Annotated in this window: 48 protein-coding genes (2 of these 48 cut by a window edge); 11 read left to right on the top strand and 37 right to left on the bottom strand. The window is 61.7% G+C overall.

The genetic code is table 11. The features are described 5' to 3' along the window. A protein-coding gene (locus AB4O08_RS09785; protein ID WP_044286563.1) for an Hsp70 family protein crosses the window boundary here: on the bottom strand, positions 1–732 show its 5' portion. The gene continues 537 nt to the left of window position 1, outside the view; only the first 732 of its 1269 coding nucleotides appear in the window; its start codon is at positions 730–732; its stop codon lies beyond the left edge, outside the window. A 238-nt stretch (positions 733–970) separates the two neighbouring features. Between AB4O08_RS09785 and AB4O08_RS09780 the strand changes: the two genes are divergently transcribed. Beyond that, positions 971–1909: a DnaJ C-terminal domain-containing protein gene (locus tag AB4O08_RS09780; RefSeq protein ID WP_137205744.1), complete on the top strand. Its 939-nt coding sequence runs from the start codon at positions 971–973 to the stop codon at positions 1907–1909. Between the two features lie 73 nt (positions 1910–1982). Here the strand turns inward: AB4O08_RS09780 and ureC are convergent, their stop codons facing one another. The 11 genes from ureC to urtA form a co-directional block, all read right to left on the bottom strand. Next, positions 1983–3683, bottom strand: a complete 1701-nt coding sequence (gene ureC, locus AB4O08_RS09775) for an urease subunit alpha (RefSeq protein WP_044286564.1) — start codon at positions 3681–3683, stop codon at positions 1983–1985. A 113-nt stretch (positions 3684–3796) separates the two neighbouring features. Beyond that, positions 3797–4102 (bottom strand): urease subunit beta, encoded by a 306-nt coding sequence (locus tag AB4O08_RS09770; protein ID WP_042570874.1) that lies wholly within the window; start codon positions 4100–4102, stop codon positions 3797–3799. Further along, entirely contained in the window at positions 4099–4632 is a 534-nt protein-coding gene (locus AB4O08_RS09765) for a GNAT family N-acetyltransferase (RefSeq protein WP_042570875.1), read from the bottom strand. The genes AB4O08_RS09770 and AB4O08_RS09765 overlap by 4 nt, the downstream gene beginning before the upstream one ends. Positions 4633–4637: 5 nt before the next feature. Next, positions 4638–5150 carry a GNAT family N-acetyltransferase gene (locus AB4O08_RS09760; protein WP_010213536.1) on the bottom strand — a complete coding sequence of 171 codons (513 nt, stop codon included), beginning with the start codon at positions 5148–5150 and terminating at the stop codon, positions 4638–4640. A 9-nt stretch (positions 5151–5159) separates the two neighbouring features. After that, on the bottom strand, positions 5160–5462 hold the full coding sequence (locus tag AB4O08_RS09755) for an urease subunit gamma (RefSeq protein WP_010213535.1): 303 nt from the start codon (positions 5460–5462) through the stop codon (positions 5160–5162). Positions 5463–5623: 161 nt separating this feature from the next. Continuing rightward, entirely contained in the window at positions 5624–6463 is an 840-nt protein-coding gene (locus tag AB4O08_RS09750) for an urease accessory protein UreD (protein ID WP_010213534.1), read from the bottom strand. Between the two features lie 31 nt (positions 6464–6494). Next, entirely contained in the window at positions 6495–7193 is a 699-nt protein-coding gene (gene urtE / locus AB4O08_RS09745) for an urea ABC transporter ATP-binding subunit UrtE (RefSeq protein WP_010213533.1), read from the bottom strand. A gap of 12 nt (positions 7194–7205) precedes the next feature. Next, positions 7206–8039, bottom strand: coding sequence for an urea ABC transporter ATP-binding protein UrtD (gene urtD, locus AB4O08_RS09740; RefSeq protein ID WP_029529256.1), 834 nt, complete (start codon positions 8037–8039; stop codon positions 7206–7208). Further along, positions 8036–9103, bottom strand: coding sequence for an urea ABC transporter permease subunit UrtC (gene urtC, locus AB4O08_RS09735; RefSeq protein WP_010213530.1), 1068 nt, complete (start codon positions 9101–9103; stop codon positions 8036–8038). Before urtC ends, urtD begins: the two co-directional genes overlap by 4 nt. Beyond that, complete coding sequence (gene urtB, locus AB4O08_RS09730; RefSeq protein ID WP_042570876.1) at positions 9103–10605, bottom strand: urea ABC transporter permease subunit UrtB; 1503 nt, start codon at positions 10603–10605, stop codon at positions 9103–9105. Before urtB ends, urtC begins: the two co-directional genes overlap by 1 nt. A gap of 166 nt (positions 10606–10771) precedes the next feature. Next, positions 10772–12037, bottom strand: coding sequence for an urea ABC transporter substrate-binding protein (gene urtA, locus AB4O08_RS09725; RefSeq protein ID WP_010213527.1), 1266 nt, complete (start codon positions 12035–12037; stop codon positions 10772–10774). Between the two features lie 320 nt (positions 12038–12357). Here urtA and AB4O08_RS09720 point away from each other — a divergent pair, with 320 nt between their 5' ends. After that, on the top strand, positions 12358–18252 hold the full coding sequence (locus tag AB4O08_RS09720) for a DUF4329 domain-containing protein (RefSeq protein WP_460114838.1): 5895 nt from the start codon (positions 12358–12360) through the stop codon (positions 18250–18252). Between the two features lie 40 nt (positions 18253–18292). Here the strand turns inward: AB4O08_RS09720 and AB4O08_RS09715 are convergent, their stop codons facing one another. The 11 genes from AB4O08_RS09715 to AB4O08_RS09665 all read right to left on the bottom strand — a co-directional run bounded on the left by AB4O08_RS09715 (position 18293) and on the right by AB4O08_RS09665 (position 30484). Then, a complete protein-coding gene (locus AB4O08_RS09715; RefSeq protein WP_460114837.1) occupies positions 18293–19303 on the bottom strand; it encodes a FecCD family ABC transporter permease in 1011 nt (336 codons plus the stop codon). Then, positions 19300–20247 carry an ABC transporter substrate-binding protein gene (locus AB4O08_RS09710; protein ID WP_010213522.1) on the bottom strand — a complete coding sequence of 316 codons (948 nt, stop codon included), beginning with the start codon at positions 20245–20247 and terminating at the stop codon, positions 19300–19302. Before AB4O08_RS09710 ends, AB4O08_RS09715 begins: the two co-directional genes overlap by 4 nt. Beyond that, a complete protein-coding gene (locus tag AB4O08_RS09705; protein ID WP_010213521.1) occupies positions 20244–21026 on the bottom strand; it encodes an ABC transporter ATP-binding protein in 783 nt (260 codons plus the stop codon). Before AB4O08_RS09705 ends, AB4O08_RS09710 begins: the two co-directional genes overlap by 4 nt. 23 nt (positions 21027–21049) lie before the next feature. Then, positions 21050–23158 (bottom strand): TonB-dependent receptor, encoded by a 2109-nt coding sequence (locus AB4O08_RS09700; protein ID WP_457244289.1) that lies wholly within the window; start codon positions 23156–23158, stop codon positions 21050–21052. A gap of 152 nt (positions 23159–23310) precedes the next feature. Further along, positions 23311–24693, bottom strand: a complete 1383-nt coding sequence (locus AB4O08_RS09695) for a PepSY-associated TM helix domain-containing protein (protein ID WP_176332238.1) — start codon at positions 24691–24693, stop codon at positions 23311–23313. Between the two features lie 117 nt (positions 24694–24810). Next, entirely contained in the window at positions 24811–26880 is a 2070-nt protein-coding gene (locus AB4O08_RS09690; protein ID WP_010213515.1) for a TonB-dependent copper receptor, read from the bottom strand. Positions 26881–26973: 93 nt separating this feature from the next. Beyond that, the gene (locus AB4O08_RS09685) at positions 26974–27363 is read right to left on the bottom strand and encodes a DUF2946 domain-containing protein (RefSeq protein WP_021493219.1); all 390 of its coding nucleotides are present in this window, start codon (positions 27361–27363) and stop codon (positions 26974–26976) included. Between the two features lie 11 nt (positions 27364–27374). Then, a complete protein-coding gene (locus tag AB4O08_RS09680; protein WP_010213513.1) occupies positions 27375–27857 on the bottom strand; it encodes a copper chaperone PCu(A)C in 483 nt (160 codons plus the stop codon). 47 nt (positions 27858–27904) lie between these two features. After that, positions 27905–28300 (bottom strand): DUF2946 domain-containing protein, encoded by a 396-nt coding sequence (locus tag AB4O08_RS09675; protein ID WP_460114836.1) that lies wholly within the window; start codon positions 28298–28300, stop codon positions 27905–27907. A gap of 262 nt (positions 28301–28562) precedes the next feature. Then, a complete protein-coding gene (locus AB4O08_RS09670) occupies positions 28563–29282 on the bottom strand; it encodes a cobalt-precorrin-6A reductase (protein WP_460114835.1) in 720 nt (239 codons plus the stop codon). Then, positions 29279–30484: a bifunctional cobalt-precorrin-7 (C(5))-methyltransferase/cobalt-precorrin-6B (C(15))-methyltransferase gene (locus AB4O08_RS09665; RefSeq protein WP_021493217.1), complete on the bottom strand. Its 1206-nt coding sequence runs from the start codon at positions 30482–30484 to the stop codon at positions 29279–29281. Before AB4O08_RS09665 ends, AB4O08_RS09670 begins: the two co-directional genes overlap by 4 nt. Before the next feature lie 38 nt (positions 30485–30522). Here AB4O08_RS09665 and cobG point away from each other — a divergent pair, with 38 nt between their 5' ends. The 5 genes from cobG to AB4O08_RS09640 all read left to right on the top strand — a co-directional run bounded on the left by cobG (position 30523) and on the right by AB4O08_RS09640 (position 35872). After that, the gene (cobG, locus tag AB4O08_RS09660; RefSeq protein WP_021493216.1) at positions 30523–31869 is read left to right on the top strand and encodes a precorrin-3B synthase; all 1347 of its coding nucleotides are present in this window, start codon (positions 30523–30525) and stop codon (positions 31867–31869) included. Next, the gene (locus tag AB4O08_RS09655; RefSeq protein WP_010213506.1) at positions 31862–32488 is read left to right on the top strand and encodes a precorrin-8X methylmutase; all 627 of its coding nucleotides are present in this window, start codon (positions 31862–31864) and stop codon (positions 32486–32488) included. The genes cobG and AB4O08_RS09655 overlap by 8 nt, the downstream gene beginning before the upstream one ends. Beyond that, positions 32488–33219, top strand: coding sequence for a precorrin-2 C(20)-methyltransferase (locus AB4O08_RS09650; protein WP_010213504.1), 732 nt, complete (start codon positions 32488–32490; stop codon positions 33217–33219). The genes AB4O08_RS09655 and AB4O08_RS09650 overlap by 1 nt, the downstream gene beginning before the upstream one ends. After that, entirely contained in the window at positions 33219–34856 is a 1638-nt protein-coding gene (gene cobJ / locus AB4O08_RS09645) for a precorrin-3B C(17)-methyltransferase (RefSeq protein ID WP_460114834.1), read from the top strand. Before AB4O08_RS09650 ends, cobJ begins: the two co-directional genes overlap by 1 nt. Positions 34857–35092: 236 nt before the next feature. Continuing rightward, on the top strand, positions 35093–35872 hold the full coding sequence (locus AB4O08_RS09640) for a hypothetical protein (protein ID WP_460114833.1): 780 nt from the start codon (positions 35093–35095) through the stop codon (positions 35870–35872). Here the strand turns inward: AB4O08_RS09640 and AB4O08_RS09635 are convergent. The 13 genes from AB4O08_RS09635 to AB4O08_RS09575 all read right to left on the bottom strand — a co-directional run bounded on the left by AB4O08_RS09635 (position 35869) and on the right by AB4O08_RS09575 (position 52900). After that, positions 35869–36465 carry a MarC family protein gene (locus tag AB4O08_RS09635; RefSeq protein WP_003217330.1) on the bottom strand — a complete coding sequence of 199 codons (597 nt, stop codon included), beginning with the start codon at positions 36463–36465 and terminating at the stop codon, positions 35869–35871. The two genes, AB4O08_RS09640 and AB4O08_RS09635, sit on opposite strands and share 4 nt — an antisense overlap. Before the next feature lie 163 nt (positions 36466–36628). Beyond that, on the bottom strand, positions 36629–39400 hold the full coding sequence (locus AB4O08_RS09630) for a hybrid sensor histidine kinase/response regulator (RefSeq protein ID WP_010213499.1): 2772 nt from the start codon (positions 39398–39400) through the stop codon (positions 36629–36631). Positions 39401–39500: 100 nt separating this feature from the next. Then, the gene (gene purD, locus AB4O08_RS09625) at positions 39501–40793 is read right to left on the bottom strand and encodes a phosphoribosylamine--glycine ligase (protein ID WP_010213497.1); all 1293 of its coding nucleotides are present in this window, start codon (positions 40791–40793) and stop codon (positions 39501–39503) included. A 174-nt stretch (positions 40794–40967) separates the two neighbouring features. Further along, entirely contained in the window at positions 40968–42575 is a 1608-nt protein-coding gene (gene purH / locus AB4O08_RS09620; protein ID WP_010213495.1) for a bifunctional phosphoribosylaminoimidazolecarboxamide formyltransferase/IMP cyclohydrolase, read from the bottom strand. Positions 42576–42657: 82 nt separating this feature from the next. Beyond that, positions 42658–42978 carry a DNA-binding transcriptional regulator Fis gene (gene fis / locus AB4O08_RS09615; RefSeq protein ID WP_002555375.1) on the bottom strand — a complete coding sequence of 107 codons (321 nt, stop codon included), beginning with the start codon at positions 42976–42978 and terminating at the stop codon, positions 42658–42660. Continuing rightward, positions 42975–43988 (bottom strand): tRNA dihydrouridine synthase DusB, encoded by a 1014-nt coding sequence (gene dusB / locus AB4O08_RS09610; RefSeq protein WP_010213494.1) that lies wholly within the window; start codon positions 43986–43988, stop codon positions 42975–42977. Before dusB ends, fis begins: the two co-directional genes overlap by 4 nt. 185 nt (positions 43989–44173) lie before the next feature. Further along, a complete protein-coding gene (locus AB4O08_RS09605; RefSeq protein ID WP_010213492.1) occupies positions 44174–45388 on the bottom strand; it encodes a DUF3426 domain-containing protein in 1215 nt (404 codons plus the stop codon). Positions 45389–45418: 30 nt separating this feature from the next. Then, entirely contained in the window at positions 45419–46297 is an 879-nt protein-coding gene (gene prmA / locus AB4O08_RS09600; RefSeq protein WP_010213491.1) for a 50S ribosomal protein L11 methyltransferase, read from the bottom strand. 279 nt (positions 46298–46576) lie between these two features. Then, entirely contained in the window at positions 46577–47938 is a 1362-nt protein-coding gene (gene accC, locus AB4O08_RS09595) for an acetyl-CoA carboxylase biotin carboxylase subunit (RefSeq protein ID WP_010213490.1), read from the bottom strand. 17 nt (positions 47939–47955) lie between these two features. Further along, positions 47956–48420 (bottom strand): acetyl-CoA carboxylase biotin carboxyl carrier protein, encoded by a 465-nt coding sequence (gene accB / locus AB4O08_RS09590; protein ID WP_010213489.1) that lies wholly within the window; start codon positions 48418–48420, stop codon positions 47956–47958. A gap of 24 nt (positions 48421–48444) precedes the next feature. Beyond that, positions 48445–48900: a type II 3-dehydroquinate dehydratase gene (gene aroQ, locus AB4O08_RS09585; protein ID WP_010213488.1), complete on the bottom strand. Its 456-nt coding sequence runs from the start codon at positions 48898–48900 to the stop codon at positions 48445–48447. Positions 48901–49214: 314 nt separating this feature from the next. Beyond that, complete coding sequence (locus tag AB4O08_RS09580) at positions 49215–49763, bottom strand: methyl-accepting chemotaxis protein (protein WP_406550078.1); 549 nt, start codon at positions 49761–49763, stop codon at positions 49215–49217. Between the two features lie 1466 nt (positions 49764–51229). Beyond that, the gene (locus tag AB4O08_RS09575) at positions 51230–52900 is read right to left on the bottom strand and encodes a diguanylate cyclase (RefSeq protein WP_460114832.1); all 1671 of its coding nucleotides are present in this window, start codon (positions 52898–52900) and stop codon (positions 51230–51232) included. A gap of 298 nt (positions 52901–53198) precedes the next feature. On the opposite strand from AB4O08_RS09575, the gene AB4O08_RS09570 reads away from it, so the two are divergent. The 4 genes from AB4O08_RS09570 (at position 53199) to speA (ending at position 57415) form a co-directional block, all read left to right on the top strand. Continuing rightward, complete coding sequence (locus AB4O08_RS09570; protein WP_010213485.1) at positions 53199–54266, top strand: DUF2333 family protein; 1068 nt, start codon at positions 53199–53201, stop codon at positions 54264–54266. Between the two features lie 2 nt (positions 54267–54268). Continuing rightward, positions 54269–54805: an NUDIX hydrolase gene (locus AB4O08_RS09565; protein WP_010213483.1), complete on the top strand. Its 537-nt coding sequence runs from the start codon at positions 54269–54271 to the stop codon at positions 54803–54805. Positions 54806–54987: 182 nt separating this feature from the next. After that, the gene (locus AB4O08_RS09560) at positions 54988–55359 is read left to right on the top strand and encodes a translation initiation factor Sui1 (protein ID WP_012722004.1); all 372 of its coding nucleotides are present in this window, start codon (positions 54988–54990) and stop codon (positions 55357–55359) included. 142 nt (positions 55360–55501) lie between these two features. Continuing rightward, entirely contained in the window at positions 55502–57415 is a 1914-nt protein-coding gene (speA, locus tag AB4O08_RS09555; protein WP_010213480.1) for an arginine decarboxylase, read from the top strand. A 131-nt stretch (positions 57416–57546) separates the two neighbouring features. Here the strand turns inward: speA and AB4O08_RS09550 are convergent, their stop codons facing one another. Further along, positions 57547–57671, bottom strand: the 3' end of a protein-coding gene (locus AB4O08_RS09550) for an MATE family efflux transporter (RefSeq protein ID WP_010213479.1). The gene runs 1219 nt beyond the window's last position; 125 of the gene's 1344 nt are visible here — the last part of the coding sequence; the start codon falls outside the window, past its right edge; the stop codon is at positions 57547–57549.

The raw sequence follows: 57671 nt of genomic DNA, 5'->3' as shown, positions 1-57671 counted from the left end.
GCGGCTGCCGTACCCGAACAGCGGCATCATGCCGTTCAACGAGAGCTGCTTGTCGAAGTCGGTCCCGCCGATATGCACGCCGCCGGTGGCGAGGATGTCGCTCTGGCGGTTGTCGTTGTGGCGACGGTCCGGGGACAGGCGTACCAGGGAAAAGTCGGAGGTACCCCCGCCGATGTCGACAATCAGTACCAATTCTTCTTTCTGGATGGTGGACTCGTAGTCGAACGCCGCCGCGATCGGCTCGTACTGGAACGAGATGTCCTTGAAACCGATCTTGCGCGCCACGTCGACCAGGGTGTTTTCGGCTTCCTGGTCGGCCATCGGGTCGTCGTCGACGAAAAACACCGGGCGGCCCAGCACCACTTCTTCGAACTCGCGGCCGGCATTGGCTTCGGCGCGGCACTTGAGCTGGCCGATAAACAGCGCCAGCAGGTCGGTGAACGGCATCGCTGTGCCGAGCACGCTGGTGTCGTGCTTGATCAGCTTGGAACCGAGCAGGCTCTTGAGCGAGCGCATCAGCCGGCCTTCGTAGTTTTCCAGGTACTCATGCAGCGCCAGGCGACCGTACACCGGGCGGCGCTCCTCGAAGTTGAAGAACACCACCGACGGCAGAGTGATCTTGTCGTCCTCCAGCGCGATGAGCGTCTCCTCGCCGGGGCGGATCCAGCCGACGGTGGAGTTGGACGTGCCAAAGTCGATACCGCAGGCACGGGCTGGGGATGGGTTTTTCATGTCTATCGGGTTCCGGTTGAAAAACGGCCGCGCAGTGTATGCCAGTCGAAGGCGGATGCGTAGGCCGACTATCCGCTAAATCGCGCTTGAAAGTTGGGTATTTGCCCCAACATCTGTTGCATACGGCAAGTGCCGATAACACTTTGACGCATACCCAGGCCACAAGACTCAACAAGTGCAATGCAGCGCACGTTGTGCCCCGGACTGTGCGATCTCGATTAAGGATGGTGAACCGCCGATGGATTTCAAAGACTACTACAAGATATTGGGCGTAGAGCCGACGGCCGACGACAAGGAAATCAAGGCGGCCTATCGCAAGCTCGCGCGCAAATATCACCCCGACGTGAGCAAGGAAAAAGACGCCGAAGCCAAGTTCAAGGATGCGTCCGAAGCCTATGAAGCGCTCAAAAGCGCCGACAAGCGCGCCGAATACGACGAGCTGCGCAAATACGGCCAGCATGGCCAGCCGTTCCAGGGACCACCGGGCTGGCAGAGCCGTGGGGGCTTTGGCGGCGGCGGTGGCGGTGAGGATTTCTCGGACTTTTTCAGTTCGATCTTCGGCTCCCGTGGCGATGCCTTCGGTGGCAGCCAACGCCGCCCTGCCGGGCGTAAAGGCCAGGACGTAGAGATGCAGCTGTCGGTGTTCCTTGAGGAGACGCTGTCAACCGAGTCCAAGCAGATCAGCTTCCAGGTGCCGCAATACGACGCCTCGGGCCGGCATGTGAGCAACACCACCAAGAGCTTGAACGTGAAGATCCCCGCCGGTGTCGTCAACGGTGAGCGTATCCGCCTCAAAGGCCAGGGCGCACCAGGTGTTGGCGGTGGGGCCAACGGTGACCTGTACCTGATCGTCAAGTTTGCGCCGCATCCCAAGTTTGAAGTGGATGGCGAAAACCTGATCATCAACCTGCCGCTGGCGCCGTGGGAATTGGCGCTGGGCGCGGAAGTGGCCGTGCCGACCCTGACCGGCAAGATCAACCTCAAGGTGCCAGCCGGCAGCCAGAACGGCCAGCGCATGCGCGCCAAGGGCCATGGCTTGTTGAACAAGGCCGGGCAGCGTGGCTTCCTGTACGTGCAGCTCAAGGCCGTGATGCCACCGGCAGGCAATGACGAGGTGAAAGCCTTGTGGCAGGAGCTGGCGCAGAAAGCTGCTTTTAATCCGCGCGAGCAGTTCTAAGGCGAAAGCGAACACTGTCCTTGTGGCGAGGGAGCAAGCGCCCTCGCCACAAGTCGTTGCCTGTTGGTTCGAGTCAGAACAGGAAATACCGCTGCGCCATCGGCAACACATCCGCCGGCTCACACCACAGCAGCACCCCATCGGCCTTGACCTGGTAGGTCTGCGGGTCCACCTCGATATCCGGCAGGTAATCGTTGTGGATCAGGTCGGTTTTCTGCACGTCGCGACACCCTTTGACCACCGCGATCTGTTTCTTCAACCCCAGGGCTTCGGGCAAACCGGCATCCTGCGCAGCCTGGCTGATAAAGGTCAGGCTGGTGGCATGCAACGAGCCGCCGAAGCTGGCGAACATCGGGCGGTAGTGCACCGGCTGCGGCGTGGGGATCGAAGCGTTGGCGTCGCCCATCAGGCTTGAGGCAATCGCGCCGCCCTTGAGGATCAGGGTCGGCTTGATGCCAAAGAACGCTGGGCGCCACAGTACCAGGTCGGCCCACTTGCCCACTTCGATCGAACCGACGATATGGCTCACACCGTGGGTAATCGCCGGGTTGATGGTGTACTTGGCGATGTAGCGCTTGGCGCGGAAGTTGTCGTTGCCGGGACCATCGCCAGGCAAGGCGCCGCGCTGTTTTTTCATCTTGTCGGCGGTCTGCCAGGTACGTGTGATCACCTCACCGACCCGGCCCATGGCTTGGCTGTCGGAGCTGATCATGGAGAACGCGCCGAGGTCGTGCAGGATGTCTTCGGCGGCAATGGTCTCGCGGCGGATGCGGCTTTCTGCGAAGGCCACGTCTTCGGCAATGCTCGGGTCCAGGTGGTGGCAGACCATCAGCATGTCGAGGTGTTCGTCGATGGTGTTGCGAGTGAAGGGCCGCGTCGGGTTGGTGGAACTCGGCAGCACGTTCGGGAAGCCGCAGGCCTTGATGATGTCCGGTGCGTGACCGCCACCTGCACCTTCGGTGTGATACGTGTGGATGGTACGGCCCTTGAGCGCGGCCAGGGTGGTCTCGACGAAACCGGACTCGTTGAGGGTGTCGCTGTGGATCGCTACCTGCACATCGTATTGATCGGCAACGCTCAGGCAATTGTCGATGCTCGCCGGGGTGGTGCCCCAGTCTTCATGCAGCTTCAAACCGATGGCGCCGGCCTTCACCTGTTCGATCAGAGGCTCCGGCAAGCTGGCGTTGCCCTTGCCGGTGAAGCCGATGTTCATCGGGAACGAGTCGCTGGCCTGGAGCATGCGCGCCAGGTGCCACGGGCCGGAGGTGCAGGTGGTGGCGTTGGTGCCCGTCGCCGGGCCGGTGCCGCCGCCGATCATGGTGGTGACGCCGCTGGTCAGCGCCTCTTCAATCTGCTGCGGGCAGATGAAGTGCACGTGGCTGTCGATCCCGCCGGCGGTGAGGATCATGCCTTCGCCGGCAATCACTTCGGTGCTGGCGCCGATGGCCATGGTCACGCCAGGCTGGATGTCCGGGTTGCCGGCCTTGCCGATGGCGTGGATACGGCCGTTCTTCAGGCCCACGTCGGCTTTGACGATGCCCCAGTGGTCGATGATCAGCGCGTTGGTGATCAGCGTGTCGACCACCTCATGGGCGAGCAATTGGCTTTGGCCCTGGCCATCGCGGATGACCTTGCCGCCGCCGAATTTGACTTCTTCGCCGTAGACCGTGAAGTCTTTTTCGACTTCGACGAAAAGCTCTGTGTCGGCCAGGCGGACCTTGTCACCGACGGTGGGGCCGTACATGTCGGCATAGGCTTGGCGGCTGATTTTCATGTGTGTGCCCTGAGAAATGTGTGTTGAATGTGAATCCGCTTTCGCGAGCAAGCTCGCTCCCACATGTTGAAATGCCTACTAAATATGGGAGCGGGCTTGCTCACGAAGAGGGCCTAAAGATCACCCATGACTCGACCTGCAAACCCGAACACCCGGCGACCGCCGCTCAAATCCACCAACTCAACCTCACGGCTTTGCCCCGGCTCAAACCGCACCGCCGTGCCCGCTGGAATATTCAGGCGCATGCCACGGCTTGAGGCACGATCAAACGTCAGTGCGTCATTGGTCTCGAAAAAATGATAATGCGAGCCCACCTGGATCGGCCGATCGCCGCTGTTGGCCACGCTGAGGGTGACCGTACGGCGGCCCACGTTGAGTTCGATGTCGCCAGGCTGGATCTGATATTCGCCAGGAATCATGCAGGTTGCCCCAGGGTCTTGAAGTAGATGGCGGTCGGGCTGTAGCGCCCGTCCGGGCTTTGGCAGTAGTCGGGCAGTTCACCGACCTTGATATAGCGCAGCGACTGGTAGAAGGCTTCGGCGGGTGAGCCGGCTTCAGTGTCCAGGTACAGCAAGCCGCGCTTGTGCTGGCGGGCGGCGAGTTCCAGGGTGTTCATCAGTTGCTGGCCGAGGCCATGGCGTCGCGCGCTGCTGTGTACCAGCAGCTTTTGCACTTCGGCGCGGTTGACTCCGTTGGCTTTTTGGCACAGCGCCAATTGCACACTGGCGATCACGTGTTCGTCGCGCACCACCACCCAGAGCAACAGGCCGGCGTCTTCGATGCTGGCCTGCACGCCGCGCAAATACTCGCGGGCCTGGGCCTCGTCGAAGTCGGCCATGAAGCCGACGGAAGCGCCGTGCCTGACCGCGTCCAGCAACAACTCGATCAAGCCCAGACGATAGTGGGCAAAACTTTCCGCATTGACTCGACGCACTTGCGCGCTATTCATTGGTGTCACTCCTTGGGCGGTTCGGCGCCCGGATTCAACGCCAGTTGCATGAAGGTCAGGTCCAGCCAGCGGCCGAACTTGATACCCACTTGGGGCATCTGCCCGGTGGTGATGAATCCCTGGCGCTCATGCAGTCGGATCGAGGCCTGGTTGCCGCTCTCGATGGCGGCGACCATCACGTGTTTGCCGCAAGCGCGTGCACGCTCGATCAACGCCTCCATCAGTAACGGGCCCAGGCCCTTGCCGCGTTGGTCGCTGCGCACGTACACCGAGTGCTCGACGCTGTAGCGAAAACCTTCGAACGGCCGCCAATCGCCAAACGAGGCGTAACCAGTGACTTCACCGTTTTCTACCGATACCAGGATCGGATAGCCCAGGGCATGTCGCGCACTGAACCACGCCTGGCGGTTGCCCAGGTCCGCCGGTTGTTCGTTCCAGATCGCGGTCGTGTTCAGCACTGCGTCGTTGTAGATATCGCGGATCGCCGGCAAATCATTTTGGGTCGCGTCACGAATCATCATCAGGCCTCACGCAATCGGCTGGTGGACGGTGACCAGCTTGGTGCCGTCGGGGAAAGTGGCTTCCACCTGGATATCCGGGATCATTTCGGGGATGCCTTCCATCACTTGTTCGCGGCTGAGCAGCGTGGTGCCAAAGTGCATCAGGTCGGCCACGGTGCGGCCGTCGCGGGCACCTTCCATCAGGGCGGCGGAGATGTAGGCGATGGTTTCCGGGTAGTTGAGCTTCACGCCGCGTGCGAGGCGACGCTCGGCCACCAAGCCTGCGGTGAAGATCAGCAGTTTGTCTTTTTCCCGTGGGGTCAGGTCCATGGTTCAAGGTCCTTCATAAATTGCATGCTTAAAAACACCAGAGATCAATGTTGAATGGGTTTATGTGGGAGCCGGCTTGCTCGTGAATGCAGTGCGTCAGTCAATGCATCTGTTTCTGATCCGCCGCTTTCGCGAGCAAGCCCGCTCCCACATTTTGATCTTCATGTGCTCCAGATTCGGGGTGGAACAGCTGCGCGTTCAAGTACGGCTGGGCGTAGCAGTTTCCATAGATCAATCAACCAACCTCGCGCCAGCAGCGCTTCGCTGGCCAGGCAGCGGGCGACCAGCAAGCCTGGCAGTTGGGTCAGGTCGCCGCGCACCGCGTGGGGCAGGGCGCGGCAGGTGTCGAGTAACTCAGGGTCGATATCAGCCGTCAGCAGCAACGTGGCAAACACCGGTTGCCCGTCCAGGCCGATGGGAGAGTCGAGCAAACCGTCGGCACCCACAATGCGCTGGCGTTCATGCCAGAGCAATTGGCCGTCGCGGCGGATATCCAAGTGGGATTGAAAGTGGCCCTGGTCAAAGCGCTCGCCACTGGCGGGGCGGCCGAGGGCGACCACGTCCCAGTAGAACAGGCGTGCGTCGCCGTGCAGCTCGATGCGCGTGGTGAGTTCGGCCTGGGCGGCACTGAATACGATGGTTTCCTGGGGCAGCCATTCCAGCGTAGCGCCGGCTTCCACGGTAAGGTCCAACTGCTGAAACGCAGGACCCTTGGCGCGATACCACTTGGCGGCGCCGGGGCTGGTCAGTTGCGCCCAGGCACCTGCGCCGACATGGGCGCTGATGTCCAGGCGATCACCGCCGGCAATGCCGCCGGGCGGGTGCACAATGATGTGCTGGCACACCTCGGGGCCTTCGGCATACAGGTGCTTTTGCACGCGCAAGGGGCCGAGGTGGCGACGCATCACTGGCCGCGTGGTGTCGCCGAAACGCGCATAGCCGAGCTCCAGCTCGGCATGCCAGCTGGGGGTGAACAGCGCAGGAGTAACGGGCAGGTTCATGGCAGAGTGCTTATCGTTAGGAGGCTACAGATTAGATGGTTACCAAGCCGCGTACACCTTCGCTTTCCATATTTTCACCTCGGCCTTGCTGCACGATCTCACCACGGGACATCACCAGGTAGTGGTCGGCCAACTCGGCGGCAAAGTCGTAGAACTGCTCCACCAGCAGGATCGCCATATCACCGCGCTCCGCGAGCTTCTTGATCACCGCGCCGATCTCCTTGATCACCGACGGCTGGATGCCCTCCGTGGGCTCATCGAGGATCAGCAGGCGTGGGCGGCTGGCCAGCGCCCGACCGATCGCGAGCTGTTGCTGCTGCCCGCCGGACAGATCGCCGCCACGGCGGTGCTTCATTTGCAGCAAAACCGGGAACAGCTCGTAGATGAACGCGGGCACTTCCTTGGCTTCCGAACCGGGGAAGCGCGAGAGCCCCATCAGCAGGTTTTCTTCCACCGTCAGCCGCCCGAAAATCTCCCGGCCCTGTGGCACGTAGGCGATCCCTGCCTGCACACGTTGGTGCGGCTTGAACCCGGTGATGGCCTTGCCTTCCCAGTTCACCGCGCCTTCCTTGGAGGGCAGCAAGCCCATCAGGCATTTGAGCAGGGTGGTCTTGCCCACGCCGTTACGGCCGAGCAGGCAGGTGACCTCGCCGACCTTCACGTCAAAAGACAGCCCGCGCAGGATGTGGCTACCGCCGTAGTACTGGTGCAACTTGTCGACTTGCAGCATGTTCGGTTCTCCTTAGCGGCCGAGGTAAACCTCGATCACCCGCTCATTGTCCTGCACCTGTTCCAGTGACCCTTCGGCCAGTACGCTGCCTTGGTGCAACACGGTCACATGATCGGCAATCGAGCCGACAAACCCCATGTCGTGTTCCACCACCATCAGCGAGTGCTTGCCCGCCAGGCGCTTGAACAGTTCGGCGGTGAATTCGGTTTCCGCGTCGGTCATGCCCGCCACCGGTTCGTCCAGCAGCAACAGTTGTGGGTCCTGCATCAGCAACATACCGATTTCCAGGAACTGCTTCTGGCCGTGGGACAGCAACCCCGCTTGGCGCTGTGCCGAAGCGGTCAGGCGGATGGTGTCGAGGACTTCATCGATACGGTCTTTCTGCTCGCCACTCAAGCGTGCACGCAGGCTGGCCCACACCGACTTGTCGGTCTTCTGCGCCAGTTCCAGGTTTTCGAACACGCTGAGGGCTTCGAACACCGTGGGCTTCTGGAACTTACGGCCGATGCCGGCCTGGGCGATCTGCACTTCGCTCAGGCTGGTCAGGTCCAGGTTTTCACCAAACCAGGCGGTGCCGTGGCTGGGCCGGGTCTTGCCGGTAATCACGTCCATCAGCGTGGTCTTGCCCGCGCCGTTGGGGCCGATGATGCAACGCAGCTCACCGACGCCGATGTAAAGGTTCAGGTTGTTGAGCGCCTTGAAACCATCGAAGCTGACGCTGATGTCTTCCAGGCTCAGGATGGTGCCGTGGCGGGTGTCGAGGCCCTTGCCGGCGGCCTGGCCGAGGCCGATGGCATCGCGGCCGGCGCCTGCATCGAAAATAGGTTCAAGCATGACGTTCCTCATTTCTTCAGCAGGCCGATGACGCCCTTGGGCAGGTACAGGGTGACGATGATGAACAGCGCCCCAAGGAAGAACAGCCAGTATTCCGGAAAAGCCACGGTGAACCAGCTCTTCATGCCATTGACTACTCCGGCGCCGAGCAGCGGGCCGATCAGCGTGCCACGCCCGCCCAAGGCCACCCACACCGCGGCTTCAATCGAGTTGGTCGGCGACATTTCGCTGGGGTTGATGATGCCAACTTGCGGCACATACAACGCCCCGGCCAAACCACACAGCACCGCGCTCAACACCCACACGAACAGCTTGAAGCCACGCGGATCGTAGCCGCAGAACATCAGGCGATTTTCCGCATCACGCAAGGCGGTCAATACCCGGCCGAACTTGCTGCGTGCCAAGCGCCAGCCGATGAACAGGCTCGCGACCAGCAGCGCCACTGTGGCGACAAACAGCACCGCTCGGGTGCCTGGTTCAGTAATACCGAAGCCGAGGATGCTGCGGAAATTGGTGAAGCCGTTGTTGCCGCCAAAGCCGGTCTCGTTGCGGAAAAACAGTAGCATTCCGGCAAAGGTCAGGGCCTGGGTCATGATCGAAAAATACACGCCCTTGATCCGCGAACGGAAGGCGAAGAAACCAAACACCAGCGCCAGTAAGCCTGGTGCCAACACCACCAGGCACATGGCCCAGACGAAGTGCTGCGTTCCGACCCAGTACCAGGGCAGCTCGGTCCATGACAAGAAGGTCATGAACGCCGGCAACTCGTCACCGGACGCCTGGCGCATCAGGTACATGCCCATGGCATAACCGCCCAGGGCAAAGAACAGGCCGTGGCCGAGGGACAGCATGCCTGCATAACCCCACACCAAGTCCAACGCGAGGGCGACGATTGCATAGCAGAGGATCTTGCCCACCAGCGTCAGGGTGTAGGCCGAGATATGAAAGGCGTTGTCCGGTGGCAACAACGACAACAGCGGCAGCGCCAGCAGCACGATCAGGATCAGCGCGCCGAGGGCAATCGTCACCTTGGGGCCGGCCTTTTGCGCGGCCGTAAGCATCAATGGCTGGTTCATCAGTCGATCACCCGTCCTTTCAGTGCGAAGAGTCCTTGCGGGCGTTTCTGGATAAACAGAATGATCAGCGCGAGGATCAGAATCTTGCCGAGCACGGCGCCGATCTGCGGTTCGAGAATCTTGTTGGCGATGCCTAAACCGAACGCCGCCATCACGCTGCCGGCCAACTGGCCGACCCCGCCGAGCACCACCACCAGGAACGAGTCGATGATGTAGCTCTGGCCCAGGTCCGGGCCGACGTTGCCGATCTGGCTCAGTGCCACGCCGCCCAGCCCGGCGATACCGGAGCCCAGGCCAAAGGCGAGCATATCCACGCGTCCTGTAGGCACGCCGCAGCACGCGGCCATGTTGCGGTTCTGCGTGACGGCACGCACGTTGAGGCCCAGGCGCGTCTTGTTCAGCAGCAACCAGGTCAGCACCACCACGCACAGCGCGAAGGCAATAATCACGATGCGGTTGTACGGCAGCACAAGGTTGGGCAGCACTTGAATGCCGCCGGACAACCATTCGGGGTTGGACACCTCGACGTTCTGCGCACCGAACACCAGGCGTACCAACTGGATCAACATCAGGCTGATGCCCCAGGTGGCCAGCAGGGTTTCCAGCGGCCGGCCGTACAGGTGACGGATCACCGTGCGCTCCAACGCCATGCCGATAGCGGCGGTAACAAAAAACGCCACCGGCAGCGCGATCAGCGGGTAGAACTCGATGGCCTGTGGCATGTAGCGCTGCATGAGCAACTGCACCATATAGGTGGAGTAGGCACCGAGCATCAGCATCTCGCCGTGGGCCATGTTGATCACGCCGAGCAGGCCGAAGGTGATTGCCAGGCCCAGGGCCGCCAACAACAGAATCGAGCCCAGGGACATGCCGCTGAAGGCCTGGCCCAGGATTTCACCGACCAGCAATTTGCGTTTGACCTGGGCCAGGCTGGTTTCCGCGGCGGTGTGCACGGCGGCATCGGTTTCAACGCCGGGGGCGAGCAAGGCTTCAAGCCGCGTGCGCGCCAGCGGGTCGCCGGTGCTGCCGAGCAACCGCACAGCGGCCAGGCGCACCACTGGGTCGGTGTCCACCAGTTGCAGGTTGGCCAGGGCCAGGCTGAGGGCGGTGTGGACACCTTCGTCGGTTTCGGCGGCGACACGCTGGTCGAGGAATTTCAGTTGCGCAGGTTGTGCGCTTTTTTGCAGGGTCTGTGCGGCAGCCAGGCGCACCTTGGGGTCGGCGGCGAGCAGTTGCTGGCTGGCGTGTACGTTGTCGATCAGGCCGCGCAGACGGTTGTTCAGGCGTACGGTTTTGGTTTCACCGTTGACGATGAGTTGTCCTTGTTGCAGAGCGTCCACCAGCTCGATGCGTGCCGGGTCAGGTTGGGCGGCCCAGTCCTGGAGGAGCTTGGCTTGTTGCGTCGGATTGGCGTTGATGAAGTCTTCGGCGTCGCTGGCGTGCGCGCCTAAGGGCAGCAACAGCAGGGCGGCGAGGATGTATCGGTAGAGGGCAGTGAGCATAAAAAAATGTCCTGATCATGCGCGGACGGTGTGGGCACTGGCTCTGTGTGGAAGCTGGCTTGCCTGCGATAGCATCGCTGCGGTGTGTCAGGTACACCGAGTTGTTTGCATCGCAGGCAAGCCAGCGCCCACATTGACCGCGCCCGACATCTGGGTTCGGTGGGGCTCAGTTGCTCTTCACGGCGTAATCCGGCTTCTTGTCATTGCCAGGGATGTACGGGCTCCAAGGCTGCGCCCGGATCGGCTCCTGGGTCTGCCACACGACAGAGAACTGCCCGTCGGCCTGGATCTCGCCGATCATCACCGGCTTGTGCAGGTGGTGGTTGGTCTTGTCCATGGTCAGGGTGAAACCGGACGGTGCGGCGAAAGTCTGGCCGGCCAGCGCTTCGCGCACTTTGTCGACGTCGGTTGACTTGGCTTTTTCCGCCGCCTGCGCCCACATATGGATGCCTACATAGGTGGCTTCCATCGGGTCGTTGGTCACGGCCTTGTCCGCGCCCGGCAGGTTGTGTTTCTTGGCGTAGGCTTTCCAGTCTGCGACGAATTTTGTGTTCACCGGATTCTCCACCGACTGGAAGTAGTTCCAGGCCGCGAGGTTGCCCACCAGCGGCTTGGTGTCGATGCCGCGCAGCTCTTCTTCACCCACCGAGAACGCCACCACCGGAACGTCGGTGGCCTTCAAACCCTGGTTGGCCAGTTCTTTGTAGAACGGCACGTTGGAGTCGCCGTTCACGGTGGAGATCACCGCGGTCTTGCCGCCAGCCGAGAACTTCTTGATGTTGGCGACGATGGTCTGGTAGTCGGCATGCCCGAACGGGGTGTAGACCTCTTCGATATCTTTATCCGCCACGCCTTTGGCGTGCAGGAACGCGCGCAGGATCTTGTTGGTGGTGCGCGGGTACACATAGTCGGTGCCAAGCAGGAAGAAGCGCTTGGCGCTGCCGCCTTCTTCACTCATCAGGTATTCCACGGCGGGGATCGCCTGCTGGTTCGGCGCTGCACCGGTATAGAACACGTTTGGCGACATCTCTTCGCCTTCATATTGCACCGGGTAGAACAGCAGGCCGTTGAGTTCTTCGAATACTGGCAATACCGATTTACGCGACACCGAGGTCCAGCAGCCGAACACCACGGCGACCTTGTCTTGGGTCAGCAATTGTCGGCCTTTCTCAGCGAACAGCGGCCAGTTTGACGCGGGGTCGACCACCACTGCTTCGAGCATCTTGCCGTTCACCCCGCCCTTGGCGTTGATCTCGTCGATGGTCATCAACGCCATGTCTTTGAGCGAGGTTTCGGAGATCGCCATGGTGCCGGACAACGAGTGCAAGATGCCGACCTTGATAGTCTCGGCGGCCTGCGCGGTCCAGGTCATGCCCATGGCGGCAATCGATGCGGTGAGTGTGAAAGCCTTGATCAAGCTGCGACGCTTCATGGTGCGATCTCCGTGACCGGTATTTTTTTATGGGTGGCAGGTGAGGGACGTTGCAGAGCTGATTGCAAGGGGTGTGCCGAAGTCTCAAAGCCTTGGAGGGACGGGGATGGATAGGCGTCGGAAACGGCGCCTTGCACCAATGTGATGCTTGATTGCGGGGCGGGGCACGGCGGTGTGCTGTTGTGGTGCCTGTTTTTAGCGGTGCTTCAACAATATGTAGCACCCCTGAGGAGCGTCCCCCTTTGAAGATGATGAATCTTCAGTGTTCGGCCTTCACTGGCAGTGACTGATTCATCAAATTCTGATTAGCAGGTGCACTCATGGATGAACATTCAAACCGCGACAAGCGTGCCGCCATCCCTCCAGGTCACACCAAGCTCCCCCCACTGACGCCGGCGTTTATCAGCGCCGATGATGCCGCGCGTTATGTACATGAGCGCATCGGTACTACGCGGGATATCGAGTACGGCAGTGTGATCATGCAGCGCCTTTCGGATCAGTTGTACGTGGCGACTGAGCCGGCTCTGGGGCAGGCAAAGAATTTCGATCTCAACCTGATACTTGAGCGTGAAAGAGGCAGCACTTTCCAGTTTGTAGAGCCTCAGGGCTATAAACTCGTCGGGGCGCTGCATTCGCACCCCGATGATTTTGCCGGAACCCAACGGGCGAACCCAACGTGGTCGCCACAGCAGGTAAAGGCCTTCATGGGTTTTTTTTCTACGGACGACATCATCGTCAATTATCGCGTCGGGGTTCAGCTGCCGCTCGCTTATTTGTCGGGTCCCAACGGAGAATTGCTCAGGTACCAAACCCGTTTCTCCAACGCCGAAGACCAGCGCGTGGGCTGGCTTCGCGGAGAGGGCGGATGGACCTCTGTGTACGACGCTGAAGGCACAGAGGAGGGCGCTTACAAAGCGTTGGCTACGGTGGGTTCGATACGCTTTGTGTTATCCAACGCTGCATGGGGTGGATCGGTGGGCGATGTTCCTGGTGATTGGGAACCTTACAAGCCGTTCAAGGCGCCCCCCATGCAACTCAACTGCGGGCCAGTGTTTCCCTCCAGGGACCAAGTACTCAACCACGCTGCCACTCGTATCAAGCGCCAGCCTGAGAACAGGCTGCACGTGTTGATTCTGCAAGGTGCTGTTCAGGGGCGATACGTCACCTGTGAACCGCAACTCGCCGAACTCAGCGGCTGGCCGAGTGGGGGGCTGCTTTCGCGGCTGCCTCCTGGCTTTCATGTCGAGGGTGTCTATTTCCATGCACAGCCCTCGCCCTCGCAATATCCCCCCGTGGAATCGTGGCTGTACCAGAGCTTCATCAGCCCGCTTGAGCTGGCGACTCACATCGCGCAGTTTCGCCGCTACAGCCCACAACCCAGGGCGGGAACAACGCTGTACATGCGTATGCGCGATCAAGCGCTGCTGCGCTACCGCTTTTCTGGCTCGGCGCTGGAATCCCAGCTGTTTGCCCAGGCGCCGGGCGGTCCGGTAACCGACAACGGTCAACAGGCCGCGCTGATGGCTGGCACGCTGACCCCCCATGACTTTGTGTTGCAGGTCGCGGCGGCGGGGCAACTGTCAGTCATCGACACCAGCCGCCTCTGGGATCAGGTCGGGGAAGTGGGACCGCAATGGCGTCCCTTCAGCAAGATCCCGCAACCGACGCTGGGCCCCCCTTTTATCACGGCCGACGATGCGGCTCGATGGGCCCACGAGTGGATCAATCTTCTGGAGGCTGACAAAGAGTACGGCGGTGCGATCCTAAAAAAAGACAGTCGCTACTTTGCTACGACGCCGATAGCTGGCGAGCAACTCACCTTCGATCATCGGATCATGCTGGCTACCGATGCCGACGACAACTTCATCGCGCCCGGCGGTTACACCTGCGAGGCGCTCTACCATTCCCATCCGGCACACGTCGAACAGGTAAAACTGAGCAATCCGGGGATCAGCGATGATCATGCCTGGATGATGATCAGTTTTTTTTCGCCCGCAGACCTGAGTTTTATCATCGAACATCGAGGTTCGGTGCCCGCTCATTACCTGTGCGGCCCCGAGGGCTCGTTACTCAAGTACGTGAGCAGTGGCTCGGCGACTGAGGTCCTGCTGAGAAAGCGCATTCTTGGCGAGGCACCATTCCCGGCGTCCGAGCATCGGGAGTCATTGATCTGGATGGCTGCCGAGGCTGGCGACCTGCGGGTGGTGGTACCCAACGCTCGCTGGGGCGGCGTACGCGGGCGGGTAAAACAAGGTTGGAAAGTCAACGCGGCCGTGACGCAAGTGATAGAGGAACAGCCGTTTTTTACACCGGTATTTGAACGCGTTGAGTTGGCGATACTGGCTGCGCTTGCTCTGCCAGCCTCCGAGCAAGCATTCGGCTTTGTGCTCAAACACATCCAAAGCGACAGTTATGTCGCGACTTATCCCGAACCACCGGGCCCGTTACGATTTGCTCCAGCAGGGCTATTTCCTGAACGAGCACCGGGCAAGCTGAGGCTGCCCTCCAACTTTCGGCTGGAGGCGATCTACTGCCGCTCAACATCCGCTACAGCCGACGCTCCTGCCCATGAAAGCTGGTTGCAGCCTTTGTTCTTCTCTCCGGCACAAATAACCGACGCCATTACTCAAGCGCGGGCGACGCTTGAGCTGCAAGACAAGGCCCGTGGCCTGGCGCTCTACCTGCTGGCTGAGGACGATGCGGTGTTGCGGTTTAAATTGCCCGACGCGCAGACGGTCACCGAGCTGGTCAACGAAACCGTCCCCGGCGTTCTGGATGACAACGGTGCCCAGGCTGCGATGAGGGCCGGCACCCTGACACCCCGTCACTATGTCAGGCGGGTCTTGGCGGCAGGGGACCTGTCGGTGGTGGTTTCCGGTCAGGTCTGGCGTCGTTCCGGTCGTGTGGACAGTCGATCCCCGCTGCTTGCGCCGGTTCATCGGGCGGTGCTGAGCCCGGCGTTTCTCTCGGCCACCGACGCGGCGGTGTATGCCCACGAGAAAATCGGCGAGCGGCGCGACCGCGCTTATGGCGGTTACATCCTCAAGGGTGAGGATGGCCGCTTTATCGTCACTGAGCCGATGGAGGCCGGAACCAACCCCTTTGCGGCGGCGCTGTTTTTTCCAGCGGATGATCTAAACCCGTTGATCCCCCCCGAACCCTACATGATCCATGGGCGTTACGGTTCTCACCCGGCCTTGTCCATGGTCGAGCCGAGATGGGTCGCACAGCGAAGCTGGACGCGTGAAGAGGCCGAAATCAACCTGCAGGCTTTTACTGTCGAAGAGATCCGCGCCGTGATCCAACAGCAGCGTCCGGCGTATTTGTCGGGGAGTGAAGACTGTTTACTGGCGTACACGCCCAGCGCGTCCAGTCAGGAGGCATTGCTGCTGAACGGCACGGCGCCACAGACTGGCGGCAGCCTGGCCCAGATGCGGCTCGACAGCGGACTGATGAAGCCCGCGCAGTGGGTTGTCATCTTGGCCGAGGCGGGAGACTTGCGGATTGTTCAGGGCAACCCTTTGTGGGGACCGCGCTCGCCGGTGTACGCCGACTGGACCCCCAATTTTGCTTATGCACCAAGATTCGGCCCGCCCGACTATGCCACCTACGGGGCAGTGTTCAGCAGCGCCGATGAAGCTGCCCGCGACCTTCACGCCAGGGTTCATGGCCGCAATCTTGCGGAACAGGCCTACTTTGGTTTTATTCTCAAGCACAAGGATAAGGCCCATTACCTCGCCAGCGAGGTGGTGGGCGTCAATGAGCGCGTCAAGCTGTTCAACCTCAACAGCGTGTTTGCAGCGACAGAAGACAATAGCTACCGCTTTCCGGATGGGTTTGTGCCCTGCGGATTGTTTCGTTCGCAGCAGTGGCAACCGGTGGGGTTACCCGCTTCAAGCACCTGGTTAACCCGTTACTTTGTGATGCCCATGGTTTTGTATGGTGCGCTTGTGGACAGCAAGCACAGGGGGGCGAAATACAACAACGGGAACAACCTGCCGATCTACTTTTCAACTGAAGAGGGAGCCTTGTTGAGGTACTTGCCGCTGCCATTCAACGTGGGAAGCGGCGGCCTGGTAGACCACGCGTTCGAAGAGATCGAGGTCGCGCTGGCCTCAGGTAAAAAAACGCCGCAAGAGTTTGTCAGGGACTGGGCCAACGCGGGTGAACTCAGCGTGGTACGCACCAGCCAATGCTGGGACAAACAAGGGCGGGTGCCGCGCACGTGGTCCGGTTACGAAAACCTGAGCCGGCGACATGTGGGCCCCGCCTTTGCCAACCCGGACGATGCTGCTCGGTATGCGGCGGCCATTGTCGGAGAGGGCCGTCATCGTACCTATGGCGGTGTGCTGCTACGGCTGCCCGGTGGCAGTTTTGCGGCGACTGATCCGCTGGTGGTGCCTCCCCAGGGTTTTGCACTGAATTGGATTTACCCTGATGCGGCGATTGCGCAAGGGCTGTATCCGCCAGGAAGTACCATCGTCGCCCGTTACCGGTCGGTGGTCAGGCAAGAGACGCAGATATTGTTGCCGGTCACTCAAAAAGCGGTCTACCAGAGCATGTTGCCCACCCACGTGCTGTCGAACCTGTTGCGCCGGGAAGTTCACGTCAAGCGCGAATACCTGTTTGGTCCGGAGGGTTTGATCCTGCGTTACCAATTGAGCGGTTCCGCTGAAGAGGAGGAACTCAAACGGCAGTTGGCGCCGTTGAACCTGGCCAGGGGGGATGCCGCTGACAATGAAATTGAACGACAACTGCGCGCCGGCACCCTGCTGCCAGTCGACTTCGTGACGCAGGTGGCCAAGGCCGGCGATTTGCAGGTGGTCAAGGGCGATGCGCTGTGGGGCTTCGCACGGCCACTGAGTAGGCCGTTCGTACCGTACGTGACGCGCGCGCCGGCCCTGGAGATCAAGCAGGTTTTTGCCGATGCGCCCTGCAGCCCGATCTTTACCCAGGCCTATGACGCGGTACGGTATGCGCAGCGTTTGTCATCGCCCCAGGCGCAGGTGCAGTTCGGGTATGTGCTCAAGTCGGTAAAACGTAATGCTTACATGACCACCGTGCCGTTGATGCGCGCCGATTATTCCGATTTCAAGCAGGTGTTTGTCGAGGGGCAGTTGCCTCAGGGTTATGCCTTGAATGGCTTGTACTTGTGCGCCTCCACGGTGGCGATTGCTCCAGCGAGCGATGAAATGGCGACCTGTTTCTTCTCGCCCGCGTCTCTGGCGATGGGCGTCAATTTTGTCAGCAATATGGCCAAAAACGGTGTGCTGCCCCTTTACCTGCTGTGTGCTGACGGTGCGCTGCTCAGGTACTTATTCAGAAAAAACGGAGCGCAATCGCTGCATGCCTTGAACTCCGAGATGAAAACCATCGAACCGAAGTTGCTCGATGGGTCCTTGACCGTCGCTTACTACGTGCGGGGGCTCGCGGCCAGGGGCGAACTTTACGTGCGTGTCAGGAGCACCGTATGGGCCAGGGAGGAAGCCGTTACGGCGCAGTGGCGGCCCAAGCTCACTCCCTGGGATTTCGCTGACAACCCACACCTTCTTTCATTCTGTGGGCCGTTGTTCAGTCATGCCGACGACGCCGCGCGCTGGACCGAAAAACAGCTGGGTGGGTTCATGGGGCAGGAATACCTTGGGGCGGTATTGGTGCCGCCTAGTATTCCAGGGTTTGTGGGGCTTGATCCTGTGCTGGACCAACGCACCTTTTGGGAGAGTACGGTTTCGTCAGTGTTCTTGTTTCGCGGTATCGGGCTTGATGTCACGTCGGTACATCCGCTGTTCCTCTACACCCTCAACGCGGTCCACGCATTTTACAAAGTGGCTCCCAGGGTCGGTAACCCGATGTCGCTTGACTTGCAGTTGCTGGGGAATTTTGCCTCCAAGGATGATCTGCGTTCCTACATAACGATCGTGAAGAATAACCGTCCGGTTGCCGAGAGCCTGTACCTGTCGTGCCGAGGCGGCGCGCTGCTCAAGTACGTGCCGGGTTTTACGGCAGGCGAGACGCTTTTGCTGAGCGTCGACTCGTCACCTCTTCCCACTGTGTTGGTCAGTGGTTTGCGAGAGGCCGGCAAGCTTTCCGTTCTGGAAACCGACAGTTTTTGGACGCGCCGGGGGACACTTGGGGCCGAGTGGCAAGTCAAGGACGTGCAAGCCGCACCTGATCCGCAGGTTGTTCAGTACGGTCGAGACAAAGACGAACTCTGACCAGCAGGGTGAGGGGGGCCTTCTGTCAGCTGAAGACGTGTCAGCGCCTGCGCATCAGCCCGATAAAAAACAGCCCGCCAATCGCCGCCGTGGCCACGCCAATCGGCAAGTCCTCGGGGGCGATCAGCGTGCGCGCTGCGACATCCACCCACACCAGGAACAGGCTGCCGAGCAACACGCACACCGGCAGCAGGCGGCGATGTTCGGCACCCACCAGGCGACGGGCAATGTGCGGCACCATCAGCCCGACAAAACCGATGGAGCCGCTGATGGACACCAGCACGCCCGTCATCAAGGAGGCGACCAGGAACACCTTCAGCCGCACGTTGCGCGCATTGAGCCCCAAGGTGACAGCCGTTTGCTCGCCGGCCATCAACGCGTTCAAGGGCCGCGCCATGCCCAGCAGCAACCCCAAGCCCAACAGCACGGTGGCGGTGGGAACCGCCAGCAGTTCCCAGCGCGCCAGGCCCAGGCCGCCGAGCATCCAGAACATCACCGCCGACGCCGCACGATGGTCGCCCATGAACAGCAAGAGGTTGGCCGCCGCCATCATCACAAAGGACACCGCCACGCCACAGAGCAGCAGGCGATCACTCTCCAGCCGGCCATTGCGACTGGCCACCGCCAGCACCACGAGCATACTCAGCAGCGCGCCGATGAAGGCAGCGAGGGGCAAGGTCAGCAGGCCGATGACTTCACCCACGTGCAGCACCACGATCACCGCGCCAAGGGTGGCGCCGGAGGTCACGCCCAGCAGGTGCGGGTCGGCCAGTGGGTTGCGCGTGACCGCCTGCAACACCGCGCCGATCAGCGCCAGCCCGGCGCCGACCAGCGCCCCCAGCAGCATGCGTGGCACGCGGATCAGCCAGACGATATGTTCCTGCCCGGCCGGCCAATGCACCTCGCCGACCCCGAAGGTCTTGTACAACACGATTCGCCACACCACCTCTACCGGCACCCGCGCCGGGCCAAAGCCCAGTGAGAGGACGCAAGAGACCAGCAACACCGCCCCCAGGGCAGCGAGTAGCAAGGCGTAGCGACGCGTAATCATTCGCCGTGGAACCCCTTCGCCAGGGTCTCCACTGCGAGCACGTTATCGATGCCCGGCGTGGCCTGCACGTAGGGAATCACGATAAAGCGCTGATTCCTGATCGCGTCCACCGCTTGCAATGCCGGGTTGTTCATCAGGAACGCTTGCTTCTGTTCGGCGGTGACTTCGCTGTAGTCGACGATCACGATCACCTGCGGGTTGCGCTCCACCACGGTTTCCCAATTGACTCGGGTCCAGCTGGCATCTATGTCATCGAGAATATTGCGCCCACCGGCGGCGTCGATCAGCGCTTGCGGCATACCCAGGCGCCCGGAGGTCATGGCGCGGTCTTCACCGCTGTCATAGAGGAACACGCGAGGTTTGTCGGCGGGCAGGTGTTTTTGCACCTCGTCGACCTGCGCCTGCATCTGCGCGATCAAGGTACTGGCGCGGTCCTGCACGTCGAAGATCTTGCCCAGGTTGCGCAGGTCGTTATAAGTGTCTTCCAGGGTGGCGGCCGGGCGCTTCATCACGAAAGCGCAGGACTCGGTCAGCTCATACACGTTGATGCCCAACGGTTGCAGGGTGCTTGGCGTGAGGTCGCCGCCCACGCGCATGCCGTAGTCCCAGCCGGCGAAGAAGAAGTCCACGTTGGCGTTGAGCAGGGTTTCCACCGAAGGGTACTTGCTGGCCAGTTCCGGCAGGCCGGCGAGGATCTCGGCCATTTCCGGGGTTACCGACTTCCAGCCGGTGACGCCGCTGTAGCCGGCCATCCGCGGTTTGAGGCCCAGGGCGAGCATCATTTGGGTCATGTTGATGTCGTGGCTGACCGCGTGCTTCGGCGCTTCCTGGAAGGTCACGTCGCGGTTGCAGCTCTTGATAGTGACCGGGTAATGCGTCGCTTCGGCGAGCGCTTGTGCAGTACCGAACAGCAAGGCGAGGGGCAGCAGGGCGCGCAGGATCATGGTTGGGTTATCCAGGTAATTCGGGGGTAGCCGGACAAGGGGTGGGTGTCGATCAACGCGTCCACGTCAAACACGTCACGCAGCAACTCGGCGGTCAGCACTTTATGGGGCGTGCCGCTGGCAACGATGCACCCGTGGTCTATCACGTACAGGCGATCACAGAATGCGGCAGCCAGGTTGAGGTCGTGAATGCTCGCCAGGGTGCCGATGTTCAAGCGCTTGACCAACTTCAACAGCTCAAGCTGATAGCGCGGGTCGAGGTGGTTGGTCGGTTCGTCGAGGATCAGCAGTTGCGGCTGCTGGGCCAAGGCGCGGGCGAGGATCACACGCTGCTTTTCTCCGCCGGAAAGGGTGGCGAAGGCGTGGTCTTCGAAGCCTTGCATGCCGACCGATTCCAGTGCCTGCTGGATCAGTTGCTGGTCGTGCAACGTATCGCCATCGAGCAACCCCTTGTGGGGCGTGCGGCCCATGGCGACCACTTCATCGACACGCAGGCCGAACGCCTCGGGGAATTCCTGCAGCACCACGGCGACGCGTTGTGCACACCACTTCGCGCTTTGCTTCCACACATTCTGGTGGTCGAGCAACACGTCACCGCGCGCCGGCTTACTGAAACGGTACGCACAGCGCAACAGGCTGGTCTTGCCGCTGCCATTGGGCCCTATGAGCCCTACAAACTCCCCTGCACCAACCTGCAGGTTGGCGTCACGCAGGTGGAATTGGTGATGGCAGTGGCCTGTGGGGGACCAGTTGAGGTCGGTGAGGGTTAGCGAAGTCATCGAGTCTCTCAAGTCCAACACCGTTAGAAGGTGTAGTCCGCAGTGACAAAGAACGAGCGCGGCTCACCCAGAATCCACTGCTGCCCGTCGTTGTATTGGCTGACGGCGTAGGTGCGGTCGAACAGGTTGTTCAGTTGCAGGCCCAGGGTGGTGTTGCGCATAGCCTTCCACGACACCGTGGCGTCGACCACGGTGTAGCTCGGTAGCTCATTTTGGTTGGCCATGTCGGCGTAACGTGCGTCGACATAGCGCACCCCGGCCCCGGCGCGGATATCGTCGGTCACGGCCTTGCTCAGCCACAGGTTGGCGGTACGGCGCGGCACATCCACCGGGCGGTTGCCGTCGCGGGAAACCTGCACACCACCGACGTCCTGTTTGAAGTCGTCGTACTGCGCGTGGACGATGGCCGCGTTGGCTTGCAGTTGCCAGGCATCCGGCAGTTGCAGGGCGAGGCTGGCTTCCAGGCCCCTAGAGGATTGCTGGCCGACTTGTTGCTTGAGGTCCGGGTCGCCCGGCACGTCGGTGAGCAGTTTCTTTTTGACGATGTGGTAGGCCGCCAGCGTCCATTCGCCCCGTTGGTTCCAGAAGGCTTGCTTGATACCGATCTCGGTCTGCTTGGCGGTGGACAGGTCGAACTGCTGCTGGCCTGGGCTCAGGGAGATCAGGCCACCGACGCCGTCGGTGCTGGTAGCGTACTGGCCATAGATCGAGGTGTCGGGCGTGATCGCGTAGACCAGGCCGGCCTTCCCGTTATTGCCGGTGAGGGTCTTGTCGGTTTGGCCGCCGTTGCGCAAATCATCTCGCTCGACATGGGCGTAGTCACGGCGGATTCCGGTGACCAGCGACAGTTTATCGGTGAGTTGCAGGCGGTTTTCCGCGAAGCCGGCGACCGTTTTAGTGGTGGTAGAAAACAACGGCGCGAACGCGTTCTGGCTGTTGAACGCGGCGGGGGCCGGGTGAAGGATGTCGATCGGCTGACCGCCCGCCAACACATCGTTGAACGGTGAGTTGCTGGCCAGGCGGAAGCGGATGCGGTTGTATTCCACGCCGGCCAGGGTCTGGCTGTCGAGACAGAACAGGGTGTGCTTGAAAGTAAAGGTCTGGCGGTCGCCCACCTGCTCCTGGTTGTGCTTGATGCCGAAGTTGCCGCTGCGGGTAAGCTGGCCGTTGGTGAAGTTGTAGTTCTCGGCGTTCTGCCAGCGACGCTGGTTTTTCAGGTAGTACAGTTCATTCGTGGCGCTGATGTTGTCGTTGATCTGCCACGCGCTGGTCAGGCGCGTCCACTGGTCGTTGTAGTGCTGGGTGTCGTTGCTGACGTTGTAGTTCTTGTCGCGCAGGCCCTTGTGCAATTGGCCGTTGATCAGCGGGGTGCCGAAGTAGTTTTGAGGGCGCTGGTCGCCGTAGTCGCTGGCCAGGGTGAAGCTCAGGTTGTCCGCTGCTTGCCAGCGCAGGGCGCCGCTGACGAAGTCGCTGCTGGAGTCGCCACGGTCGATAAACCCGTTGCTGTGCAGGCGGTTGAGGTTCAGGCGATAGCTCAGGGTGTCAGTCAGCGAGCCGCCGCTGTCCAGGGCCTGTTGCTGGCGATCATAAGTGCCGTAGCCCAGTCGGATGTGGTTTTCGATCTCGCCTTCAAAGGGCTTTTTGGCCACGGTATTGATCACCGCGCCGGTAGCACCTTCGCCGTACAGCATCGAGGCCGGGCCACGCAGCACGTCCACGCGCTCCACCGACCAAGTGTCCACCGGAAATGTCGAAGTCCCCATGCCCATGTACATGCGGTTGCCGTCATACAGCTGCATCACCGAGCCCTGGCCGGTAAAACCACGCGCCGATAACGAAGTGCCGCCATCCCCCGGGGTGCCGGTGCGGCTGATACCTGTAGCGCGGGAAATCGCGTCCTGCACGCTGGCATCGCCACGTTCGCGGATCTGCGTACCGGTTTGGCTTTCGACGCTGCCGGGGGTTTGCAGGGCGCTGAGGTTCAGGCGCGAGCCGGCGGTGGTCGGGGTGTTCAGGTCGACGCGTTCGTCATCCATCGCAGGCGCGGTGATTGGACTGGCGGGCAGGGTCAGGGCCTGGGCGCTGTTGTGCAGGGCGAGCAGGCACAGGCCGGACGCAAGGTACTTGTTCATCGGTCGATCAATCGCTTCTTGGGGAGGTGCTCGCCGCAGGGCGCGGCGAGCAACGATAACGCAGAAAGTGTTATAAGTTAACACTTATTCGTTGCGCGGAAAAAGTCCGCGCAAGGCTACAGAACGGCTCTGTGCCGGGCATCTCGCCTGTTTCATGCTGAACCTGAGGCGGATTCACGTTGCCCCAAAAGGCGAGATAGCACCAGGCGATCCAACGCCCACACGAGGATCAAAGAGGCGCCCACAAGAGGGAAAATGATCGCCAATGCGAGCATGATCGCCATCGCGGTTTTCCACTTTGGCAAGTCATGGCGCAGCGGCGGAACACCAAGTCCGCCTTGAGGCCGACGCTTCCACCAGATCACCACGCCGCTGACGGCGCTGAGCAGAATCATCAGGCAGATCAGCAGCACGATCAGTTGATTTACCCAGCCGAACATCTTGCCTTCATGCAGCATCACACCGGTCTCGGTGGCCCGTGCGACCGCGTTGTAGTGTTCCCAGCGCACATCGGCGAGCACCTTGCCGGTGTACTGGTCCACATGCAAGGTGGCGTCATTGCGCGGGTCGTTGGCGAACACCGCGACAGTGAACACGCCTTCAGCGGTGGTGGGGAAGGTGATGCTGTAGCCGGGCTCGACGTGGCGTGCGGTGGCCAGGTCGACCACTTGTTGCAGGCGCAGCGTGGGCGCAGCTGGAGCCGAGTGCATGGCGCCGTGGTTCATGTGTTCGGCATGGTCCCCGGACATCGGCATCGGCGTGTTTTCCATGGCCCAGGGCACGGTCTGCTGGCGGGCCGTATTGAGCACGCGTGCCTGCTGGTCGGACTGCGGCACGTTGTTCCACATCGCCGCCGGGAAGGTGTTCCACACATCAGCGTATTGCTTGCCCCAGAAGCCGGTCCAGGTCATGCCGCTGAGCAGCATCACCAGCAGCAGTGAAGCTCCCCAGAAACCGGTGACCGCGTGCATATCGCGCCAGAATACCCGGCCGCGACTGTTGAAGCGCGGCCACAGCACCCCCGCCGAGGACTTGCCGCGCGGCCACCACAGGTACAGGCCCGACACCACCAGCATCACGCCCCAACCGGCGGCGAGTTCCACCAGGCGATCGCCGACGGTGCCGATCATCAACTCGCCATGCAGGGCGCGGGCGATGGCTTGCAGGTTGTATTTGGCGTCCTGCTCGCCGAGGACGTTGCCGCGATACGGGTCGACGAAGACGGTCACTTCGCGGCCTTGGTTGTGCATCACGAATTGCGCGCTGCTGGTGCTGTCGGCAGGCGGCAGGTATTTGCTGATCGCGGCCTTGGGATACGCGGCCTTGGCGCGCTGCAGTTGCTCGTCGGCGCTCAGGGCGTGCTCGGCGGTCTGGACCTTGAGCAGGTCGCCGTACATCAGCGGGTCCAACTGAGGTTTGAACAGGTAGATGATGCCGGTCAGGGCCAGCAGCACCATGAAGGGGGCGACGAAAAGGCCGGCGTAGAAGTGCCAGCGCCAGGCCAGGTTGTAGAAGGAAATCTTTTGAGTGGTCATCATTGGGCTCCGCAAGGCTTTGGTTTTTTTGTGTCTGGTAGGCCGCCATCGGGGGCAAGCCCCCTCCCACAGTTGGAATGCATTTCAAGTGTGGGAGGGGGCTTGCCCCCGATGTGTTTAGAAGGTCATATCGACCTTGGTCCAAAGGGTGCGCCCCGGCTCCTTGATGGCTTGCGGGTCACTGGCCGGGTAGCCGAACCCAGCGTTGCCGGCCAGGTTCAGGTGCTCGGCATAGGCCTTGCCGAACAGGTTGTCGACGCCGGTGCTGACCTTGAAGTGTTTATTGACGCGATACGCCGCATTCAGCGAGAACACACCAAAGCCGCTGCTTTTGTCGTAGTCCTTGCCGACCACGTTGCCCTTGTTCTGGTCGATGCGGTTTTGAGCGGCGACCACACGCCACAGCGCGCCGGCGCTCCAGTCATCCTCGCTGTAGGTGAGGCCCAGGCGAGCATCCAGTGGCGGCATTTGCGGCAGCGCTTTGCCGTCGCTGCTGTTCTTGCCCCAGGCGTAAGCGAGGGTGGCGTCGGCCTTCCAGTTCTGGGTCAGCTTGTACGCCGCGCCCAGTTCACCGCCCATGATGCGCGCGTCGACGTTGCGGGCCTGGGACGTGGTGCCCATCATCCCGGGCCTGTAGTCGAACAGGATGAAGTCCTGCACCCGGCCGATATAACCCGAAGCCCAGGCTTCAAGATCGTCGGCTTTGTACTGCGCGCCGAAGTCGAGCTGGGTGGTTTTCTCCGGCTTCACGCCGTCGAAGGCATTCACCGAACCGGTCGCACCGGTGTTGGGCGAAAACAGCTCCCAGTAATCGGGGAAACGTTCCGAGTGGCCAAGCCCTGCGTAGAGGGTGGTGGGGCTGTCGGCCAGGTCGTGCTCATAACGCACGAAGCCCGAGGGCAAGGTGTCGGCACGCGTGTCGTCGGCGGTTGGGTTGGGGCGCTTCATCATTCCGGAGCCGCTGGTTTGCCTGAAGTCCTTGGCCGACGCGCGGTCCAGCCGGGCGCCGGTGATCAGGCGGTCGCGGTCGGCGGCGTACCAAGTCAGTTCGCCAAACACGCCATAGTTGTGGAAGTTGGCGTCCTTGACCCGTGGCAGGTCCTTGTAGGTATCGATACCCATGCTGCTGCGCTGGCGGTGTTCGTTGGTCTGTGCATCCAGGCCGCTGATCAATTGCACGTCGGCCCAGCGCCAGGTGGCCTTGATCCGCGCGCCGAGGGTGCGGCGATCGACGTTGGACGCCATGGGCCCGGCCATCATGCCGGTGCCCGAGGGCGTGCGCAGGCTGTAGTTGTCCATCACGTGGTCGGCGTAGTTGTAGTAGACCTGGGCTTCAACCTTGTCCAGCACGTCGCCGATATTGGATTTTTCGAAACGCAGTCCCAGGCTTTCGCGCAGGAACTGTGAGCCATCCATGCCGCGCCCGGCGTAACGCGCTTCGCCATCGCCACGGCCGGCGGTGAGCTCCAGCAGGGTGTCGGCGTCGGGGGTGAAGCCGACGGCCACGTCGCCGTTCCATTTGTCGTAGCGCGAGGCGACTGTGTCGTTATTGCCGTCCTTGTAGTCGTCGGCGTGGGCCTGGTTGCCGATCACCCGCACGTAGCCCAGCGGACCACCGGCGGCAGCGTCGATGACTTTGTCGAAGCGCCCGTTGGAACCGGCCAGCACACTGGCGTTGAGGCGTGTGCCCAGCTCGCCGAACTCTTCTGGCTCGCGCTCGAACAAGATGGTGCCGGCTGACGCACCAGGGCCCCAGAGCACGGTCTGCGGGCCTTTGATCACGGTGAGCTTGTCGTAGGTTTCCGGTGAGATGTACGAGGTAGGCGCGTCCATGCGGCCGGGGCAGGCGCCGAGCATCATGCTGCCGTTGGTGAGGATATTCAGGCGCGAGCCAAACATGCCGCGCAGCACCGGGTCGCCATTGGTGCCGCCATTGCGCACCAGGGCGAAGCCGGGGATGGTCTTGAGGTAATCGCCGCCATCGCTGGCGGGCACCGGTTGGCGTGGGTCTTTCGGGTTGGTGATCACGGTCAGCGGTGAGCTGGGGGCGATCGCGGTGATCACGGTGGGCGTCAGCTCATGCTCGGTGTGTTCATCGGCCTGAACATGGGGGGCAAGCAGCGCGCCGCAAAAGGCAGCGAGCACAGGGGTATATCCCAAACGGGTGTCAGCAGAAAACCTGGACATGACAAATTCCATCAATCAATCGTAAACAACACGGCCAGCAGCCTGCGGCTGTCTGTCTAAAGTCGGCCGGGGTGAAGTAACGCTGTGAAGTGCTTACGAAGCGATGGGCGGCGCGCGACTGCGGGCGCCGGGGAAGATGCTCTGCCGGGCATGGCCCAGGCGCGTGTCGGGGGTGAGGGCGTTGGCGGGGGGCGGGCTGCTCAGGGTGAAGGTTGAAACGCCGCCGGGCAGGGCGGGGCAGCTGTAGAGCAGGTCGCAATAGCCGCACTTGGACCAGAGGGCGTGGTGTTCGTCAGGGGCCTTTTTGTGATGGGATTCGCCATGGTCCATCGGCATGTCCATCGACATACCGGCGTGATGATCCATCGGCATCGCTTGGGAAATCAGCGGACCGATAAAGATCATCAGCATGGCGAACAGGCTGATCCAACCGCCGCGTCTTACGCGCGCGCGCGGGGAGCACCTGGCGCGTGGGGCGCCCATCGACTGTCAGTCTACTGAGGGTGCTTGTGCCCGTGGCCGGCCATTGGCGGCACTTTCTGTACCGACACTTCCACCTCGACCTTGCCGGCTTTTTCGAAGGTCAGGGTCAGCGGGAATTGCTTGCCGTCGGCCAACAGGCTGCGGTCTTTGATGCCCAACAGCATCACGTGGTACGCCATCGGCGCGAAGGTCAGATCACCCTTGGCCGGCACGGCGACGCTCGGTACTTGCTGCATCTTCATCAGGTCGCCTTGCATGACGTGTTCATGCAACTCGGCCTTGTCCGCCACGGGCGTCTCTACGCTGAGCAGGCGGTCCGGGGTTTCGCTGCTGTTATGAATCACAAAATAAGCCGCGACAGTCGGCGCATTCGGCGGCAACTCCTGGGACCAGGGTTCGCTGACCATCAGGTCACCGGCCTTGTAGTCCTCGGCGTTGGCAGCACTGAACACCGGCAGCAGCAACGCCGCCAGAAGCAGGGAAGATTTGAGCATGGCAGTTCTCCAGAACGGTTCTAAAACGCAGTTCACTTGCGAAGACATCAGACCGTTGGAGAGGCGCGTGGGTTGAGGCTCGGCCATTGCTGGCGCGGAGTAGGGCTTTGCAGCTGGGCGGGCGGCAAGCGCTGTGAGGTATTGAATTGGGTGAGGTACAACTGTGGCACATGCCCCGGCAACGCCAACAACGGCGCAGCACCCGAACAACACCAGCAATGCTGCATGGTGGAATGATCGTCCTGTTGCGGCGCCGGAATCTCCAGCTTGCCCAGGGCAATGGTCTTCAGGCTCGCACCATTGGCGGAGCAGAAACCGCCCCATAACAATTGCTGCACCGGGTCCTGGGACTGTTGCATCGCACCGGCCATCGGCATGGCAAAGGCGTTGAACAGCACTGCAAGGCAGGCGATCCAGGCAATTGCGAAGCGTTGACGGGCCATGGCGGACAATCCGTAGGGTTAAACGATCAGGGGGGTATTTAGCCTGATCGGTGGGGATAAGTAAAAAGGGTGGGTGTGGTTTGGTGTCGCAGTGCTGGGTTTGAGGATAGACGGGAACTGAGCGGTTGAAGATCTCAAATGGCAACGCAGCTCTAAATGTGGGAGCGGGCTTGCTCGCAAAGGCGAAAGACCCGTCAACTCATCCGGTGACTGACACTCCGCTTTCGCGAGCAAGCCCGCTCCCACATTGGAACGATGGAGCTTAAAGAGAGGTGATTGCCTGTTGCAGCGTCGTCAAGGTGGTGAACTCCCGATCTACCGGCGCCAACACTGGCCTCTTCAATACCAACACCGGCACGCCCCGCTCCCGTGCCACTTCCAGCTTCGGTTCGGTGGCTGTGCTGCCGCTGTTCTTGCTGATCAACACGTCGATCTGGCGTCGTTCAAACAACCCACGTTCGTCTTCGATCAGAAACGGGCCTCGCGCGCCAATCACTTCGCAACGCTCATTCCCCGGATACACATCCAGGGCGCGCAGTGTCCAGAACTGCTCCGGCGGGATTTCATCAAGGTGCTGCAACGGCTCACGGCCCAGCGTGAACAGCGGGCGCTTGAAAGGTTTGAGTGCTTCAATCAGCGAGGCCCAATCACTGACTTCTCGCCAATCGTCCCCCGCCTGTGGCTGCCAGGCCGGGCGTCGTAGCGCCCAGCAAGGCACCCCGCAAATCCTTGCCGCCTCGGCCGCGTTGCGGCTGATCTGCGCCGCGTACGGATGGGTCGCGTCGAGAATCAGGCTGATCTGCTCATGTCGAGCAAACTGTGCCAATCCCTCGGCCCCGCCGTACCCACCCACCCGCACCTGGCACGCCAAGTCAGTCGGCACGCGCCCAACACCGGCCAAACTGTAGACATGTTCCGGGCCCAATGTACGGGCGATGGCCAGCGCTTCAGTCACGCCGCCCAGCAGCAGGATGCGTTTCATCGCGGCTTGACCACTTCCAGCAGTGTGATCGGCAATGCCTGGCGCCACGTATCGAACGCTCCCAGCGGCTGGGCCTGGGCGACATGGATACGCGTGAGTTCTCCGCCATAGCGCGTACGCCAGTCCATCAAGGTCATTTCGCTTTGCAGCGTCACGGCGTTGGCGACCAACCGCCCGCCCGGCCGCAGATGGTGCCAGCAGGTGTCGAGCACGCCGTCACGGGTGACGCCGCCGCCGATGAAGATGGCGTCCGGGGCTTCCAGGCCGTCGAGCGCATCCGGCGCTTTGCCGCGAACCAGTTGCAGGCCCGGCACGCCAAGGGCGTCGCGGTTGTGTTCGATCAGGCCTTGGCGACCTTCATCCGCTTCAATCGCCACTGCCCGGCAGCTCGGGTGAGCCCGCATCCACTCGATACCGATGGAGCCGCTGCCTGCACCCACGTCCCACAGCAGTTCGCCGGGCATCGGCGCAAGACGGGCCAGGGTCAGGGCGCGCACATCGCGTTTGGTCAATTGGCCGTCATGTTTGAAAGCTGAATCTGGCAGGCCCGCCAGACGCGACAGACGGGGCGTATCGCCAGAGGCCACGCAGTCGATGGCGACCAGATTCAAATCGGCGACGCAAGCCGGACGCCAATCACTCGCCACGCCGTCGATGCGTCGCTCATCCGTGCCGCCCAGGTGCTCAAACACACTCAGCCGGCTCGGGCCGAAACCGGATTCAGCCAGCAAAGAAGCAATCAACGCCGGACTTCGGCCGTCATTACTCAACACCAAAAGCCGCACCCCACTGGCCAGATGCGCATTCAGCGCCGCCAGCGGCCGGGCCACCACGGATAACGTCACCACCTCCTGCAACGGCCAGCCCAGCCGCGCCGCCGCCAACGACACCGACGAAGGCGCCGGCAAGACCAGCAACTCTTCAGCCGCCACCTGCCGCGCCAGGCTCGCGCCCACGCCATAGAACATCGGATCACCACTGGCCAACACACACACCGACTCGCCACGCCGCGCCAGCACCGGTTCCAGGGAAAACGGGCTCGGCCACAACTCGCGCTCACCCCGAATACACACCGGCAGCAGGTCCAACTGGCGCTGGCCGCCTATAATCCGCGTGGCGCGCAACAGGGCATGCCGGGCATTCCTGCCCAGCCCCTTGAAGCCGTCTTCACCGATGCCTACAACCGTCAGCCAGGGCGACATAAATATTCCTTGAACGACATCCGACGGGCAGGCTTTTCATGCCGCCGGACAAAGCAGGCATAATACCGCGCCTTTACCCATCAACCGGTAGCCCCGTGAACCCAACGCCCGCTGTGAATACCTTGCGCCCCTCGGCTTGTCCGGGGTTGCTGCGTATTGTCCAGGCGCTGGACGGTGGCATTTGTCGGATCAAATTGGCCGGTGGTTCGATCAGCGCCGCCCAAGCCTGCGCAGTGGCGGACGCAGCCCAGGCGTATGCGGGCGGGGTGATCGAGGCGACTAACCGCGCCAATCTGCAGATTCGCGGGATCGGCGCCGAAGAGGGCGCGTTGATTGCCATGCTGTTGGCTGCCGATCTGGGCCCCAACAACGCTGCCGGCGACGACGTGCGTAACCTGATGCTCAGCCCCAGCGCCGGTATCGACCCGCAAATGCTGTTCGACACCCGGCCGTTGGCGGAGCAGATCCTCGCCACCCTGCAGAATCACCCGCGTTTCCATGAACTGTCGGCCAAGTTCGCGGTGCAGCTGGACGGGGGCGAGGCGCTGGCAATGCTCGAACATCACCATGACCTGTGGCTGTCGGCGTTCGTGCGCAAGGGCGAAACACTCCTCGCGTTTGGCCTGGCCGGGTGTCCGGGTCTGGATGCACCGCTGGCCGCCGTGCCATTGGACCAGGGGCATGCATTGGTGGTGGCTGTGCTGGAAGGGTTTTTGGACATCGCCACCCCTGAACAGACCCGCATGCGCCACCTGCCTGTGGATAACGTGTTGAGTCGTCTAAAACTGCCGCTGCTGCCGGCGGATGGCTTCAAACGCCCGCCCAGCGGCGCTTTGTTGCACCTCGGCAGTTATCCACAAGCACAAAAGAATCAGTTCTACGTCGCCGCCATTGCACCCTTGGGTCGCCTCGATGCGACGATGCTCAAGGGCGCCGCACAACTGGCCAGCGAATACGGCGACGGCACCTTGCGTTTTACCCCCTGGCAGGGCGTGCTGTTGCCCAGCGTTGAAAAACCTCACGCCGTCACCGAACGCCTGGCGCAATTGGGCTTCCTCTGCTCAATCGACCAGCCCCTGGCGCGCATGACCGCCTGCACCGGTTCCAGCGGCTGCGGCAAAGCCCTGGCCGACACCAAGGCCGACGCGGTGCAACTCGCCGCTTTGAACACCGGTCACGACGTGCACCTGTCCGGCTGCCCGCGCTCCTGCGCCGCCGCGCACACGGCGCCGGTCACCTTGCTGGCCGTGAGCCCCGGCCACTACGACCTCTATTTTCGCGAGGCAGCCCAGCCCGGTTTCGGCCGGCTGCACGCGCGCAACCTTTCTATTGAAGCGACGGGCGCCCTGCTGCGCGCTCGCCCACGGAGCAACACCGATGATTGATTACATCCGCGACGGTCAGGAGATCTATCGCAACTCCTTCGCCATCATTCGCGCGGAAGCCAAGTTGGACCGTATCCCGGCTGATTTGGAAAAACTCGCGGTGCGGGTGATTCACGCCTGCGGCATGGTCGACGCGATCGACGGCCTGCAGTTCTCCGAAGGGGCGGGCAAGGCTGGGCGCGATGCGCTCGCCGCAGGTGCGCCGATCCTGTGCGATGCGCGAATGGTCTCCGAAGGTGTGACCCGCGCACGCCTGCCAGCCAACAACGAAGTGATCTGCACCCTGCGCGATGACAGCGTACCGGCGCTGGCGCGTGAGCTGGGCAACACCCGGTCCGCTGCCGCCCTTGAGCTGTGGCGCCCGCACTTGGAAGGCAGTGTGGTGGTGATCGGCAACGCTCCGACGGCCTTGTTCTATCTGCTGGAAATGCTTGACGCCGGCGCACCGAAACCGGCGTTGATCCTCGGTTTCCCGGTTGGTTTTGTCGGCGCCGCCGAATCCAAGGCGATGCTGGCCGCCGACAGTCGCGGTGTACCGTTCGTGATCATGCAGGGCCGTCTGGGCGGTAGCGCCATGGCCGCCGCTGCGGTGAATGCGCTGGCCACGGAGGTCGAATAATGCAGGCACGTGGACGTTTGATCGGCCTGGGCGTAGGCCCCGGTGACCCGGAATTGATCACCCTCAAGGCCCTGCGCCTGTTGCGCGAGTCGCCAGTGGTGGCGTACTTCGTGGCCAAGGGCAAGAAGGGCAACGCCTTCGGCATCATCGAAGACCATCTGGTGCCGCAACAGACCTTGATGCCGCTGGTGTACCCGGTGACCACCGAAGTGTTGCCGGCGCCAATGTCCTACGAGCAGGTGATCAGCGATTTCTACGACGCCGCCAGCGTGGATGTCGCCGCACATTTGGACGCCGGTCGTGATGTGGCGGTGATCTGCGAAGGCGACCCGTTCTTCTACGGGTCCTACATGTACCTGCACGACCGCCTCGCCGAGCGCTATGAAGCCCACGTGATTCCAGGCGTTTGTTCGATGCTCGGCGGCGCCTCGGTGCTGGGCGCCCCGCTGGTCTATCGCAATCAGAGCCTTTCGGTACTCTCGGGCGTGTTGCCCCATGACGACCTCAAGCGCCGCCTTGCGGATGCCGACGCGGCAGTGATCATGAAGCTGGGCCGCAACTTCCCGAAAGTGCGCCAGGTGCTGGAAGAACTCGGTCTGGCCGAGCGAGCGCTGTATGTCGAACGCGCCACCATGGCGAATCAAAAGATCGTGCCGCTGGATCAGGTAGATCCAGCGTCGTCCCCGTACTTCTCGCTGATCATCGTGCCCGGTGAACGGTGGCAAGGTTGATGAGCCCGGCGATTGTTATTTTGGGTCAGGGCAGCCTGGCCATGGCACGCAAGATCCAATGTGTGTACCCCGACGCGACGGTCCACGGCCTGGCCGGACGGGTCGACGGGGCGGACCAGGTCTACGGTGAATTCGGCGCGACCCTGCGTCAGTTGTATCAGCAAGGCACACCGCTGATCGCGCTGTGCGCCGCGGGTATCGTTATTCGTACCTTGGCGCCGCTGCTGCTGGAAAAAGGCGAGGAGCCCGCCGTGCTGGCCGTCGCCGAAGACGGTAGCGCCGTGGTGCCGTTGCTTGGCGGCCTTGGCGGTGTGAACGTGATGGCTCGCGAAATCGCCGCTGCGTTGAACGTGGCTGCTGCGATCACCACCAGTGGCGAGCTGCGCTTCGGCACCTGCCTGCTCAACCCGCCTGCGGGTTATGAGCTGGCCGATCTGGAACTGGGCAAGCGTTTCGTCTCTGACTTGCTGGCCGGCGAAAGCGTACGCATCGAAGGCGCTGCGCCGTGGCTGGACCAGGCCAATCTGCCCCAGGATCAACAGGCACGCCTGGCGATTCATGTGGGCAGTGCCGAGCGCACGCCTGCCGCCCATGAATTGTTGATCTACCCGAAGAACGTCAGCGTGAGCTGCAAGCCAGGCGCGCAACTGGCTGAGCGGGTGCGCACGGCGTTGCATGAGGCGGGCATCGCTCTGCAATCCCTCGCGTGCCTGCTGGCCAGTGATACGCAGATGGCCGAAGCCACATTGCATGAAGCAGCGTTGGAATTGGGTGTACCGCTGCGTTTTGCCAGCGTGGCCCAGGACGCGGATATCGTCATCAATGTTGCCGAACTCCCCCTGGACCTGTCGCAAGTCGGCCGCGTGCGTGGCCGCCTTGCCGTGATCGGCCTGGGACCTGGCGCTGCCGAGTTGATGGTGCCTGCGGTAAAAACCGAACTGGCGCGTTGCACCGATGTGCTCGGCTACGAAACCTACGTGCGCATGGCCGGCCCGTTCCGAGACGACCAGGTGCAGCATTGCACCGATAACCGCGAAGAAATGCAGCGTGCCCGCCATGCCTTCGAACTGGCGGCCCAAGGTCGCTCGGTGGTCGTAGTGTCGTCCGGCGACCCGGGCGTGTTCGCCATGGCTGCTGCCGTGATAGAAGCCCTGCACGAATCCAGCGACCCGACCTGGCATCAGGTCGACCTGCAAATCCTTCCAGGGGTCTCGGCGTCGCTCGCCACCGCCGCTCAGGCCGGTGCACCGTTGGGCCATGACTTTTGCGTGATGTCGCTGTCGGACAACCTCAAGCCTTGGTCGATCATTGAAAAACGCCTGGACCTTGCCTCCCAGGCCGACCTGGCGCTGGCGTTCTACAACCCGATCTCGCGCTCGCGGCCGTGGCAGCTGGGGCGTGCCCTGGAAATCGTCGCGCTGCATCGCACGCCTGAAACGCCGGTGGTGCTGGGCCGTGATATCGGTCGGCCGGGTCAGACGCTGCGTGTCACCACACTGGGGCAATTGACGCCGGATCAGGTGGACATGCGCACCATGGTGCTGATCGGCTCGTCCACCACCGTCACCTTCCCGCGTGCCGGTGGCGGTGAGTGGGTGTACACGCCGCGCTGGTACGGCGAGAAACCGGCCTCCTGAAAACCGCCCCTCAGGTGCCTGAAAGCTCCGAATGACCCAGGGATTTTCCTGGCGTTGTCCGGGGCTTTTTCTTTTTTCTACGACGAAATTCGGAAGCCCGCCAGGCGCGCCGCATTATTGCTGGGCAGCACGGTTTGATGCGCTGCGCCAAGGAATGTTTGTCGTCTGGAAAAGGCTTCAGTCAGTGAACTAGGGTGGACATAAGCCCCGAGTCGGGGTGCTTGTGGAGAACTAAAATGGAGCGACATCACAGAAGGATCAGCAGTACAAAAAGGCGCAAGTTGATTGCCGCCTACACACTACCGGGAGCGTCAGGCAAGCGCGCGGCCTTGCCGCTGGACATCGAGGACGACTTCAACGCCGCGGTGGTCAACAACAGCGTCATCTCGTTTGCCGAAGGCTTGTCCGGTTTAAATCGAGAATACGTGCGTAAGAGCTATTTGCTGGCCAGCAGCTATGTCAGCGATGTGTTGAAAGTCCCACGCGGCACCGAACGTTGGTACGACGAATTCATCAGGGTGATGGTCAGCCTGGGGTGGTTGCCGGTGCGCAGCCGCTTCGAACGGATTTCACGTTCCGGCAAGGGCCTGACCGTGCAATCGGCGGCGCTGAATATCATCGCGGCCCTGCTGGCGTCGACATCGTTGTCTGCGCACTTGCTCAGCGTATTGCCGAAACTGGCGGCCGATGCAGTGGAGGCGTTGAAGCAGATACCTGGGACTCTCGAGCTGTTCAAACGCAACAGTGCCGTACACCAGGGCGGCGACTTCGGCCTGGCGTCCTGTGCGCAAACAGAGGGGGAACTGATGATGGTGCTGGTGACCTACAGCACCCAGGGAGTGAGCAAGCAGGTAGGGTTGCCATTTCTGGAATGGGACAGTTCCTCATTCGAGGCCTTCAGCGGGCAGACGTGCCTGGTGCTGAACACCTCGGTAGTCAACGAAAAGACGATCCAACTGATGCGCGAGAGTGCGGGTGACAAGGTGCAATTGGCGATCGCCAAGTACCGGATTTAAGGCACCAGGTAACCGCGCACACCGGTGAAGATGATTTGCGCGGCCAGGGCACACACGAACAACCCCATCAACCGACTGACAATCTGCAAGCCCTGGTCGCCCAAGATGCGTTCGATCCGGTTGGACAGGTACAGCACCACGCCCACCGTGAGGCTGGCCAGGGCGATGCTGAGGATGGCGGTGATTTTGTCATCCCAATGCGGCTGGCTCACGCCCATCACCAGCAACGCACCGATGGTGCCGGGGCCGACGGTGAGGGGAATGGTCAGCGGTACGATGGTCACGTCCTGCTGTACGTTGTCGGTCTGCACTGCGGACTTGCCCTGGGCCATGCCCAAGGCGGAAATGAACAGCACACTGCCGGCACCGATGCGGAACGCGTCGACGGTGATGCCGAACACGCTGAAAATGACGCGGCCGAACAGGTAGAGCAACACGCTCGATACCAGGGTTGCCAACGCCACCTTCCACGCCAGGCGCCGCCGCTCTTTGCTGGAGTAGCCACGGGTGAGGCTGATAAAGCAGGACAGCACGAAGAACGGGCTGTAGAGCACCAGCATTTTCAGGTAGACGCTGAATAACACGTGGAGCATGGGGGCGGCTCGCGGCGGAGGAAGTGTTGAGAGTCTATCAGGCGGCAGAGACCAAATGTGGGCGCGGGCTTGCTCGCGAATGCGATGGATCAGTTAAGGATGCATTGACCGACACACCGTATTCGCGAGCAAGCCCGCTCCCACAAGGGGTCTGCATTACACGTCAGGAGGGGGCGTGCTCTGGTCGCTGCTGCCGCTGCGCCACCCAGAACTCCACCAGCTCACGCAACTGTGACAACTCAACGGGCTTGGCCATGTGCCCGTCCATCCCGGCCTGGCGTGCGCGCTCCTTGTGCTCGGACAGAATGTGCGCCGTCAGCGCCACCACCGGCGTACGAACGCGCTGGTGGCTGACTTCCCACGCGCGCAATTGCTGGGTGGCCGAGAAACCATCGAGGATTGGCATTTCGCAATCCATCAACACCAGGTCATAGCGCTGGGCCTTCATCGCCTCCAGGGCTTCTTCACCATTGCTGGCGGTGTCCGGGTTGAGGTTGAGCTTACCGAGCATGCCACGGATCACCTTGGTGGAGATGCTGTTGTCTTCTGCCACCAGGATGCGGAAATCCGTTGGCACGGTGATGGCCGCCGGCGTGTTGAGGACGGGGCGTGGTGGGACGTTACCCTTGCTGCGCTGGGTCAGTTCGTCGGCCAGGGTGGTCTTGAGCGTATAGCCGGCCACGGGCTTGGCGAGGATGCGCTTGATCCCGCAATTGCGCGCGATGATCTTGCTCGGCGCATTGCTGATGCCGGTGAGCATGATCAGCAGGATGTCGTGGTTCAGGCTTGGGTCTTCCTTGATCTTCGCCGCCAGTTGCATGCCGGTCATGCCGGGCATGTTCTGGTCCAGCAGCACCACGTCGAAGTAATCGCGCAGGTGCGCCTTGGTGCGCAGCAACGCCAGGGCTTCCTTGCCCGAAGGCACGGCGCTGACGTTGAGGCCCCAGGCCGAGCATTGCTGCACCAATACTTTGCGACAGGTGTCGTTGTCGTCCACCACCAGCACCCGTGCGCCCTTGAGTGGGCCGTCGAGGTCGGAGGTGGGGTGTTCCAGGCGTTCCGGGTCCAGCGGCAAGGTCAGCCACAAGGTGCTGCCCTGGTGGCTGCCGCTCTTGATGCCGAATTCGCCGTTCATCAATAGGATCAATTGGCGGGCGATGACCAGGCCCAGGTGGCCGTTCAGTCGGGTGGCGGAGAAGAAGTTCTTGCTGTGCAGTTCGCTGTGCAGCAGAGCGTCACGCTCGGCGGCTTCCATCGGCAAACCGCTGTCCTGCACGGCGATGCGCAGGCGCGGCTTGGTGCTGCGGTCGTCCAGCGCGACGACGATCAGCACTTCACCTTCGTCGGTCTTTTGCAGGGCGTTTTCCAGCAGGCTCAACATGGCCTGGCGCAGGCGCGTCGGGTCGCCACTGATCACGCGAGGCACCTGGGGCTGGATAAAACTGATCAGCTCGACGTTCTGCTGTTCAGCCTTGGCGCGGAAGATACTCAGGCAGTCTTCGATCAGCGCATTGAGGTCGAACTGCACGTCATCCAATTCGATCTGGCCGGATTCCAGCTTGGAGATATCGAGGATTTCGTTGATCAGCGTGAGCAGTTCATTGCCGGCGCTGTGGATGGTCTGCACGTAGTCACGCTGTTTCACCGAGAGGGGCGTGCCCAGCAGCAGCTCGGTCATACCCAGCACGCCGTTCATGGGGGTGCGGATTTCGTGGCTGATCTTGGCCAGGAACTCGGCCTTGGCGGCAATCTCGGCATTGCTTGCCGCCAGGTCGCGGCTGAGGCTGAAGCGCGCTTCGACAATTGCGCGCTGGCGTTCGCCCAGCGCCAGGCTCATCAACAGACCACTGAGGCAGATAAACGCCAGCAGCGTGACGATCAGGCCCTGGGGCGAGACCATCGTCAGGCCCAGCAGCGCCGGCAGGATGATCAACGTTCCGATGTTGAACACCACCATCGCCGCCACGAACAGGCGCGCCGGACGGTAGCCTTTCTGCCAGTGATAAGCCGAGACGAACAGCATGCTCAAGCCGGCCAGAGCCACCAGGGCATAGGTGATGATGTTCAGCGGCAGGGTGTTGACGAACAACAGCAGCAGGCCGCACAGCACGATGAACAGGATGTCCGCCATCAACAGCTTGTTCAGCGGATGTGGGCCCAAAGGCATGAAGAACCGATAGGCAAACATCAATCCGCACGGCGCCGTCAGCAGCAGCGCCAGGTAGGCGCCCGGCGTCTGGATCGCGTGCCAGTTCGGCAGCCACGGGCCGATCAGGTTCAGCAGCAGCGCGAGGCTGAGCATCAGCAGGATTTCGCAGGCGGCCAACCACAGGCTGCTGCGCGAGCGGTGGTAGGCGAAACGGGTGAGGTTGTGCAGGATCAGCATCAGCAGGCAGCCGAACAGCAGGCCGTAGATCAGCGTCTGGGTCTGGTCGGCGGCGGCGAGCACGGCCGGTTCCAGGGTGATATAGGGGCGCAGTTCGTGTTCCGAGACCAGGCGCAGGTAGACCTCTAAAGGCTTCTGGCTCTGGGGCATGGGCAGCATGAAGTCGCTGCTGGGCAACGGACGCTCGGCCTGGGGCTGACGTGTGCCGGTGCTCTGTTGTTCCACCAGGGTGTCGCCGTCCAGTACATAGAGGCTCAGGTGGGACAGGTCCGGGGCAAAGACCCGCAGCACTTGTTCGTGCTTGCCGGGTTGCAGTTTGAAACGCACCCACAACGCACCGTCCGGTTCCGCGGCGGTAATGCGGTCCAGTTCGGTGGGGCTGAATTGATTGGTGTAGCGCGAGGAACGGATGTCGCTCAGTTGCAGGTCGGCCTGTTCATCAAGCAATACTGCCCAGCCACTGCCTTGCGCGGCGGCCTGGGCCGGGAACAAGCAGAGCAGTGTCAGCAGGCTGACAGTGAAACCTATGGCGATCCTGAGCCAGCGCACGGCGAAATCCCTTCGTAGGTTGATGCACAGTTAACTATGCGCGGGTAGACCTGCATACGGCAAGGGCCAGAGGCCCTTGCCTAGCCGAACGGATAGCTGCTTACTGGCTCTCGCCACGCTCCCGCGCAATGGCGCGATAGCCAATGTCCTTGCGATAGAAGCAGCCTTTCCAGTCGATCTTCGCAGCCAACTGATAAGCCTGTTGCTGCGCGGCGTCGACACTGGCGCCCATGGCGGTGGCGCACAACACACGGCCACCGGCGGTCACGACCTGGCCATCCTTGAGCGCAGTGCCTGCATGGAAGACTTTGCCTTCCAGCGTAGCAGCCGCGTCGAGACCTTCAATCACGTCACCCTTGGCGTAATCGGCAGGGTAGCCACCGGCCGCCAGCACAATGCCAACGCTCGGACGCGGATCCCACTGTGCTTCTACCTTGTCCAGGGCCTGGGCCAGGGCGGCTTCCACCAGCAGCACCAGGCTCGATTGCAGGCGCAGCATCACCGGTTGGGTTTCAGGATCACCGAAGCGGCAGTTGAACTCGATGACTTTCGGGTTGCCGGCTTTGTCGATCATCAGGCCGGCGTACAGGAAACCGGTGTACACGTTGCCTTCGTCGGCCATGCCACGCACGGTTGGCCAGATCACCAGGTCCATGACGCGCTGATGCACATCGGCGGTGACCACCGGGGCAGGGGAGTAGGCACCCATGCCACCGGTGTTAGGGCCGGTGTCGCCGTCGCCGACGCGTTTGTGGTCCTGGCTGGTGGCCATCGGCAAGACGTTCTTGCCGTCGACCATCACGATAAAGCTGGCTTCTTCGCCGTCGAGGAATTCCTCGATCACCACGCGCGAACCGGCGTCACCGAATGCGTTGCCGGCAAGCATGTCGCGCACGGCGTCTTCGGCTTCCTGCAGGGTCATGGCGACGATCACGCCTTTGCCGGCGGCCAGGCCATCGGCCTTGATCACGATCGGCGCACCTTTTTCACGCAGGTAAGCCAGGGCCGGCTCGATCTCGGTGAAATTCTGATAGTCGGCGGTCGGGATCTTGTGGCGTGCCAGGAAATCCTTGGTAAACGCCTTGGAGCCTTCCAGCTGCGCAGCGCCCGCGGTTGGGCCGAAGCAGTCCAGGCCACGGCTGCGGAACAGGTCTACCACGCCGGCAACCAATGGCACTTCCGGACCGACGATGGTCAGGGATACATTCTTTTCAGCAAAATCGGCCAGTTGCTCAAGGGCCAGCACGTCGATAGCAACGTTCTCGCATTTGGCTTCAATGGCGGTACCGGCGTTGCCGGGTGCAACGAACACTTTCTGGACACGCGGGTCTTGGGCAACTTTCCAGGCCAGGGCGTGTTCACGGCCACCGCTGCCAATGATCAAAACATTCATTTCAAAAACCTCGGATGACGCTGAATCAGGGAGAGCACTGTGGACGGTGCTTTTCTGTGAGGGCTGGGCTTGCCGGCGATGCAGGCACCTCGGTCGTCCAGTCAGACCCGGGTGATGCTATCGCAGGCAAGCCAGCTCCCACATGGAGCCGGTGCCCACAGGCGATCTAATCAATCAGTGGCGGAAGTGGCGCATGCCGGTGAAGACCATGGCGATGCCGGCTTCATCAGCGGCAGCGATGACTTCAGCATCACGCATCGAACCACCCGGTTGGATCACGGCGGTGACGCCGGCTTTTGCGGCGTTGTCCAGGCCGTCACGGAACGGGAAGAATGCGTCGGAAGCCATTACCGAACCCGCCACTTGCAAACCCGCGTGTTCGGCCTTGATCGCGGCGATACGCGCCGAGTTCACGCGGCTCATCTGGCCGGCGCCGACGCCGATGGTCTGGCGATTCTTGGCGTAGACGATGGCGTTGGACTTAACGTACTTGGCGACTTTCCAGGCGAAGATCAGGTCGTTGATCTCTTGCTCGGTCGGGGCGCGCTGGGTCACGACTTTCAGGTCTTGGCTGCCGATCATGCCGATGTCACGGCTCTGTACCAGCAAGCCGCCGTTGACGCGTTTGTAGTCCCAGGCAGCGGCACGCTCAGCCGACCACTCGCCGCAGGCCAGTAGGCGCACGTTGGCTTTGGCCGCCACGATGGCGCGGGCTTCTTCGCTGACGGAAGGGGCGATGATCACCTCAACGAACTGACGCTCGACGATCGCTTTGGCGGTCTCGGCATCCAGTTCACGGTTGAAGGCAATGATGCCGCCAAACGCCGATTCGGTGTCGGTGGCGTAGGCCAGCTCGTAGGCCTGGCGGATACCGCCTTCAGCGTCCGGGCTTACAGCCACGCCGCATGGGTTGGCATGCTTGACGATCACGCAGGCTGGCTTGACGAAGCTCTTCACGCATTCCAGTGCGGCGTCGGTGTCAGCCACGTTGTTGTAGGACAGCTCCTTGCCTTGCAACTGGGTCGCGGTGGCGATGCCCACTTCGGCTGGCTTGGCTTCCACGTAGAACGCCGCACTCTGATGCGGGTTCTCGCCGTAGCGCATTTCCTGGGCCTTGATGAACTGGCTGTTGAAGGTGCGCGGGAACTGGCTGCGGCCGGAGGTCGACAGGGTTTCAGCGGTTTGGTCAACGGTGCCCATGTAGTTGGCGATCATGCCGTCGTAGGCGGCAGTGTGTTCGAACGCCTTGAGCATCAGGTCGAAACGCTGGGCGTAGGTCAGGCCGCCGGCTTTCAGGCTTTCAAGCACATTGGCGTAGTCGCTGGCGTTGACCACGATGGCCACGTCTTTGTGGTTCTTGGCAGCCGAGCGCACCATGGTCGGGCCGCCGATATCGATGTTTTCGATGGCGGTCGGCAGGTCGCAGCCTGGCTTGTTGATGGTGGCTTCGAACGGGTAGAGGTTAACGGCTACCAGGTCGATCGGCTTGATGCCGTGCTCGGCCATGATCGCGTCGTCGGTGCCGCGACGGCCGAGGATGCCGCCGTGGATTTTCGGGTGCAGGGTCTTGACCCGACCGTCCATCATCTCTGCGAAACCGGTGTAGTCCGCCACTTCCACTGCGGCCACGCCGTTGTCCTGCAGCAGTTTGAAGGTCCCGCCCGTGGAGAGGATTTCCACGCCCAGGGCTTCCAGCTCCCGGGCAAATTCGAGGATCCCGGTCTTGTCGGAGACACTGATCAAGGCGCGGCGGATCGGCAGGCGGGTAGTCTGGTCGGTCATTTCAATTTCCATCAAAAGCAAAGGAGTCAGCAAAAAAGGCGACCGTTTTTTACGCGGGCGCCTTTCTGGTTTGATTGAATGCTTACAACAAATCGTACTGCTTGAGCTTTTTGCGCAAGGTGCCACGGTTGAGGCCCAGCAGCTCACTGGCTTTGGTCTGGTTGCCCTTGACGTAGTTCATCACGCTTTCGAGCAAGGGCGCCTCGACTTCGGAGAGCACCAGGTTGTACACGTCCGTGACGGAAGCGCCCTCAAGGTGGGCGAAATAATTGTGCAGCGCCTTCTCGACACTCCCGCGAAGGGTCTGGCCTTCTTCGCTCGGCGTGTTGAGGTGCTGTTTCAAATTGACGTTGTCGCTCACGGGTGTTGTTCCACTCACTAAAGTCTCGGTCATCATCGTCATGCGGCCACCCCCTCTCCGTCCCCTGTCCCCAGGCTCTTGTAACGCTCGCTGAAGAACTCTCGAACGTTGGCGCACTGTGCTTCCGTATCATCCAAACGATTGAAGTGGGCGCGAAACTCCCTGGCGCCCGGCAGGGTTGCGAGATACCAGCCGACATGCTTGCGAGCAATGCGTACTCCCATCACGTCTCCATAGAAGGCGTGCAGGGCGGCCAGATGCTCTAGCAGAATACGTTCCACCTCGACCAGCTCCGGTGCCGGCAACACTTCACCGGTACGCAGAAAATGCTCGATCTCACGGAAAATCCATGGCCGCCCCTGGGCTGCCCGGCCAATCAACAAACCATCGGCACCGGTGGCGTGCAGTACGCGCCGGGCTTTCTCGGCGGAGTCGATGTCGCCATTGGCAAACACCGGCATCGACACTGCCTGCTTGATCGCAGCGATGGTGTCGTACTCGGCTTCACCGGTGTAAAGGTCGGCGCGGGTGCGGCCATGCACCGCCAGCGCTGTAATGCCTGCCTGTTCAGCGATCTTCGCCACTGTCAGGCCGTTCTTGTTGTCCCGGTCCCAACCGGTACGAATCTTCAGGGTGACCGGCACATCCACTGCGGCAACAACGGCCTGCAGGATCTCGGCAACCAATTGCTCATCTTTCAACAGGGCGGAACCGGCGGCCTTGTTGCAGACCTTCTTGGCCGGGCAGCCCATGTTGATGTCGATGATCTGCGCCCCCAACTCCACGTTGGCGCGGGCCGCATCCGCCAGCATCTGTGCATCTCCACCGGCGATCTGGACCGAGCGGGGCTCGGGATCACCTTCGTGGATCATGCGCATCCGCGATTTGCGGGTGTTCCACAAGCTCATGTCGCTGGTGACCATTTCCGAGACAACTAGGCCCGCGCCCAAACGCTTGCACAGCTGACGAAAGGGTTGGTCGGTGACGCCCGCCATCGGGGCGAGAATCAAGCCATTCTGTAATGTATATGGGCCGATGCGTACCGCCGACATAGGACTTCCCTGTTGTGGGGCCGGATCATTAGAGTTCGAAAAAGGGTTGGCATGATACCCGCTCTCGATGACTGGATAAAGGCTGAATTGGATAAAATCTGAACAGTTATTTCTTTATCGCTACCGGTTTGGTTGCGCAGGGGAAAGTCAATAACCTGCCGTCAAATCTCAACCCATGCACCGATTCACTCGGGCGAGTGAAAGCTCAGGCTGTAATTCACGGCTTTATTGCCCGGGTCGAGGATATCCAGGGAGATATGGATCGGGGTTTGCGATGGCATTTCGCTAACACCGGCCAACTCACCGCTGAGGTATTCGGCGGGTTTGAAGCGACGACTGGCAATCAGGCTGCCATTCAAATCGGCAAAACGCAGCTCCAGCAGCGGGAAGGGCTGGGAGAAGGTCGCGCGGTTATAGATGATCGCGTCCACCACCAAGGCCCCGGCGAAGTCCGGGTGACTGCGCACCACCAGGTTGCTGCTCTTGATGTGGGCGATATCGACCCGTGATGGCACCGTGCAGCCCAGTGTGGGGCACAGTTGCTGGAACCACGGACGATAGGCGTCCTGGCGAGCCAGGTCGTCGAATTGATAAGCGATGTACTGACCCGCCAGGCCGCCGGCAGCCATCAACACCAGCAACAGCCAGACCAGGCGGCGGCCCCAACCCGATGGGCGTTTTTGCGCGTACAGGTGCAGCGGGTCGTCTTCCAGGTCCTGGAGCACATCGTCATGCACACCGGCCTCAGGGCGCGGGCGTTTGCGGCGAGGTTGCAGGCGATCTTCGGGTTCGGCCGCTTTGGTCAGCGGGGTGAACGGCGGGTCGATGTCATCATCGACTGGCGTTGAGCGCAGTGGCGGCTCCTCGTCGAGTTCGTCGGTGTGGAACGACATGGACGGTTCGGTGCGCTGCCTGGTCGCAGGTTCAGGCTCGTCCTCAGTGACGTGGAGGCGCTCTTCAGGCGGCTCGCTGAACAGGCTCGACGCCCATTTTTCCTCTTCGGCCTTGACCGTGTCGCGGCTGGCGCTGAAGGATTCTTCCTTTTGGCGGCGGTCGGTGCCGGGCTGGCGACGATCTGCGCCAGCCGGCAGCGTGTGCTGAATCTCACGGCGTTCCAGCTTGGCCAGTTCTTCGTCCAGGTCCAGGTTGTCCAGGTCCAGCTCTTCGGCGGTCCACTGCTTCTGGCTGATGGCCCGCGCAGGCTCAGGCGTCAGCGCCAGCGGCGCCTCTGGCTCCGGCGCGGACGCCTTGCCGCGCTGCTCCAGCAATTGACGAGCGGCGTTGAACACTTGCAGGCACGAACCGCAGCGCACCACGCCACGGGCCACGCTCAGTTGAGCGTGGTTGACGCGAAAGCGTGCTTGGCAGTGCGGGCACTGGGTGACGAAACTGTCGGTCATGCGGCCATCCGATTCAGGCAAGCGCTCATTCTAGCGCCGACGCCCGCTGATGCGTACCCAGCCATCACGGTTGGCGATCGGATCCAGCTCGAAATCCTTCGCGTAGGCGGCGGCAACGTCTTCGCCTTGCTCGGCCAGGATACCTGACAGCGCCAGGCGGCCGCCCGGCTTGACCAGGCTCGACAGTTGCGGTGCCAGGGACACCAGCGGGCCGGCGAGGATGTTGGCGACCAGTACATCGGCCTGCACCTGGGGCAATTGCTCCGGCAGGTAGAGTGGGAATTTGCCCTCAGGGATGTTGTTGCGCCCGGCGTTATCGCGGGAGGCTTCCAGGGCCTGCACGTCGATATCGGTGCCCACGGCTTCCTTGGCGCCCAGCAACAGGGCGGCAATTGCCAGGATCCCCGAGCCGCAGCCGAAGTCCAGCACGTGGCTGTCGGTCAGGTCCTGGCCGTCCAGCCATTCCAGGCACAGCGCGGTGGTGGGGTGGGTGCCGGTGCCGAATGCCAGCCCTGGGTCGAGCAGCAGGTTGACGGCGTCCGGCTCCGGGGCGGCATGCCAGCTTGGCACGATCCACAGGCGCTGGCCGAAACGCATCGGCTGGAAGTTGTCCATCCAGCTGCGTTCCCAGTCCTGGTCTTCGATGACTTCGCTGTGATGCTCCGGCAACGGCCCACCTGTCAGCAACTCCATATGGGCCAGTACGGCGGCGGCATCGGTGCCGTCTTCGAACAGGGCCAGCAAATGGGTGTGGGACCACAGCGGCGTGGTGTTGAGCTCCGGCTCGAAGATCGGCTGGTCTTCGGCGTCCATGAAGGTGACCGAGACAGCGCCTACTTCGAGGAAAGCGTCTTCATAGGTTTCGGCTTGTTCTGGGCTGATGGCGAGACGGACTTGCAGCCAAGGCATGGCGGGCACCTTTGAAAAAAATGAGTGTGCAGCGGGGTGGGGCTGCGAAAGGGCGCAAGTTTACGCGAGCGGCGGGCAGAAGACGACACCACTGACTGCACAGGGTTCAAATGTGGGAGCGGGCTTGCTCGCGAATGCGGCGTGTGAGTCGACAAACTCATCACTGACCCACCGCATTCGCGAGCAAGCCCGCTCCCACATTTAGAGTGTGTGACCACAAAATCCAGGTGATCCAGAAACAACAAAGCCGCCCGAAGGCGGCTTTGTTGAGCGGAGCACTTACTGGTTGGCCAGTTTGTGTTCCAGGTAGTGAATGTTCACACCACCTTCGCAGAAGCCTTCATCGCGAACCAGATCCCGATGCAGCGGGATGTTGGTCTTGATGCCGTCGACCACGATTTCGTCCAGGGCGTTGCGCATACGGGCCATGGCCTCGTCGCGGGTCGCGCCCCAGGTGATCAGCTTGCCGATCAGCGAGTCGTAGTTGGACGGAACCTTGTAGCCGCTGTACAGGTGCGAATCGACGCGAACGCCGTTGCCGCCCGGAGCATGGAAGTGCTTGACCAGGCCTGGACTCGGGATAAAGGTTTTCGGGTCTTCAGCGTTGATGCGGCACTCCAGGGAGTGGCCGTGCATCTTCACATCGTCCTGGGTGAAGGACAGCGGGTTGCCGGCGGCGATGCTGAGCATCTCCTTGACGATGTCGATACCGGTGACCATCTCCGACACCGGGTGCTCTACCTGCACGCGCGTGTTCATCTCGATGAAGTAGAAACGACCGTTCTCGTACAGGAACTCGAAAGTACCCGCGCCACGGTAGTTGATGTCGATGCACGCCTTGACGCAACGAGCCAGTACTTCCTGGCGCGCTTTTTCGTCCAGGCCCGGTGCTGGCGCTTCTTCCAGGACCTTCTGGTGACGACGTTGCAGCGAGCAATCGCGGTCGCCCAGGTGGATGGCGTGGCCCTGGCCGTCGGACAGTACCTGGACTTCCACGTGACGTGGGTTGGTCAGGTACTTCTCCAGGTAGACCATCGGGTTGCCGAACCAGGCGCCCGCTTCGGAGCGGGTCTGCTTGGCGGCTTCGATCAGGTCTTCTTCCTTGTGCACCACGCGCATGCCGCGACCACCACCGCCACCGGCGGCCTTGATGATCACCGGGTAACCGACTTCGCGACCAATGCGCAAAGCGGTTTCCTCGTCTTCAGGCAGCGGGCCGTCGGAGCCTGGCACGGTTGGCACGCCCGCCGCGATCATGGCGTCCTTGGCCGAAACCTTGTCGCCCATCAGGCGAATGGTTTCGGCTTTCGGGCCGATGAAGGCAAACCCGGATTTTTCCACCTGTTCGGCGAAATCGGCGTTTTCCGCGAGGAAGCCATAGCCAGGGTGGATGCCATCGGCGCCGGTCACTTCCGCGGCCGCGATGATGTTCGAGACTTTCAGGTACGAGTTCGTGGCCAGTGGCGGGCCGATGCAGATGCTTTCGTCCGCCAGTTTCACGTGCATCAATTCGGTATCGGCCGTCGAGTAAACAGCGACGGTCTTGATGCCCTCTTCCTTACAGGCGCGCAGGATACGCAGCGCGATCTCGCCGCGGTTGGCGATCAGGACTTTTTGCAGTTTCTTCGCAGGTTTCAACATCGAAGGCGCTCCGCGGTTCAAACGATGGTGAACAGCGGCTGGTCGTACTCAACCGGCTGACCGTTTTCTACCAGGATGGATTCGATGACGCCGGCTTTTTCAGCGGTGATGTGGTTCATCATTTTCATCGCTTCAACGATGCAGATGGTGTCGCCCACTTTCACGGTTGCGCCGACTTCAACGAAGGCTGGCGAGGTCGGTGCCGGGGTGCGGTAGAACGTACCGACCATTGGCGACTTGACCACGAAGCCGTTCAGCGCAGGAGCAGCCGGGGCGGCAGGTGCCGCGGCAGCAGCAGGTGCGGCGGCCGGCGCAGCAGCGGCTGGAGCCGGTGCTTGCATCTGTGGCGCGTAGAACTGTTGGGCCGGGGTCTTGCTGTGACGGCTGATCCGTACGGACTCTTCGCCTTCCTTGATTTCCAGCTCGTCGATACCGGATTCTTCCAGCAGTTCGATCAGTTTCTTAACTTTACGGATATCCATGAATCATCAACTCCCAAGGGTCGGTCAGGGGCGCTTGGCCGGTTGTTCAAGTTGTTCCAGGGCGGCCTCCAGGGCCAGTCGGTAACCGCTGGCGCCAAGGCCGCAGATCACACCTACCGCAACGTCGGAGAAGTAGGAGTGATGGCGGAAAGCTTCGCGTTTGTGCACGTTCGACAAATGCACTTCGATGAATGGGATGCTCACCGCCAGCAATGCGTCACGTAATGCAACGCTTGTGTGTGTAAAAGCGGCGGGATTGATCAGGATAAAGTCCACGCCTTCGCCACGCGCGGCATGGATGCGATCAATCAATTCGTACTCGGCATTGCTTTGCAGGTAGAGCAGATGGTGGCCGGCTTCACGCGCCCTGCGTTCCAGGTCGAGGTTGATCTGGTCCAGGGTGACTGCCCCGTAGACGCCCGGTTCACGGGTGCCGAGCAGGTTCAGGTTGGGTCCGTGAAGAACCAGTAAGGTCGCCATCGGCTGTTCCTTGTTATTGATGTGGGTACGGCAGAACCCGGCGACTATGCCGCAAAGCCTTTGTGACTGTCCAGTTCTATGCAGTAGGCGGCACGATTAGCGAGGATAGCGCAAAGTATGTGACCAAGTCGTAGGATCTGGTCATTGGTGGCACGTCTTCGAAGCTGATGGAGATTCAATGTGGGAGCTGGCCTGCCTGCGATGGCGGTGTGTCAGTACCGGATGTGTTAACTGGCCCACCGCGATCGCAGGCAGGCCAGCGCCCACAGTTCTGATCTGCGCATGGCTTGTGATTGATGAGGCGGGAAGTCGGGTCACACGCGGAAGGCCTGCACCGCAGTGTTGAGCTGCCCACCGAGCACCAACAGATGCTCGCCCTGGCTACGCCCTTGGCCAATCCGCAGCAAGTTGTCCTCACCCATCTGATGAATCCGCTCACTGTTATCGCGAATCTCACTCACAGCCCCACTCTGTTGCGCCGTCACATCAGCGATGCGCACGGCAGTCTCGGAAATGGTCTGTATCGCGCCGACGATCTCATCCAGCGCGCCGTCTGCTGCCTGGGCTTGCTGGGCAGTGGCTTCGGCGTGTTCGACCTGGGCGCGCATGCCTTGGACCGATTGATGGGCGGCACTTTGCAGGCCGGCGATCAGGCTCTGGATCTCTGCGGTAGCGCCAGCGGTGCGTTGGGCCAGGGAGCGGACTTCGTCGGCCACCACGGCGAAACCACGTCCTGCTTCACCGGCACGGGCCGCCTCGATGGCGGCGTTGAGGGCGAGCAGGTTGGTCTGATCGGCAATCGAACGGATCACCGTCAGCACGCCGCCGATGGTGGCGGATTCTTCGGCGAGTTTTTCGATCATCTGCGCATTCTGCTGCACTTCGCCCACCAGGGCATGCAGCCCGGTCAGGCTCAGGCCGATCACGCGTTGGCCCTGTTCCACCGCCTGACCGGCGCTGCGACTGGCGCCTGCTGCCTGGCTGGCATCGCCCGCGACTTGCTGGATGGTCGCTTCCAGTTCACCCAGCGAATCACGAATCTGCGCGGTATCTCCGGCCTGGCGTTCGGCGCCGTCGTGCAGGCCGCTGCTCAGTTCGGCCAGCGCACGGCTGCTGCCGACAACTTCCTCGGCATTGCCACGAATGGTGCCGACCAAGTCCACCAGGTAAGCCCGCAGACGGTTCAGGGAGGCTTCAATATCGTGCAGTTCGCGATTGGTCTTGCCCAGGGCGATCGGCTGGCTGAAATCGCCCTCTGCCCAGGTCGACAGGGCCGGTGCCAGGTTGGTCAGTACACGTGCCAAGCGGCGTTGCAGGGTGTCGATCAGCAGTGCGATCAGCAGGATCAGGCCGATCATCACGCCTTGCATCAGGCGCACTTCGCCCTGGATCTTGCCATGCTGCGCGCGCACCACAGGTTCCAGTCCGGCGATGGCGTGTTGCACGGTGTCGATTTTCTGGTGGGTCTTGGCGGCCAGGTCGGTGCGCTGCTGGATCTGTTCGCGGGTGCGCTTGAGTTCGGCCGGGTAACGGGTCAGCAGGCTGTTGAGCTCACGCTTGAGGTCGACGCCGGTGTCCTGGGCTTCGGTTTTTCCGGTGTTTTCCAGGCCCATCAGCGCGGAAAAGTCGTCGGCGCTGGATTCGGCGCTGGCTTTCACGCCCAGCAACGGCAGTTGTTCCAGCAGGTCAGCCTGGCTGCGAATGTTGCTGACTTCGCGTTCCACATCGTCGGCCAGTTCCGCGCGCCCGCTGGTGACCAGTTTGTCGCGGGCCAGAGACAGTTTGCCCAGGTGCTGGGACGCTGCCAGCAAAGGCGGTAGATAGCGGGCGGCCTCGGGAGAGTTCACGCTGATGGCGTACTGGCTCAACTGCTCCAGGTTCGCGCCCAATTCGCGCTCGGCCTGCAGCAGCAAGGCTTGCGGGTCGCCTGCCAGTTTGCCGGCTGCCAGCAAGGCGGTCTTGCTGAACGCATCCAGGTCCACCAGGCTGGGGCGCAGGTTTTGGGCGAGGTCCGCCGGCAGCTCATCCAGCTGCTGCAACAAGCTTTCGAGGCTCTGGCTGGCACTGCTCAGGCGTAGGGCGTCGCCACTGGCCAGGTAGTCGTCGATATTGCGCGCGGCCTGGTTCTGAAAGGTCTGCGACAGACCCAGGTAGCGCTCCATCAGCAGATAAGGCCGCTCCAGGGCGCGCTGCGACCACCACAGCGTCGCCCCCAGCGCCAGGCACACGGCCACCAACAGGAGGGTATTGAGATTGGTCAGCAGCTTCAGGCGCATGCGTGGTTTCAACCGACGACAAAAGATAAGTGCCTGAAGTTATTGCGTTTTCATTACAAGGTTATGACGGAATCGGTGGATTCTGGTGAAAAGATGGCACTTTGCTTTGATGCGCGCGCGGCCTGCACGCGGTTACGTCCGGCATCCTTGGCGCGGTACAGCGCCTCATCGGCCTGGGCCGCCATCATCAGGCTGTCGGAGCCGTCGCACAGCTCCACCAGCCCAGCGCTGAAGGTGCACCACAAATCCTGGGGTTGGGCGGGATAGTGGATTTCGGCAAAGCGCCCGCGGATTTCATCCAGCACTTGGCACGCCGATTCCAGATCGGTGTCGGGCATCACGATGGCGAATTCTTCGCCGCCGTAGCGCCCGATATAGTCAGTCTTGCGCAAGCGCTGCTTGAGAAACAGCGCCAGGCTCTTGATCACACGGTCACCCATGGGGTGGCCATGACTGTCATTGACCCGCTTGAAGTGGTCGATATCCAGCATGGCAAAGCTCAGCGGCTTGTTCTCGCGGCGTGCGCGGAAGCTGCAGTCTTCGAGCAATTGCAGGATGTGGGTGTGGTTGTAAAGGCCGGTGAGGCTGTCGCGCACCATCCGTGCCTTGAGGTGGCGCGCGCGTGCCGCACGGTTGCGCACGGTGGTGATCAGGTGACGCGGCTTGATTGGCTTGGTGAGGAAGTCGTCACCGCCTTCGCTCATGGCGTCCAGCTGTTTGTCCAGGTCGTCCTCGGCCGACAGGTAGATGATCGGCACGCTCACATAACGGTCGTTATGGCGGATGACCTTGGCCAGCTCGGTGCCGGTGCACGCGGGCATGTACATGTCGAGGATGATCAGGTCGGGCTGGAAATCCGCCAGTTCGGCCATGGCCTGAATCGGCTCGATCAGGGAGCGAGTGACGATGCCGGCACTGTTGAGCAGACGCTCTGTGTGCAGCGCCTGGGCCCGTGAGTCGTCGATGATCAGCACTTTGTACGGTTCGTACTGGGCGACGCAGGTCAGCACTTCGATCTTTTCCAGCAGGCTTGAGGCTTCCAGCGTGCCGGTAAGAAATTCCTGGCCACCGGCACGCACGGCGGCGAGGCGGGTGGGAGTATCGGTTTCGTGCAGGCTGAAAAACAGCAGCGGCAGCTTGTGCTCCAGGCCTTCCTGGGCTTCGGCGGCGAGTTTGAGGCCCAGGCCGGTGCCGCAGAAATCCACATCCATCACGATGGCCGAAGGCAAGCGCTCGGCCATCGATGCGCGGAACGCCGCCACGCTGTCCAGGGATTGGGCGCTCATGCCAAAGAATTCCAGCTGCTTGGCCAGGCGCTCGGCGCGGTCGTGATCGGCCAGCATCACGTAGATCGGCTTGCGCATTGGCGGCAGAAAGGTTTGTTCGAGCTGGTCGCCCTGGCGCAGGCCGGTGCGGGACAGGCGCTGCATCAAGCGATTGAGTTCGGTGATCAGGTGGCTGCTCAGGCGGCCACGGTTCTCGTCCACAGCCTTGAGGGAGTCGCCGATGTGTCGCGCCAACTGGCTGTGTTCCGGCTGTTCGAAGCGCTCGGCAAAGCGCAGCAGGCGCAAGTTGGCCTCGCTGAGTTCGGCGAGGTCTGCACTGGACCATTCGCTGCGTTGCAGGCGCTGCCAGATCTCAAGAATTTGACGTGCCTGATGAATTACCCGCTGGGCAAAATGCTGCTTGAGGCGCTCACGGCTGGGGTCTTCTGGCTCGGTCATATCCTGACTACTAGTTAGGGCGCATGCTGAGGTCGACTGATGGCTCTATGCTAGCACCTCTTTTCAATGGGATGAGTGTCATACGTCAATAAACTGCGTGCCCGTCGCATTCAGTTGCTGACTGGGTGGTCGCGCAGCGTAAAACGCGTGCATCCTTTATAGTCGAACGGCCTCAGTGCGCCAGTTTGGCGAAAAGCCCCGCATGGGCGGGCACGATGGGGTAGGGTTGTGGTCGGAGTGTTTGAACGCACGCCATCAATTCAAGTGCATGAACTCAAGTGATTGAAAGGATATCGCCATGCTGGACTGGAAAAACCGTGCAGGCAGCGCCAAAGGCCCCGCGCCTGAGCCCAAGTCGACCAACCGCGGCTATTTTCGTACCGTGCTGATGAGCCGTGCCGTGCTCAGTGTGCTCGGCCTGTACTTGTTGGTCACCGGCGCCCTGGGCTGGTACTGGAGCGAAGAGCCGGCGCTGTTTCCGGTGCAGCAGAATGCGCAGCTTGCCGCCGAGAAGGAAGGCAAGCAGATGGTGGTGGGCTATACCACGGTCGAAACCCTCAAGACCGTAGTCGGCACCTTGCTGAACAAGCCCGGTGGCTACATTTCCAACGATCGCTTCCCGCCAGGTCTGTGGATGGACAACATGCCGAGCTGGGAATACGGCGTGCTGGTGCAGGTGCGTGACCTGACCCGCGCCTTGCGTAAAGACTTTGCCCGCTCTCAATCGCAGTCGGCCGAAGACGCGGATCTGGCCAAGGCCGAGCCACGTTTCAACTTCGACAACAAGAGCTGGGTGCTCCCGTCCAGTGAGTCGGAATACCAGGAAGGCATCAACTCCCTGAGTCGCTACGAAGCACGTCTGTCTGACCCTAACCAGCGCGGTGCGCTGTTTTATGCGCGTGCCGACAACCTGAACAACTGGCTGGGCGACGTCGCCACGCGCTTGGGTTCGTTGTCGCAACGCTTGTCGGCCAGCGTGGGCCGGGTGAAGCTGAACACGGCATTGAAAACCGAAGCCCTGGCGCCGGGTGAAGTGCCGCAGGTCGATGAGGAAGTGGTGGAAACCCCATGGATGCAGATCGACAACGTGTTTTACGAGGCCCGTGGCCAGGCTTGGGCCTTGTCGCACTTGTTGCGTGCCATCGAAGTCGACTTTGCCGACGTACTGGCCAAGAAGAATGCCACGGTCAGCGTGCGCCAGATCATTCGTGAGCTGGAAGCCTCGCAGGAGCCGGTTTGGAGCCCCATGATCCTTAATGGCAGTGGCTTCGGCGTACTGGCGAACCATTCGTTGGTGATGGCCAACTACATTTCCCGGGCAAACGCTGCAGTGATCGACTTGCGTCAGCTCCTCAACCAGGGTTGATGATGGACGCTACCCAAAAGGAGGCCGCGCACCGCGCGGCTTCCGATGCTGAATTGATCTGTTGGGTCGACGAGCAGGACAACCTGCTCGGTCACCTCGTCAGGTCCGACCTTCGCCAGCGTGGCCTGATTGGCCGTTGCACCTTCATATTCCTGTTCAACTCCAACGGTGAGCTGTGTGTGCATCGGCGCACCCTGAGCAAAGCCTTGTACCCGGGTTTCTGGGACACGGCGGCGGGCGGGATGGTGGCGGCGGGTGAGTCGTATGCCTTGTCGGCGGCTCGCGAGCTGGAAGAGGAGTTGGGTGTCAGCGGAGTGGAATTGGTCGAACATGACCACTTCTACTTCGAAGATGGCGACAGCCGGCTCTGGTGTAAATCCTACTCCGCCGTCTGGGACGGGCCGCTGCGTTTGCAGCCTGAAGAAGTCATGGAAGCGCGCTTTTTACCCCTTGAAACAGTCCTGCAGGAGGCTGCGCAAAAGCCTTACTGCCCGGATGCCCAGGAAGGGTTGCGCCGTTATCTGGCCTTGCGTCGCTAAAGTTGCATAAATTGGCGCCATTTGGCTCTTAGCAAGTCGGCTTTTTGTGGTTACACTGCGCGACTTTTCACCCGAACCACCTTGGCGGTTCGGTAGCGCTGCCCCTGCCTGAGTGGGGCTTCGCGGTCGGTACTCCCCTTTGCGGGTGCCGATCAGTCTTCATCCTCCCAAGAGGATTGCCGGTGGCCAAAAAAGCCGCATCCTTCGCCGCCCTTGGTGGCCTGGTATTTTCCACCGACGCAGGTCGACACTGCCCGGACTGTCGTCAGCCCGTGGATTCGTGTACCTGCAAACAGACCCTGATCCCTGAAGGCGACGGTATTGCCCGCGTGCGACGCGAGAGCAAGGGCCGTGGCGGCAAGACGGTGACCACCATCACCGGCGTGCCGTTGGCCGAAGAGGCCCTGAAGGAACTGGCCACGACGCTGAAAAAACGCTGTGGCACGGGTGGCGCGTTGAAAGACGGCGTCATTGAGATTCAGGGCGATCACGTCGAGTTGCTGTTGGCCGAGCTGATCAAGCTCGGGTACAAGGCCAAGAAGTCCGGCGGCTGAAAGCCTCTTCCGACCTGTGTCTAAACTCTGTCCTGCGCGTGGGGTCCTACCTTGCACGCAGGCAAATCGTCATTTTCATTCTTTAGACTGCGCCAGCCTCTGATAGGGGCGGTGCCTTCGACTTCATTTATAGGGGACTTCGATGTCCGTACGACGCACACGCAAAGACGATGGCAGCCAATGGACAGTTGCGGACAGCCGCAGTGTTTACGGGATTCGCCATTGGGGGGCCGGGTATTTCGCGATCAATGATGCCGGTCGCGTTGAAGTCCGTCCGAACGGCCCGAACAGCACGCCAGTCGACCTGTACGAGCAAGTCGACGAGCTGCGCAAGAGCGGCCTGTCGTTGCCGCTGCTGGTGCGCTTCCCCGACATCCTGCAAGACCGTGTACGCCAACTGACCGGCGCTTTCGATTCGAACATCGAGCGCCTGGAATACCAGAGCAAGTACACCGCGCTGTACCCGATCAAGGTGAACCAGCAGGAAGCGGTGATCGAAAACATCATCGCCACCCAAAACGTGTCCATCGGCCTCGAAGCCGGCTCCAAGCCCGAGCTGCTGGCCGTGCTGGCCCTGGCGCCGAAGGGCGGCACCATCGTCTGCAACGGCTACAAGGACCGTGAGTTCATCCGCCTCGCGCTGATGGGCCAGAAACTCGGCCACAACGTGTTCATCGTGATCGAGAAAGAATCCGAAGTTGAACTGGTGATCGAAGAGGCTGCCAGCCTCAAGGTCAAGCCACAGGTCGGCCTGCGCGTGCGCTTGTCGTCCCTGGCGTCGAGCAAATGGGCGGACACCGGTGGCGAGAAGTCCAAGTTCGGTCTGTCGGCGGCGCAGCTGTTGTCCGTCGTCGAGCGCTTCCGCGCCGCCGGCCTGGACCAGGGCATTCGCCTGCTGCACTTCCACATGGGCTCGCAGATCGCCAACCTGGCCGACTACCAGCACGGGTTCAAGGAAGCCATCCGTTACTACGGCGAACTGCGCAACCTCGGCCTGCCGGTGGACCACATCGACGTCGGCGGTGGCTTGGGCGTGGACTACGACGGCACCCACTCGCGTAACGCCAGCTCGATCAACTACGACATGGACGACTACGCCGGCGTTGTCGTGGGCATGCTCAAGGAATTCTGCGACGCGCAGAGCCTGCCGCACCCGAACATCTTCTCCGAAAGTGGCCGTTCGCTGACCGCCCACCACGCCATGCTGGTGGTGCAGGTGACCGACGTCGAGAAGCACAACGACGACGTGCCGGTGATCGAGAACAAGGAAGCCCTGCCGGAAACCGTGCAGTGGCTGGTGGACCTGCTCGGCCCGACCGACATCGAGATGGTCACCGAAACCTACTGGCGCGCCACCCACTACATGAGCGACGTGGCCACCCAGTACGCCGACGGCAAGCTGACCCTGGCCGAGAAAGCCCTGGCCGAACAATGCTACTTCGCCGTGTGCCGCCGCCTGCATAACTCGCTGAAGGCCCGCCAGCGCTCGCACCGCCAGGTGCTGGACGAGCTCAACGACAAGCTGGCCGACAAGTACATCTGCAACTTCTCGGTGTTCCAGAGCCTGCCGGACACCTGGGCCATCGGCCAGGTCCTGCCGATCCTGCCGCTGCACCGTCTCGACGAAGAGCCGCTGCGCCGTGCCGTACTGCAAGACCTGACGTGTGACTCCGACGGCAAGATCAAGCAATACGTCGACGAGCAGTCCATCGAGACCAGCCTGCCGGTTCACGGCTTGAACGAAGGAGAGGACTACTTGCTGGGTATCTTCCTGGTCGGTGCTTACCAGGAAATCCTGGGTGATATGCACAACCTGTTCGGTGACACCGACTCGGTGAACATCTACCAGCGTGAAGACGGTTCGGTGTACAGCGCCGGTATCGAGACCCACGACACCATCGAAGACATGCTGCGTTATGTGCACTTATCGCCGGAGGAGTTGATGACGCATTACCGTGATAAATGTGCGAGCGCGAAGATCAGTGCCAGTGAGCGTACCCAGTTCCTGGATGCGTTGCGTCTGGGGCTGACGCGCTCTTCGTACCTGTCGTCATAAGTGACGTGACCCGGCTCTAATGGGGAGCCGGGCTTGTCGAACCGCCGCAATGGCGGTGTGTCAGTGCTGGAATGTTGTCTGACCCACCGCCATCGCAGGCAAGCCAGCTCCCACGACGGGATCTCATTCTTTCAGCTACTACCTAGCCATAGCCCCTGCCGATTTAGGCGCCAGGCAATCGCCCAAAGGGTGAGACTGCGCACCGTCATAAACACCAGGAAGGTTATCCACAGCCCGTGGTTGCCCAATCCTTGCA

The organism is Pseudomonas sp. H3_E07 (assembly GCF_054668895.1).
This window is presented reverse-complemented; position numbering and strand designations above follow the sequence as displayed.

Bases quoted from the DNA above. Each gene is read 5' to 3' on its own strand.
- AB4O08_RS09575 (WP_460114832.1), bottom strand. From the start codon at position 52,900: ATGACCGAGCCAGAAGACCCCAGCCGTGAGCGCCTCAAGCAGCATTTT.
- AB4O08_RS09770 (WP_042570874.1), bottom strand. From the start codon at position 4,102: ATGATTCCTGGCGAATATCAGATCCAGCCTGGCGACATCGAACTCAAC.
- AB4O08_RS09580 (WP_406550078.1), bottom strand. From the start codon at position 49,763: ATGATCGAAAAACTCGCCGAAGAATCCGCCACCATCGGCGGCGTGCTG.
- urtD (WP_029529256.1), bottom strand. From the start codon at position 8,039: ATGAGGAACGTCATGCTTGAACCTATTTTCGATGCAGGCGCCGGCCGC.
- purH (WP_010213495.1), bottom strand. From the start codon at position 42,575: ATGACCGACCAGACTACCCGCCTGCCGATCCGCCGCGCCTTGATCAGT.
- AB4O08_RS09705 (WP_010213521.1), bottom strand. From the start codon at position 21,026: ATGACTTCGCTAACCCTCACCGACCTCAACTGGTCCCCCACAGGCCAC.
- AB4O08_RS09665 (WP_021493217.1), bottom strand. From the start codon at position 30,484: ATGTCGCCCTGGCTGACGGTTGTAGGCATCGGTGAAGACGGCTTCAAG.
- AB4O08_RS09710 (WP_010213522.1), bottom strand. From the start codon at position 20,247: ATGATCCTGCGCGCCCTGCTGCCCCTCGCCTTGCTGTTCGGTACTGCA.
- AB4O08_RS09680 (WP_010213513.1), bottom strand. From the start codon at position 27,857: ATGCTCAAATCTTCCCTGCTTCTGGCGGCGTTGCTGCTGCCGGTGTTC.
- fis (WP_002555375.1), bottom strand. From the start codon at position 42,978: ATGACGATGATGACCGAGACTTTAGTGAGTGGAACAACACCCGTGAGC.
- ureC (WP_044286564.1), bottom strand. From the start codon at position 3,683: ATGAAAATCAGCCGCCAAGCCTATGCCGACATGTACGGCCCCACCGTC.
- AB4O08_RS09755 (WP_010213535.1), bottom strand. From the start codon at position 5,462: ATGGACCTGACCCCACGGGAAAAAGACAAACTGCTGATCTTCACCGCA.
- AB4O08_RS09670 (WP_460114835.1), bottom strand. From the start codon at position 29,282: ATGAAACGCATCCTGCTGCTGGGCGGCGTGACTGAAGCGCTGGCCATC.
- accC (WP_010213490.1), bottom strand. From the start codon at position 47,938: ATGTTGAAACCTGCGAAGAAACTGCAAAAAGTCCTGATCGCCAACCGC.
- AB4O08_RS09605 (WP_010213492.1), bottom strand. From the start codon at position 45,388: ATGACCGACAGTTTCGTCACCCAGTGCCCGCACTGCCAAGCACGCTTT.
- AB4O08_RS09750 (WP_010213534.1), bottom strand. From the start codon at position 6,463: ATGAACCTGCCCGTTACTCCTGCGCTGTTCACCCCCAGCTGGCATGCC.
- urtE (WP_010213533.1), bottom strand. From the start codon at position 7,193: ATGCTGCAAGTCGACAAGTTGCACCAGTACTACGGCGGTAGCCACATC.
- urtB (WP_042570876.1), bottom strand. From the start codon at position 10,605: ATGCTCACTGCCCTCTACCGATACATCCTCGCCGCCCTGCTGTTGCTG.
- aroQ (WP_010213488.1), bottom strand. From the start codon at position 48,900: ATGGCGACCTTACTGGTTCTTCACGGACCCAACCTGAACCTGCTCGGC.
- AB4O08_RS09690 (WP_010213515.1), bottom strand. From the start codon at position 26,880: ATGTCCAGGTTTTCTGCTGACACCCGTTTGGGATATACCCCTGTGCTC.
- AB4O08_RS09715 (WP_460114837.1), bottom strand. From the start codon at position 19,303: ATGATTACGCGTCGCTACGCCTTGCTACTCGCTGCCCTGGGGGCGGTG.
- speA (WP_010213480.1), top strand. From the start codon at position 55,502: ATGTCCGTACGACGCACACGCAAAGACGATGGCAGCCAATGGACAGTT.
- AB4O08_RS09765 (WP_042570875.1), bottom strand. From the start codon at position 4,632: ATGAATAGCGCGCAAGTGCGTCGAGTCAATGCGGAAAGTTTTGCCCAC.
- AB4O08_RS09655 (WP_010213506.1), top strand. From the start codon at position 31,862: ATGATTGATTACATCCGCGACGGTCAGGAGATCTATCGCAACTCCTTC.
- accB (WP_010213489.1), bottom strand. From the start codon at position 48,420: ATGGATATCCGTAAAGTTAAGAAACTGATCGAACTGCTGGAAGAATCC.
- AB4O08_RS09565 (WP_010213483.1), top strand. From the start codon at position 54,269: ATGGACGCTACCCAAAAGGAGGCCGCGCACCGCGCGGCTTCCGATGCT.
- AB4O08_RS09685 (WP_021493219.1), bottom strand. From the start codon at position 27,363: ATGGGCGCCCCACGCGCCAGGTGCTCCCCGCGCGCGCGCGTAAGACGC.
- AB4O08_RS09675 (WP_460114836.1), bottom strand. From the start codon at position 28,300: ATGGCCCGTCAACGCTTCGCAATTGCCTGGATCGCCTGCCTTGCAGTG.
- AB4O08_RS09720 (WP_460114838.1), top strand. From the start codon at position 12,358: ATGGATGAACATTCAAACCGCGACAAGCGTGCCGCCATCCCTCCAGGT.
- AB4O08_RS09570 (WP_010213485.1), top strand. From the start codon at position 53,199: ATGCTGGACTGGAAAAACCGTGCAGGCAGCGCCAAAGGCCCCGCGCCT.
- dusB (WP_010213494.1), bottom strand. From the start codon at position 43,988: ATGTCGGCGGTACGCATCGGCCCATATACATTACAGAATGGCTTGATT.
- AB4O08_RS09780 (WP_137205744.1), top strand. From the start codon at position 971: ATGGATTTCAAAGACTACTACAAGATATTGGGCGTAGAGCCGACGGCC.
- cobG (WP_021493216.1), top strand. From the start codon at position 30,523: ATGCCGCCGGACAAAGCAGGCATAATACCGCGCCTTTACCCATCAACC.
- purD (WP_010213497.1), bottom strand. From the start codon at position 40,793: ATGAATGTTTTGATCATTGGCAGCGGTGGCCGTGAACACGCCCTGGCC.
- cobJ (WP_460114834.1), top strand. From the start codon at position 33,219: ATGAGCCCGGCGATTGTTATTTTGGGTCAGGGCAGCCTGGCCATGGCA.
- AB4O08_RS09650 (WP_010213504.1), top strand. From the start codon at position 32,488: ATGCAGGCACGTGGACGTTTGATCGGCCTGGGCGTAGGCCCCGGTGAC.
- prmA (WP_010213491.1), bottom strand. From the start codon at position 46,297: ATGCCTTGGCTGCAAGTCCGTCTCGCCATCAGCCCAGAACAAGCCGAA.
- AB4O08_RS09635 (WP_003217330.1), bottom strand. From the start codon at position 36,465: ATGCTCCACGTGTTATTCAGCGTCTACCTGAAAATGCTGGTGCTCTAC.
- AB4O08_RS09695 (WP_176332238.1), bottom strand. From the start codon at position 24,693: ATGACCACTCAAAAGATTTCCTTCTACAACCTGGCCTGGCGCTGGCAC.
- AB4O08_RS09760 (WP_010213536.1), bottom strand. From the start codon at position 5,150: ATGATTCGTGACGCGACCCAAAATGATTTGCCGGCGATCCGCGATATC.
- urtA (WP_010213527.1), bottom strand. From the start codon at position 12,037: ATGAAGCGTCGCAGCTTGATCAAGGCTTTCACACTCACCGCATCGATT.
- AB4O08_RS09640 (WP_460114833.1), top strand. From the start codon at position 35,093: ATGGAGCGACATCACAGAAGGATCAGCAGTACAAAAAGGCGCAAGTTG.
- AB4O08_RS09700 (WP_457244289.1), bottom strand. From the start codon at position 23,158: ATGAACAAGTACCTTGCGTCCGGCCTGTGCCTGCTCGCCCTGCACAAC.
- urtC (WP_010213530.1), bottom strand. From the start codon at position 9,103: ATGAACCAGCCATTGATGCTTACGGCCGCGCAAAAGGCCGGCCCCAAG.